The sequence below is a fragment of the Actinoplanes sp. NPDC051859 genome (assembly GCF_044452725.1).
Lineage (GTDB): Bacteria > Actinomycetota > Actinomycetes > Mycobacteriales > Micromonosporaceae > Actinoplanes.
Genome location: NZ_JBITBX010000003.1, coordinates 501834 through 559504 on the forward strand (window position 1 = coordinate 501834; position 57671 = coordinate 559504).

Genomic DNA, 57671 nt, shown 5'->3' on the forward strand with positions numbered 1-57671 from the left:
CGCGAGGGCGGTGCTCTTCGGGTTCTCGTCCTTGGAGCCGCCCTCGTCGATCCGCTTGTGATCAAGGACCTGCAGCGTGGCTGGTTAGTAGGCGACGGCCAGCATGACGTCCGCGATCAGGGGAACTGCGGCGGCGGCCAGGAGTAGCCAGGGCAGGACGCGGCGGTGGATGGACAGGAATGCGCCCACCGACAGGGCCACGCTGACCATGCCGAGGAAGGCCAGCACCCACGAGTACCAGCCGGGCACGCCGCCCCCGATCTGCGAGACCAGGCCGCGGATCCCGATGCCCACCCCGGTGAGTCCGAGCAGCGTCGCGTAGAGCGACATCCCCAGCAGTCGACGGTTGCCGGGCGCCGGATCGTCGGCGGCCGGGAAGCGGAAGACGGCCTCTTCGCCGTCGGCGGGCGGGATCGACGGGCGGACCGGTTCCCAGCCGAAAGGCACGACTTCCGGCGCCGCTACTTCGGGCAGTGTGGTGGTCTGGTCCACGTCAGTTGTCGTCACTTCTTGCCCTCCACAAATGCCCCGGATGTCCCCTCACGATGTGCAACGGATTGGACTCACGAGGCGTAACGCAGGCAAAGATGACCCAGCTCACGGCCGGTGTGACATATGTTGTCGATTTAGCGACAAATCGATCAGACGTTTACGTGACGCGCTGGTCCCGGCGTAGGCTGCGCAGCGTGATTGACTGGTCTGCAATCTTTGCCGGTGGCCGGTCGGCGGATTCGCGGACGACCGAGCGTGAACCAGAGGGACTTGCATGCGACTGACCGTTCTCGGCTGTGCCGGCAGTTTTCCCGGCCCCGAGTCGGCCTGTTCTGCCTACCTCGTGGAGGCCGACGGCTTTCGGCTGCTGATCGATTTCGGCTCGGGCTCATTGTCCGCGCTCCAGCGTTACGCGAGCATCGATGCGGTCGACGCCATCCTGCTGACGCACCTGCATTGCGACCACATGCTCGACGCCTGCACCTACGTGGTGGTCCGCCGCTACGCACCTGGTGGGCCGCTGCCGCCGCTGCCGGTCTACGCGCCGATGGGTGCCGCCGAGCGCATTTCCGCCGCGTACAGCTCGGAGAACGAGCCGGTGGACGACGTCTACACGTTCTATGCCCTCCAGCCCGGGACGTTCCCCATCGGTCCGTTCACCGTCACGGCCGACCGGGTCAACCACCCCATCGAAACCTATGGCGTACGCGTGGAGCACGGCGGCCGCGTTCTGGCCTATTCCTCGGACACCGCCCCGTGTGAGCCGCTGCTGCGCCTGGCTCAGGGCGCGGACCTGTTCCTGTGTGAGGCAAGTTACCTCGACGGGGTCGCCAACCCGCCCGACCTGCACCTCACCGGTCGGGAGGCGGGCGAGGCTGCCACCAAGGCCGACGTTGCCCGGCTGCTGCTGACTCATCTGGTTCCCGCTTGGGCCTCCGAAGCCTCTACTGTGGAGGCTGCTTGCGCGGCGTACGCGGGTCCGGTCGAGGTGGTTCGGCCTGGCGCCCGCTACGATCTGTAAAGCTGCCGAGGGGACGGCACGAGCGCACCATCGATTCGATCGTGACCTTGGAGTGCCCTGCATGACCGGTGGTACAGGCAGTCGTCGCGGGCTGCGCATTGTCCGGCTTGCGAATTTCGTCTCACCTCGTTCCGGTGGCTTGCGGACCGCTCTTCGGCACCTCGGCGAGGGATACCGGCAAGCCGGGCATGAGCCGATCCTGATCGTTCCCGGGCGCAGGTATTCCGACGAACTGACCGCCCAGGGTCGGGTCATCACGTTGCCAGGCCATCACCTGCCCAAGACCGGTGGCTACCGGGTGTTGACCAGTCGGCGCCGGCTCGACCGCCTGCTGGACGAGCTGGCCCCCGACCGTCTCGAAGTATCCGACCGCTCCACGCTGCGCTGGACCGGCCACTGGGCGCGCGAACGCGGCGTCGGCTCGATGATGGTCTCCCACGAGAGCCTGGCCGGCCTGCTGGGCGTGTGGGGCATGCCGTACCGCGACGCGCTCGCCGACCGGCTCAACCGGCGCACGGCGGAGTCCTTCGACCAGATCGTGTGCACCACCGCCTTCGCCGCCGCGGAGTTCCGCCGCCTCGGCGTGCCCAACCTGGTGGAGATTCCGCTCGGGGTCAACCTGCGCCAGTTCCACCCGAGCCGCCGCGATCCGGCGCTGCGCGACAAATACGCCCGGCCGGACGAGTTGCTGGTGGTCTACTGCAGCAGGCTGTCCGCGGACAAGCGGCCCGAGCTGGCGGTGGACACGCTCGCCGCACTGCGCGCCGCCAAAGCTCCCGCCGTGCTCGTGCTGGCCGGTGATGGTTCGCGCCGCACCGCTCTGGCCTACCGAGCGGCACGACTGCCCGTGCGATTCGCCGGCCACATCACTGAGCGTGATGACGTCGCGGCGCTGCTCGCCAGTGCAGACGTGGCCGTCGCGCCCGGGCCGGTCGAAACGTTCGGGCTGGCCGCACTCGAGGCTCTGGCCTGCGGTACGCCGGTGGTGGTCAACGACGCCAGTGCCCTGCCCGAGGTGGTGGGGGAGGCCGGGGTGGCCGTGCCCGGGACGCCGGAGGAGTTTGCTGCGGGCGTACGCAAACTGATGGAGCGTCCTGAGCACGAACGCCGCGCGGCCGCACGGGCCCGAGCCGAGCTGTTCGGGTGGCCGCAGGCGGTGGAGGGTTTCCTGCGGGCGCATGGCGCCCGACCGGCGTGGCAGCCCGCGATGGTCGCCCGGCAGAGCTCGCGGGCGGTGCTGCGGCCTGAGGTGCCGGTCTTCGAAGGCCGTTGATTCGCATGGCCGTAGTTATGCCATGAACGCGGCTCGTCGATGGGCGGTTATCCACAGGCATGGCCTTCGTCCACAGGCTCGGAACCCGGCGGCGGGGATCGGGTCCGCTCCGCCTAGGCTTCTTGACATGGCACGCCCCGACGGCCGAGCGCCGGACCAACTCCGACCCGTGACCCTCACCCGCCGGTGGAGCATCCACCCGGAGGGGTCGGTGCTCGTCGAATTCGGCGACACCCGAGTGCTCTGCACGGCGAGCGTGACCGAAGGAGTGCCGCGCTGGCGCAAAGGCTCCGGCCTCGGCTGGGTCACCGCCGAATACGCCATGCTGCCGCGCGCCACCAACACCCGCGGCGACCGCGAAAGCGTCAAGGGCAAAGTCGGCGGCCGCACGCAGGAGATCTCCCGGCTCATCGGGCGCAGCCTGCGGGCCTGCATCGACCTCAAGGCGCTCGGCGAGAACTCCATCGTTCTCGACTGCGACGTGCTGCAGGCAGACGGCGGCACCCGCACGGCTGCCATCACCGGCGCATACGTCGCCCTGCACGACGCTGTCACCTGGCTGGCCGACCGCAAGTCGCTCGCCGGCAAGCCAGCCGCGGTCGTGCACCGCTCGATCCAGGCGGTCAGCGTCGGCATCATCGCCGGCGAACCCCGCCTCGACCTGATGTATGCCGAAGATGTCGCCGCCGACGTCGACATGAATGTGGTCTGTACCGGCGACGGCGACTTCGTCGAGGTCCAGGGCACCGGCGAGGCCAACGTGTTCCGCCGTGACCAGCTCGACGCCCTCCTCGACCTCGGCGTGCTCGGCTGCACCGAGCTCGCCGCCGCCCAGCAGAAGGCTCTCGCCTCATGACCGCCCGACTCCTGCTAGCCACCGCCAACGCCAAGAAGCTCGTCGAGCTGCAGCGCATCCTCGACGTCGCCCTCGGCGCGGGCGGCATCGAGCTGGTCGGGCTCGGCGACTTCCCCGACTACCCGGATGTTCCGGAGACCGGCCTCACCTTCGGCGAAAACGCGCTGATCAAGGCCCGTGAAGGCGCCTCGCGCACCGGCCTCCCCACGGTCGCCGACGACTCCGGCCTCACCGTCGACGCCCTCAACGGCATGCCCGGTGTCTTCAGCGCCCGCTGGTCTGGCGGCCACGGCAACGACGGGGCCAACCTCGACCTCGTCCTGGCCCAGATCAGCGACGTCTCCGACGAACACCGCGGCGGAGCCTTCGTCTGCGCCGCAGCCCTGGTCCTGCCTGGCGGCCGCGAACACCTCGTCGAGGGCAAGCAGACCGGCCAGATCCTCCGCGCCCGCCGGGGCGCTGGCGGTTTCGGCTACGACCCCGTCTTCCTCGGCGACGGCCAAGACCGCACCAACGCGGAGCTGGCCCCCGCCGAGAAGGACGCCATCAGCCACCGCGGCAAAGCCTTCCGCGAACTAGCCAAGGTGATCGCCAAAGAACTGCCCCGCTAGCCCGCCAGGTTGTTGACGGCTTCATCGTGGCTGGCTTGTGGTCGTTTGTTGCTGGCTTCGCGCGGATTCCAGGGCGGTGAGGCTGCGCGATTTCAGGGCGGTGGAGCTGCGCGATTTCAGGGCGGTGAGGCTGCGCGATTTCAGGGCGGTGGAGCTGCGCATAGTTCGCGCGAGCCGGGTCTAGTGGCCGGTGTCGGGGAGAAGGCCAGCCTCGCGGGCGCGGAGCACGGTCGCTAGCCGATCTGTTGTGCCGAACTTGCGGTACAGACGGCCGAGGTGCTTGTGGACGGTGCCGGTGCTGAGGTCGAGTCGTCGGGCGATGGCTGCTGCGGTCAAGGATTCGGCGAGCAGGCGAAGCACGCTGAGTTCCCGCGGAGTGAGGCGCGGGACCGACTGTAGCGTGGACTCCACCCTGGTCACACTGACCGATTCGGCCAGGGCTCCGATGACGGCGCGGTCATCCGGCGAGGGCTCGGTCGCCAGGACTCCGTTCGGGACCGGCTGACCGCGGATCGCCCGCACTGACTCGGTTGCCGATGGCGGTTCGGCGGGCTGGCCCGGTGCCGGTGCCGGTGTTGGTTCGGAAGGTCGCAGGGGCAGGACCACCGTTTGCTGCGGAACTTGAGAAATGCGGCCGATCTGTTCGCCAGGCTCGAAGGCTGGGGCGAAGAGGGCGATGCCGGTCTCTTTCTCGAGCCACCGCGGAGTCGCACCACAGGCGGCGAAGCCCCGCTGGGCACCAGCGATGTGCCGTTCGCTGTCCCGGGTGGCGCCCAGGTCACGGAGGGCCGCTGCGGCGTACACGTGCGCCTGCGCGGCGCCGATCAGGTCGCCGGCCTGGTGGAAGGCGGCCGCGGCGTGGGTGGCATGGGCGCTGGCGGTGGTGGGGTCAGTGCGGCGGGTCGCGTGGACGTGTGCGAGCTGGATGAAAGCCACTCGGCGGGGCAGGTCGGGTGCTGCCGGCAGTTTGCTGGCCTCGGCGGCCCAGTGGGCAGCGCCGTGGACATCGCCGGTCGCGGCGGCTGCCGCGGCCAGCCATTGATAGCGGCGGGCCTGCCAGACCGGGCGGGACGTGCCGCCGTCGGACCTGGACTTGCGGTCCGGCACGGGGCTGCTGCGCTGAAGGAGTTCCAGGGCGGTCGCCGGGTCTCCGGCGGCGTACCGGGCGAAGCCGAGATAGCCCTCCAACGGCCCGGCCTGCCAGTCCGGGCGTTCGCCTCGCGCTGCCAATGTCGCCCCCTGCTCGCCGAAGACGATCGCCTCCGCCAGGTCGCCGCGCCAGACGCTGACCCAGCAGCGGTAGCCGAGCACCCTTGCCTGGGTCTGGATCGTGCCGGTGAGGACGGCTGCCTCCATGGCATCGTCCAGATACTCCACCGCTTCGGCCAGACGGCCAGTGGTGGTGGCGACGGCGCCGCGCAGCATCTGCAGGATGCCGATCAGGTGGCTTTGGCCGGTGGCGCGGGCGACCTGGACCGCTCGGCTCAGGTGCCGGCGGGCGTCGGTGAAACGCTCGCGGAACAGTTCTCCCCAGGCCAGGAACGGGATCAGGTCGAGGCGGCCGGCGAGTTCGGAGTCCGGCAGGGCGTCCACCAACCGTACGGCTTCATCGAGCCAGGCGGCAGTGTGCGGGTGGGTCGTGTCGAAGGCGTGGTTGGCGACGACGCCGACGCTGAGGGCGAAGGCGAGCAGGGGCCGGTCGCCCGTGCTGCGGGACAGGCGGATCGCCTCGCCTGCCTCGGCGGCGCCGGACGGGCCGTACATGACGTCGGTCAAGGTCTGCACGACCCGTAGTGCGCCTGCGGCGGGCCGGTCCCGAGGCAGGGCGGCCAATTCCTGGCCCAGCAGGGCGCGGGCTTCGGCGTGATTCCCGATCAAATTCTGGAGTACGGCCAGAAACCCGGCCGCGGAGAGGCGTTCGTCCGTGCCGGCGGGCAACCGGCGTACGATCTCGCCGAGAATGTCCCGACTCTCGCCCAGCCGGCCCGTCACGCCCAGCGCGCGTCCCCGCAGGTGAAGCAGTTCCAGGCGGACCGCGGCGACCGCTGGTTCCTCCGGCAGCAGCCGCAGCGCCGAGCCCAACCAATGCGCAGCGGCGGCCGGGGTGGCGGGCAATGCCTGCACCGCGGCGGCACGTAACAGGTCGACGGCGGCCAAGTCGCCGGTGGCCGCGGAAGCTTCGACGTGCGGTGCCCGTACGTCCAGGGGTGCCCGGCGGTCGCCCAGCGTCGCCGCCGCCCGGGCGTGCGCGCCGAACCGCCACCCCGACCCGGCGTCAGAGTAGGCAGCGCTGCGCAGGAGCGGATGGCGGAAGCGGAACCGGCCGGGCGCCTGCCCCGGCCGGACGATGTCCCGCTGGACCAGCTCTTCCAGCGCGACGAGCACCTCGGACTCGGGCAGGCCGGCTACCGCACCCAGCAGGCCCGGGTCGCACTCGTCCCCGGCGACCGCAGCAGCGTGCACCACGAGCAGATCCCGCGGATCGAGCGTGGCGAACTCCCCGGCCAACGCTTCGAGCATGCCGCCGCGGCTGGCCGTCTCGAGCAACTCGCTGGGAGCCGGCGGCTCGAGAAGCTCGCCGAGCGCGCGCGTCTCGAGCGTCGCTTTGCGAGCCAGCACGTCAAGGTAGAAAGGATTGCCGCCGGCTGCGCGCACCAGCTGCGCCTGCTGGGCCGGGCCCAGGTGGGCAGGCAGCAGGTCGCCGGCCTCGGCGGCGGTCAGCGGGCCCACCTCGATCGTTGTAGCCAATCCCCGCCCGGTCGCCTCGGCGAGCGCATTGAGCAGCCGAGCCGAAGCCTGCCGCGGCCGGTACGCGAGTGCCAGCACCACCGGGGCGCGCGGTGGATGCCGCAGGAGGTGGTCGAGCAGTTCCAACGAGCTGTCGTCGGCCCAGTGCAGGTCGTCGAGGGCGAGCACCAACCCGCCCGGTTCGGCGATGTGTTCCACGAGCGTCCGTATGGCCCGATGCAGTCGGTACCGCTCACCGGCCAGCAAACCCGGGTCTGCGGCGGCGCCGACGGCTGCGAGCGTACGGAATGCGCTGGGCAGCAGTTGCAGGTCAGTGGCCGCCAGGCTGTCCGGGCGGGACCCCAGCACGTGGTCCTCCATGGCGTTGCGGAGCACGCCGAACGGCACCGTACGCTCGAACTCTGCCGCCCGGCCGACCAGCACCAGTTGACCGCTGCGCCGGGCCTCGGTGAGCCACTCGGTCAGCAGCCGGGTCTTGCCGATGCCCGGATCGCCGGCGATCGCGACCACGGCCGGGCCGCCGCGTCGTCCGCGCAGAACGGTGCGCAGGGCCGCCAGCTCCCGGGCCCGTCCGACCAGCGGGCTCGAGCCCACACTGCCGCGCATCCCATCCACCGTCGTCACCGCCTCGCCCACACCTCGCGGCACCGACAAAGATCGATACCGTGCGCGATAGTAGCGACCCCGTGCCCGCCGGCGAGCTGGCTGTGCGGTTCAGAAGGCGGCGATCGTGGCGGGGGCCCGTTCGCGGCGGGCCAGGGCGCGGATCACCGGCAGGGACGGTGTCGGCAGGTAAGGCTGACGGACGAGAGCCCGGACGCGATGGTCCGGGCTCTCAGCAAAGGGTCTGGCGAGGGACGCTCAGCGCAGCGTGCCGATCGCGCCTTCGATTTCCGTACGCAGGGCGCGGTCCGCAACCACACCGCGGGCCTTCTCCATCACCGGGGCGAGGAACACGTCCGGTCCCGGCTCGCCCGCGAAGGCCGCCACGGCGGTGACCGCGGCACGACCGGCCGGTGAGGGCGTGAGCGGGGCGCGGAGCTGAATGCCGCGGACGCCGGAGATCAGTTCGACCGCGAGGACGCTGGTGAGGTTGTCGAGGACGGTGCGCAGCTTCTTGGTGGCGGCCCAGCCCATCGAGACGTGGTCTTCCTGCATGCCGCTGGTGGGCAGGGAGTCGACGGACGCGGGGGCGGCGAGCCGCCGGTTCTCGGCGACGATGCCGGCCGCCGTGTACTGGGCGATCATCAGGCCGGAGTTGACGCCGGCGTCGGGGGAGAGGAAGGGCGGCAGTTCGCGGGAGCGGGCGACGTCGAGGAGGCGGTCGACGCGGCGTTCCGCGATGGCGCCGACTTCGGCTGCTGCGATGGCGAGGTAGTCGGCGGCGAAGCCGAGCGGGGCGCCGTGGAAGTTACCGGTGGATTCGACGCGGCCGTCGGTGAGCACGACCGGGTTGTCGACGACTGAGCGCAGTTCCCGTTCGGCGGTTTGACGGACGAAGTCCAGCGTGTCCCGGGCGGCGCCGGCGACCTGCGGGGCGCAGCGCATCGAGTACGCGTCCTGCACGGCGTGGGCGAGGTCGTCGCGGTGCGAGTCCATGATGGCCGACTGCTGGAGCAGGGCGTGGATGTTCGCGGCGGAGGCGGCCTGGCCGGGGTGCGGGCGGATGGAGTGCAGTTCGGGCAGGAAGGGGCGCTCGGAGCCGAGCATCGCCTCGATGGCCAGCGCGGCCGTCACGTCGGCCATGGTGAACAGGTGCTCGGCGTCGTCGATCGCCAGCAGCAGCATGCCGAGCATGCCGTCGGTGCCGTTGATCAGCGCGAGGCCTTCCTTGGCGGCCAGGTCGAGCGGTTCCAGGTGGGCGGCGTGCAGGGCCTGCGCGGCGTCGACGCGGCCACCGTCCTTGCCGACGACCCAGCCTTCGCCGAGCAGGACGAGGGCGCAGTGGGCGAGCGGGGCCAGGTCGCCGGAGGCGCCGAGCGAGCCGTGTTCCGGCACCCACGGGGTGATGTCGTTGTTCAGCAGGTCGACGAGGCCTTGGGCCAGCTTCGGGCGGACGCCGGACAGTCCGAGGGCCAGCGAGCGGACCCGCAGCAGGATCATCGCGCGCACCACTTCGCGCGGCATCGGTGCGCCGACGCCGGCGGCGTGTGAGCGGATCAACGCGTGCTGCAGCTCGGCGCGGCGTTCCGGGGCGATGGACGTGTTGGCGAGGGCGCCGAAGCCGGTGCTGACGCCGTACACGGGGCGGCCGGAGGCTTCGATGCCGTCGACGATGGCGCGGCTGCGTTCCATGGCCTCGACCGCGGCCGGGGACAGCTCGACCTTCGCGTCGCGTCGGGCGACCGCGATGACGTCGGCGGGGGTGATGCCGGTGGGCTGGACGATGACACTCATAGGGGCACTCCGTCGTGCAGAACTCGGCTGATCAGTGGGACTCCGGGCCGGTAGGCCAGGTGCAGGTGGGTGGGTGCGTCGAGGACGACCGCGTCGGCGCGGGCCCCGGGGCGCAGGACCCCGATGTCGTCGCGCCGCAACGCGGCTGCGCCGCCCACGGTCGCGGCCTTGACGGCTTCCGCGGGCGTCATGCGCATTTCGCGCACGGCAAGGGCGATACAGAACGGCATGGACGATGTGTACGACGACCCGGGGTTGCAGTCCGTCGCCAGCGCCACCGTGGCACCGGCGTCGAGCAACGTCCGGGCGTCCGGGTACGGCGACCGCGTCGAGAACTCGGCCCCCGGCAGCAATGTCGCCACCGTCTCAGAACCCGCGAGCGCCGCCACGTCCGCAGCGCTGAGGTGCGTGCAGTGGTCGGCGCTGGCGGCACCGAGTTCCACCGCGAGCTGCACGCCGGGGCCTTCGGTGAGCTGGTTGGCGTGGACGCGCAGCTTCAGCCCGGCGTCCCGGCCGGCGAGCAGGATCGCCCGGGTGGCGTCGCCGTCGAAGGCGCCACGCTCGCAGAACACGTCGATCCAGCGGGCGTGCGGGGTCGCTTCGGCGAGCATCGCGCCGGTCACGAGGGCCACGTAGGCGCCGGGATCGTCGGCGTACTCGGTGGGCACGGTGTGGGCGCCGAGGAACGTCGTCTCGGCGGTGAACTCGGCGGCGATGCGCAGCGACCGGGCCTCGTCGGCGACGTTCAGGCCGTAGCCGCTCTTGATTTCGATGGTGGTGGTGCCCTGCCGCCGGGCCTCACCGACGAGCCGGGCCACGTTGGCGCGCAACGTGTCGTCGTCGGCCGCGCGGGTGGCGGCGACTGTGGTGCGGATGCCGCCGCCGGTGTAGGGCTCGCCGTTCATCCGGGCCGCGAACTCGGCCGCGCGGTCGCCTGCGAAGACCAGGTGCGCGTGGCTGTCGACGAAACCGGGCAGCACGGCCCGGTCTTCGACGTCGAGTCGCTCGTCGGCGGCCGGCGCCTGCCCGGCGGCACCGACCCAGGCGACTCGGCCGTCCGCCACGACGAAGGCGGCGTCGTGCAGGATGCCCAGCTCGTCGTCGCCGGTGAAAAGCTCGCCGATATTGGTGATCAGAAGACTCATGCGATCGCCTCCCGGATGGCGTTCCGCAGGGCGGCGGGAACGTCGAAGCCGGTGTGCCGGCCCCCGTCCACGATCATGCGCCCATCGGCGACGACATGGGTGACATCGGCGTTCGTGGCCGCGAAGACCACGCCGGCGGGGTCGACGCCTGCGGTGCGTACCGAATCGAGGGTGACCGCGACCAGGTCGGCGCGCTTGCCGACCGCGATCTGTCCGGCGTCGTCCCAGCCGAGCGACGTGTGTGCGGTCGCGGCCGCGACCAGCTCAGCCGCGGCGAAGTGCCCGCGCTTCTCGGTCGCGAGCCGTTCGTCCAGCTCCATCCCGCGTGCTTCCTCGAACACGTCGATGACCGCGTGGCTGTCGCTGCCCAGGCTCAGCGGCGAGCCTGCATCGGCCAACGCCCGCCCGGGGCCGATGCCGTCGGCCAGGTCCCGCTCGGTGGTCGGACATAGACACACCCCGGTGCCGCTCCCGCCGAGGAGCTTGATGTCACCGTCGGTCAGGTGCGTTGCGTGTACGGCCGTAGTCCCCGGACCGAGCACCCCGTGCCGGTGCAGCAGTTCCGTGGGACTGCACCCGTGCACTGCCCGACACTGCTCGTTCTCGGCGCGCTGCTCGGAGAGGTGGATGTGCAGCGGCGCGCGGCCGGCGAGGCCGTCGAGGTGGCGCACCGGCACCGCGCGTACGGAATGGAGAGCCGCACCGATCCGGACGCCTTCGCCATCGCGCAGCGTGCCGGTCCGGGCGAGCCAGCCGTCGAGATCGCCGTCGCCGAAGCGGCGCTGCACTCCTTCGAGCGCTTTGCCGTCCACACTGGACGTCAGGTAGAGCGTGTCGAGCAGCGTGATCCGGATGCCCGCGTCCCGCGCTGCCCGGACCACGGCGTCGCCCATCGCGTTCGGTTCCGCGTAGGGCCTCCCGTCCGGGGCGTGGTGCAGGTAGTGGAACTCGCCGACGCACGTGATGCCCGCCAGGGCCATCTCGCCGTAGACCGCCCGGGCCAGCGCGTAGTAGCTGTCCGGGTCCAGGCGCCCGGCCACCTCGTACATCTTTTCGCGCCAGGTCCAGAAACTGCCCCGGTCGCCATGGGTACGCCCGCGCAGCGCCCGATGGAACGCGTGCGAATGCGCATTGGCGAGCCCGGGCAGCACGAGACCCGGCAGGCGCGTGCCGACCGGCGTGGCACCCGGCGTGACGGCGGTGAACCGGCCGTCGGTCACTTCGACGGCGACGTCCCGCTCGACCTTCCCGCCGATCCAGGCAAGTTCGGCGAAGAACTTCATGAGAGCGCCTCCAGCACCGTGGACAGAGCCTCGATGCCCGCCGCGCAGTCCTCGTCCGAGGCGTGCTCGGCGGGGGAGTGTGAGACTCCGGTCGGGTTGCGGACGAACAGCATCGCGGTCGGCACGTGCGCGGAGAACACCCCCGCGTCGTGCCCGGCGCCGGTCGGCAGGATCGGTGCCCCGCCGAGCAGCTTGGCGATCCGCTCGGCCAGAGCCGTGTCGAAGGCGACGTTGGCGGTCACCGACTCGGCCGTGACGCCGACCTCGGTGCCGTCGCGCCCGGCCCGCTCGCGGGCGCGCTTGACGATCGCGTCGACCACACCGTCCAGCGTGGACTCCTCGGCGGCACGCGCGTCGAGCCAGCCACGGACCAACGCCGGGATGGCGTTGGTGGCGTTCGGCTCGACCAGGACCCGGGCCATCGTGGCGTGCGCGCCGGACAGCCGGGCCTCCTTGTTGGCGGCCAGCACCGTGTAGGCGAAGGTCAGCATCGGGTCCTGCCGGTCGCCCATCAGCGTGGTCCCGGCGTGGTCGGCGCGGCCGGTGAAGTCGAACCGCCACCGCCCGTGCGGCCAGATGGCACTCGCCACCCCGACCGGCACCGTCATCGCCCGGCCCTGCTCGATGTGCAGCTCCACCAGCGCCGACACCTTGCCGACCAGGTCGAGCCGGGCCCCGGCCGGGGTGGCACCCAGCGCCTCGCCGAAGCTGATCCCGTCCCGGTCGGTCAGCGCCGCCGCCTTGGCCGGGTCGACCGCGCCGGTGAGCAGCCGGGAGCCGAGGCAGGGCAGCCCGAACCGGCCGCCCTCCTCCTCCACGAACGCGGCGATACCCAGCGGCCGGCCCGGCGTGTAGCCCGCATCCCGCAACCGATCGACGGCCAGGAAACTGCTGACAATGCCGAGCGGCCCGTCGTACGCGCCGCCGTGCGGCACCGAGTCGAAGTGCGACCCGGTCAGCACCGTGCCCTCACCCCACGGCTCGCCCCACCAGGCGAACAGGTTGCCGTTGCCGTCCTCGGTGACGTCCAGGTCCCGGCTGGCGGCCTGAGCCCGGAACCAGTCCCGGAGGGCCAGTTCCGGTTCCGTCAGGGCGTACCGGAGATAGCCGCCGCTGTCGGCGCGGCCGACCGGCGCGATTTCCGCCCAGAGTTCCGGAAAGGTCGCGGTCATTCTGTCTTTCCGTCTCGGTTTTCCGCCGCGGAGAATTGCTGCATGGGAATGCGGACGCCCGCAGCGGCCTGCGACTCGTAGCCCGCGTCCACGTGCCGGATGACGCCCATGCCGGGGTCGTTGGTCAGCACCCGCGCGATCTTCTGCCCGGCCAGGTCGGTGCCGTCGGCGACGCAGACCTGCCCGGCGTGGATCGACCGGCCGATGCCGACGCCGCCACCGTGGTGAATGGACACCCAGCTCGCGCCGCTGGCCGTGTTGACCAGGGCGTTCAACAGCGGCCAGTCGGCGATCGCGTCCGAGCCGTCGCGCATGGCCTCGGTCTCCCGATAGGGCGAAGCCACCGAACCGGCGTCCAGGTGGTCCCGGCCGATCGCCAGCGGTGCGGAGATCTCGCCGCGCTTGACCATGTCGTTGAACTTGACGCCGGCCTTGTCCCGCTCGCCGTAGCCGAGCCAGCAGATCCGCGCGGGCAGCCCCTGGAACGCGACCCGCTCACCGGCCATCTTGATCCACCGGGCCAGCTGCTCGTTCTCCGGGAACAGGTCCAGCACGGCCTGGTCGGTGGCCGCGATGTCCTTGGGGTCGCCGGACAGCGCCGCCCACCGGAACGGTCCCTTACCCTCGGCGAACAGCGGCCGGATGTACGCGGGCACGAAGCCGGGGAACGCGAACGCCCGCTCGTAGCCGCCGAGCTGGGCCTCGCCGCGGATCGAGTTGCCGTAGTCGAACACCTCAGCGCCCGCGTCCTGGAACCCGACCATCGCCTCGACGTGCTTGGCCATGCTGACCCGCGCCCGGTCGGTGAATTCCTCCGGCTTGGTCCGCGCCAACTCGGCGGCGTCGGCCAGCTCGACCCCGATCGGGATGTAGCTCAGCGGGTCGTGCGCGCTGGTCTGGTCGGTGACGATGTCGATCGCCACGCCCCGGCGCAGCAGCTCCGGGAAGATCTCGGCCGCGTTGCCGACCACACCGATCGACACGGCCCGCCGCTCTGCCTTCGCGGCAAGAGCCTGCGTGACTGCGTCGTCCAGGTCGGTGGCGACCGTGTCCAGGTAGCGGTCCTTCACCCGGCGGCGCAGGCGAGTCTCGTCGATGTCCACGATCAGGCAGACACCGCCGTTCATGGTCACCGCGAGGGGCTGCGCGCCACCCATGCCGCCGCAGCCGCCGGTCAGGGTCAACGTGCCGGCCAGGTCGCCACCGAACTTCTTGGCGGCCACCGCGGCGAACGTCTCGTAGGTGCCCTGCAGAATGCCCTGCGTGCCGATGTAGATCCATGAGCCGGCGGTCATCTGGCCGTACATGGTGAGGCCGAGCTGCTCGAGGCGGCGGAACTCCGGCCAGGTGGCCCAGTCGCCGACCAGGTTCGAGTTGGCGATCAGCACGCGCGGCGCCCACTCGTGGGTCTGGAACACGCCGACCGGGCGGCCGGACTGCACCAGCAGCGTCTCGTCGTTCCCCAGCCGGTCCAGCTCACGGACCATCGCGTGGAACGACGGCCAGTCGCGCGCGGCCTTGCCGGTCCCGCCGTAGACGACCAGGTCCTCGGGGCGCTCGGCCACGTCGGGGTCGAGGTTGTTCATCAGCATCCGCTTGGCGGCCTCCTGGGGCCATCCTTGAGCGGTGTACGCCGTGCCACGCTGCGCGCGTACCTCTGGCATGCCGGGACTCCTATGCTTCGAAGATGTGGCGGCGGTGGGCCGTCGCCTCGAACTCCTCCAGGCGGCGCTGCGCTTCCTCCGGCGCGGCGTCGCACATGGCTTGCAGCAGCACCATGGTCAATGCCATGGGGCCGGTGTGCAGGTCGAACACCAGCTGGGTGCCGACCGGTGCGGGCAGCACCACGTCGGCGGCCTCAGCGGCCGGGCTGACCGCCGAGTCGGTGAGCGCGACCACGGCGAGGCCCAGCTCCTTAGCCTCCCCGATCGCGTCAAGCGTCTCCCGCGGGTAGCGCGGCAGGACGATGGCTAGCAGCGCTCCTGCCCCGGCGGTTCGCGCCTGATCGAGCCGGTCCAGCAGGATCGTGCCGCCGTTGTCCAGCACCCGGACGTCCGGATGCACCTTCGCCGCGAAATATCCGAAGTACCCCGCCAGCGGCGCCGCGGCCCGCAGCCCGAGCACCGGCAGCGGCCGGCTTTCCACCAGTATCCGCGCGGCAGCCTCGACCGCGGTGCGATCGGCGAGGTCGTCCGCCATTCGCTCGATCCGTCGAGCCTCGGCCCGCAGCGCGTCCTGGATCGGGTTCTCGCCGGCCTCAGGCGGGGCCGTCGGCACCTCGGCCAGCGCCCGCAACTCGCGCCGCAGAGCGGGATAGCCGGCGTAGCCCAGCGCCATCGCAAACCGGGTCACCGACGGCTGACTCACCCCGGCCAACTCGGCGACCTCGGCAGCGGACAGGTACGCCGCGGACGGCCCGTGCTGCACGAGACTGTGCGCGATTCGCCGCTGGGTGGGTGTGAGTCGGGCACCCTGAAAGAGATCGAGCACCCGCCCGCCCGTACCGACCAGCCCGTCATTCACACGTGCAGCGTATGCATAAAAACTTTCAGTGGCTAGCCCCGACGGCCCCGGCGACTGCGGTGCAGGTTAGATCTAATGGCTCGATTTCGACGCTAAATGTTCGACCTCACGGAGAGTGATCGAAGGCGGCTGGCATTGCGCCGAACGCTGCCCGGGCTGCGCGCCGGCAGTGCATTGCTGGATACGACACCGGCGTTCTTCTGCCCGGCATGACGTTCACACAGCACCGCCGTCAGGGGGCTTCAGGACCACGCGAATCCGGATCGGAGAGGCGGATCAGAGCGACGGGCGACCGCCGCCGCAGCTGTCGAATACACATTGCACTCGGAAGCGGTGAACGGGGTCATCTTGACGCGCGCTGAGTGCAGGCGGACCGCCGCGCTGCCGATCATCGACGGCTACGGGCCGGACCGCCTGCATCCACGTTCGTCCAGAATGAAAGCCGAGTATCCCGGAGACCCCTGCACCTATCGCCGCTCGGTGCTATGCCGGGCCTGATGCCGTTTGGCATGGTTACGGCGCCGGGACACAGTCGGCGGGCCATCGGTCACCTGGTCGGCGCCCGGGCTGGAGAACATCACCTGCGGCACGGCGCTCACCACCGCGGTCCGGGCTGACGGTGAGGGCAGAACCAGCTCAGCGCGCTGAACCGGGGCGTGATGACCGGCGGCCACCAGCAGGTCGTAGACCTGCTGGGCGGGGATCGCTAGATCGGTGATCAACGAGCCGGCGAGGACGGACTGCCCGCCGAGCGGGCCGTTCTCGAACGGCACCTCCCGGTCCATTAGCTCCGGGGCGACGCCCCGAATCGCCAGGATGCAGGCCGCCTCGGGGTTGATTCCGTAAGACCGCCACCGGCGGGCGGACCGGTCGGTGAAACCGGCCTGGGCCCAGCGCAGACCGATGTCGGCGTAGCGCTCCGCCTGGCTCCGGCTGATCCGGTCGCGGCTGGCGAGTTCGCTCGGCAGCATCGCCCGAGTCATGGATGCGAGCTGATCGACACGGACGGTTCCGCCCCTGGCGGCCTGGACCGCGATGGCTGGCAGTGGCCGGATCGGCGGCGGGCCGGGTCGAGCGGCCCGGGCGGCGGCCTGGGCCGACGCGCTCACCGGGCGGGCGGGCAGGGCGCGCAGCAACCTGCCTTGAGGTTTCGACGGCACGGGAATCTCGTTGCGGGGCGGCGACAGTGGCAGGTCGGCCGTCATCACCTGTGCGATCTTCTCCTCGAGCTCATCGCCCCAGATGCCGGCGAAGAGCCGCCGCAGGTGCGACTCGTTTAGCAGGCTGGTCGCGGGGTGCAACGGCAGCCCCACCGCCACCCCTAGAGCCACGATTTCCGAAACGGTGACCGTGGTGCCGTGCGCGATGCTGAGCCGTAGCGCCAGCTCGCGCACTCGGATCTTCTGCACTGAGTCCTCATCTCCTCATGAGAGTGCTCACGCGGCGCGCCCCCGCGACCGCGGATCTGCGGCACCTCCGGCCGCGAGGAGGGGGTTCGGCCGGCGGGTCCGCTACGTCGGGACCTCTCCGTAGAGGGAATCCACCTGATGATCAGTCGAGGGAGAAACTACATCGCCAAGAGGTTTCCGTAAAGGAAACTCCTCAGGTTCTCGGTTTCGTTAGGTCTACAGCGCGCGAAAATCGAAGGTCGCTCTAGCGGTAGCGGAGCGCCGGGCGGTGGGCCCTCGACGCGTGCTGCGGCACCACATCGAGGCGGAAAGCGCACGTCATTGCCAGATGTATCTAGGTCGTTTTCCCTGTCCATGCCCGCCATTGCGAGGTGAGAGAAACTCCATCGCGTCGATGGTTGCCATTATGGAAACCAGATGGCACAGTGAGGGCATGGTGGCGCAGGAAGTGGGCGTGCGGATCGCGGAGCTGCGGGCTGCGAAAGGGATGACCGGCTCGCAGCTGGGCGCTGCGCTCGGGTTGACGAAGTCGCAAATGTCCAAGATTGAGAACGGTAGTCGCAAGCTCGACATCGGTGAGCTGGCCGTGGTCGCCGACGTGCTCGAGGTGACGCTGGCGGAAGTGCTCGGCGTCAACCGGATGGGCCCGCTCGCGCTGGCGGCACGAGTTATGACCGCCCCGGCTACGGATGAGACGGCGCGCGCCCGGCGCAGGGTTCGGCAGGTCCTCGAAACCGAAGCCGCCCTGGCCGATGCGACGGGTTTGCGTCCGCTGGAGCCCTCCGCAGCAGGACTCCGGGTACTCGAGCGAGCCCATCAGGAGGGGCTGACTACCGGTTCGCCCGTGGAAGCAGGCATCCGGCTGGCGCAGATCGTCCGGGAGGAACTAGGACTCGGCGTCGCCCCGGTCGGTGACCTGCCCGCCCTGTGCGAGCGCCACTTCGGTTTGAACACCGTGACATGGCCGACAGGTAAGGACGTCAGCGGTTTGTGCGCGCACGGCGCCGACATCGCCGTCGTCTTGGTGAGCTCGTCGTTTCCCCGAGGGCACCAGCGATTCACCACAGCCCACGAACTCGACCACCACATCCTCAAAGATCCCCGCGAGGTAATCGTCGAAAGTGACGTGTTTGCGGTCAATTCTCCGTCCGAACGACGCGCCAACGCCTTCGCGGCGGCCCTGCTGATGCCTACCGAAGGGCTGCGCGCCGTCGTCGCCGACCGCAAGATCGACGAAAGTGTGCTGACCGAACTGATGCATGAGTTCGACGTCAGCTTCACCGCACTGCTCTACCAACTCGCCGATCGCAGTGTCCGCCTGCTCAGCGCCGGCGAACGCGATGTCTGGAAGGCCCGCACCGCGACCAGCGTCCTGAGGGCCGGCGGTGACCTGAACCCGCAGGAATGGACCGCCCCCTCCGAGGAACGCCGCATCCCGCCGCGGCTCTGGGCGGCCGCGCAGCAGGGCTACCGTAACGGCCGTGTCGGCCTCGGTGTACTTAGCTCTCTGCTCGACCAGGACGCGGACGAGCTGTACCTCGAACTAGTGGAAGCGGAGATCATGCCGCCGGCGGTACGAGACGACCTGGCTGATCTGTGACCCCCAGCCGTGACGCGCTGCTGTTCGACACCTGCGCGATCATCAACCTGTCGTACTGCTCTCCCGTCGCCACCCTCTTCCGCGACCGCTATAAAGGCCGTGGTGGCTGGGCCGAGGCCGTCCGGCTGGAACTGACCCGGCAGCGCACCCGCAAGCCCCCACACCCACAGGCCGGACGGGCGTGCAATTGGGCCAAAAGCTGGCTCGGAGAACCTTTTCGGGTGACCGACGCCGAGGGTCAGGCGGCCGTCGTGGAGATCCAGGAGTCGATTTCCCTGGGCAGCGACGATGACAGCCTCGATCATCTCGGTGAGGCGGTCAGCATCCACCTGCTCTCAGCCGCGGGCGGGGGCCGGCTCATCTCCGACGATCACGGTGCCCGCGATGCGGCCCGCAGCCGCAGGGTCAAAGCAGCTTCCACTGTCGGGGTACTCGCGGAACTCCTGAGTCGCGGCCTCGTCGCACCCGAGAGCGTGGACACCTACCTCACCGTGCTCCGCGCCCAAGAACGGATGCGGGTGCCGCTCACCGCGATCGACCTGCTCGGCGGCTCACTTGCGTCCTGGGCTTAGAGGCGGCGGCCATAACGTGCTTCTTGCACGTGCTGGAGCATCCTCGCGTCGCCGGTGGTGCCGCGGCCGGGCAAGCAGATCTGCGGGCAAAGGATCCTGGGCCGTCTGGTTGCCGCTGACCCAGGCCTTGCCCGCAATCGGCGTTCAGGATCGCCAACGGTGTTGCGTCACTGGGAACACCAAACACGGGTGTGGTCGCGCCTGTCGGTGACTGTCCTCGGTCTCGACATCAGCTCGAACGAGAACGCCGCCGGCTGGTTGGCCTTCCTGCCCTTTTACTGATCGCGGCCTAGTCCAGAGTCCGTCCAGTCGTCTCCGGAGCCCATTGCGGCCTCATCGGCTCGATCGGCGCCGCCCTGCCGGCTCGGCCGGCAGTGCTGCCACACCACTATTTGCATACCCTGCAAGACAAGGTCGCCAAAGTGCGCAGCCACGGGTGGTACCCCTGGTCCACACCATCGTCGAAAAGACCCAACGCGAAGCACGCCTGACCGGCATCGATATTGATCAACCTGGTGCCGAAAATCGTCGAGACGACCGCAACCGCCGCATAAGATCAACGCACACGGATTAGCGCTGGTCGCCTCCATGCCACGCCAGCGGACGTAAGCCGACACGCTCGTTGTGGGTACCGGGCCCGGCCCCGCGCAAGCGGTCAGCAAGATCATCGAGCAGTAATTCGAGAATCGAGCAACTAGAACTTTTGCTGCGCAACTGCCGCGCTGCAAGAGACAGATGCCCGGGCGAAGCCGTCGTGGACTGGCGTCTAGACTGCTCGCAGCGACCAACCCCGCGTGGGGCTGATCGGGCGGAAGTGGCGGAATTGGCAGACGCGCGGGCCTTAGGAGCCCGTATCCGTGAGGGTGTGCGGGTTCAAGTCCCGCCTTCCGCACCCATGAGCTTGTCGTTCGAGCTTGATCCGCCGCTGACTGCCGACCTGCGGGAAGCGATCGTCGGACTGTGGACCGATGTCACCAATGCGGGCGGTCCGATCGGCTTTGTGGCGCCGGTGAGTATGGCGGATGTGTGGCCGATGGCGCAGGAGACCTTCGCCGCGGTTGAGGCGGGTGTTGATCGGCTGCTGGTCGGGTGGGACGACGGCCGGTTGGTGGCGGTGCTGTTCCTCGTCGACAACCGGTTTGCGTTGAAGGCGCACTGGCGGGTGCTCAAGCGGGTGATGGTCCGTCCTGGCAGCCAGGGTCGCGGCTACGGGGCTGCGTTGATGACCGAGGCCGCTGCGGTCGCGCGGGCCATGCGGCTGGCCGGGCTGCAAGTCACCGTCCGGGATGGGCACGGACTGGAGGCGTTCTACGCCAAGCTCGGCTACACCGTGACCGGCCGGGTCCCGGGCGCCCTCCGCGTGGCGGCGGACGACGACCGGGACGAGATTCAGCTGTGGCTCGACCTCAACGCGGCTGATTGAACCGGACCATGTTGCCGGCCGGGTCGCGGAAGGCGCAGTCGCGGACGCCGTACGCCTGGTCGGTGGGTTCCTGGAGCATTTCGGCGCCGGACTTCTTGATGTGTTCGAAGGTGGCGTCCACATCGTCCGTGACGAAGACCAGCCCGCGGAGCAGGCCCTTGGCGAGCAGCTCGGACTGCTTCTGCTTGTCGTCGGCCGAGGAGCTCGGGTTGGAGTCCGGCGTTTCGATCGTGATCTCCAGATCGGGCTGGCTCGGCGGCGACACGGTGACCCACCGCATGCCCTCGAACTTGACGTCGCTGCGCACCTCGAGACCGAGTACGTCGCGGTAGAAGCCGAGCGCTTTATCGTGGTCGTCGACGGTGATGAAGCAGTGCGAAACCTTGATGTCCATGCAGCTCACGATACGTTCGGCGGGGCCGTGCGGGCTTCTCCGTTCCTGACCGGTCGGGTGAACATCTTGGCGTAGCAGGCTGGGATGGCGGCGCCCGTCTCGTGGGTCCGGGCCCGGTACGCGCTGGGCGTCTCGCCGACCAGTTCGGTGAACCGTGAGCTGAACGAGCCGAGCGAGGTACAGCCGACGGCGAAGCACACCTCGGTGACGGTGAGGTCGCCGCGCCGCAGTAGCGCCTTGGCTCGCTCGATCCGCCGCGTCATCAGGTGGCTGTACGGGGTTTCGCCGAACGCCGCCCGGAAGCTGCGGGAGAAGTGCCCCGGCGACATCAGGGCCTGCCGGGCGAGCGCGGGCACGTCCAGGGGCTCGGCGAAGTCGCGATCCATCAGGTCGCGGGCCTGGCGCAGGCGCACGAGGTCGTCCCGGTTCATGCCCACCAGGATCCCACGCGGGACAACCCCTAGCAGGAGGGCTTGGCGGCGGCCAGTGCCAGGTCAGCGTCGGGGGCGGGCAGCTCGGTGGTGGCGACCGGAGCCGCTTCGCCCGCCGGCGGGGTCGGCGGCGAGGTTGACGGCGAGGCGGTGGGTGTCGCGGTCGGCTTGGCCTTCTTGGGCGTCACGGGCTTGGCGGGGGCGAGAGCCGGGGCGGGGGCGGCGATCGAGCTTCCCGCGAAGCGTACGGAAGTCGCCTGCTTTTGCTCGGGGTCGAGTTTGACGTTCTTCGCCGTCACGCGGTTGCCGTAGAGGTCGGTCAGCTCGACCTGGAACGGGCCGTTGCCGGTCTGCCGGTCGATGAGCCAGAAGTTGTAGTCGGTGCGCTCGGCGGTCAGCCAGCCGGTGCCCGGCCCCTTCGCCCGCACCGACGAGATCGGGTTGGCGTGGTTGTCGATCAGCACCGCCCACCAGTATTGCGACGAGCCCTCCGCGAACGTGATGCTCAGCGGCCCCGGCGTCGACGCACCCGGCACCGCCCGGTAGGTGATCGGCACGATGCCCTGCGCCGGGTCGGCGATCTTCGCGAACGCGGTGCGGCTCAGGTCGAGCCAGCCGGGCGTGCACTCGGGGCAGGAGTCGAACACCTTGACCCGGACCTTGCCCCTGGGTCCGGTCACGTCGAGGTAGCTTCCGCAGGACAGGGCCGCGGAGTATTCGGTGCGGCCCAGTGCCACGTACAGATCATCGGCGGGGGGCTTGAAGTTGCAGTTGCCGACCGTGCCCGCGAGGTCGTAGAAGGTGGCCTTGCCCTTCTGCTTGGCGCTCGTGGGCGGCGCGGCGCACGCGCCGCCGCCGTTCTGCAGCAGGATCGCGACGCCGAGGATGCCGGCCAGGAGGACGGCGCCGGCGGTGGCGAGCCAGCGGGGACGCAGGAGGCGGTGAGCAGTCACGCTGAGGCATCCTTCGCGCCTGGCGCTGCCCGGGGCAACTCTCCTAAGACACGCTTAAGACAGCCTCCCCCGCTCGGATGACCCCGGTGTCACCTGGGCGGAGGTCCGGGATGAGGCTCACGGCGAAATGCAGTCCGCCGCCCCGCCGCCGGATGGCGCCGAGCGTGTGCAGCGGCTCCCGCCCGCGCGCGCCCGTTTCCTGATCGGTGGTGACGACGACGCAACGACTGCATGGCTCGGCCACCCGGAAGGTCAGGTCGCCGATTCGCAGCCGCCCGCCCACCCACTTGTCCTCGGCCCAGGCGTCGGCGTCGGCGAGCACCAGATTGGGCCGGAACCGGGTCATCGGCACAGGCTCGTCGAGGAAGCCGTTGAGGGCGTCGAGCGAAGCTTCGTTGGACAGTGACAGCGGGAAGCCGTCCGCCAGGTTGACCCGGTCGCCCGCTTCGGCGTTGCGCCGGATCGGCCGCCCGGTGGGGTCGGCGAGCCAGGCGAGCCGAGCCTCGCGGCCCAGCAGCTCGGAGAGAAGGTCCGTCGCGGGCGCAGCGAGCCGGGCCGCGACCGGATCCTGAGCGGAGAAAACCCGGACGTCCAGGGGCGGCCCGTCGACCGGTTCGGCGACGTCGAAGCCGTTCAGGACGAGTCCGCCGGGTCGCGGCACCGCGCGCACCCGGGCCAGGGCGGACACCTGCCGCTGGGTGATCCCCACGCCGCCCGCGTCGACCGCCATCCACCGCCGATCCCCGGCGAGACCCCAGGGTTCCACCAGCGCCACGTCGTGGTCCAGCCGGCGGCCACCCTTCAACGGGTACGTGTGCAGCGCCGCGATCCGCATCAGGTCAGCCTCGCACAGCCTGACCCGGCGGCGTGGGCTCTGGCGGACGGCCGACCTGGCACGGCGGCCGCCTCGCGGATCCAGGCCGCGTGACGGCCGCCGTGGGTCAAGGGTCCTGCGGCGGGGCGGAACACCGGTCCTATCGGCAGCGCGGCCGGCAATTCGCGAATTCGGTGCGCGCGCTCAGTCGAGGCCGAGGTCGCGCCGCAGCTTTGCTACGTGGCCGGTTGCCTTGACGTTGTAGAAGGCCCGCTCGATGGCGCCCTGCTCGTCGATCACGAAGGTGGAGCGGATGACGCCGGTCACCGTCTTGCCGTACAGCTGCTTCTCGCCGAACGCGCCGTACGCGGTCAGCACGCTCTTGTCCCGGTCGCTGACCAGGGGAAACGTGATCGCGTCCCGTTCTCGGAAGGTAGCCAGCTTGGCCGGGGTGTCGGGTGAGATGCCGACCACCTCGTAGCCCGCCGCCTGCAGCGAGGCCAGGTTGTCGCGGAAGTCGCAGGCCTGCTTGGTGCAGCCCGGGGTCATCGCCGCCGGGTACGCGTACAGCACGACCTTGCGGCCGCGGAGCTCCTTCAGTGTCAGCGTGCCGCCGTCGTCGGTGGGCAGCGAGAACTCGGGGGCCGGGTCTCCCGGCGCAAGGCGCTCAGTCATGCACCCGAAGATATCGGTGCGACGACGGGTGATCGCAGCCGCAGCAGGGCGGCGACCGCGGCGCCGGCGCCGGCACCGAGCGCGATCGACACGGCGACGCGGGGGAGCCAGCCCGGCCCGGGGAAGTCGACAACCGCCTGGGTGAGGACCCCGGCATCGCCCAGGCCGCCGAAGATCACCAGCGCGGTGCCGCCCAGGAACGCCAGGAACGGGGTACGCCCCCGCAGCGTCAGCACTCCCGCGGCCACCGCCAGCGCCGCGGCCCCGATGGCGGGGGCCTGGCCGGGGAGTCCGAGGACGGCGCGCGTGACGGCGTACCCGAAGGTGGTCGTGCCGGCGATCAGGGTGACGGCTCCCACCCAGCGGAAGCGGCGCAGGCCCAGGGCGACCACCGCCGCGCCGAGCCCGGCCGCACCCAGCCACCAGGCCCACGTCGTCGGCGGTGGCTCCCAGGTCAGCGTGCCGTGCACCTCGAACGGGACGACGTCCCGACGCAGCGGCACCACCCAGGCGCGAAGCTCGTGGGGACGAGACGGATCGGCCTGCGCCTGCGGCGGCAGGTCCGCGCTCAGCCACTGCGTGCGCTGGTCGTGCCAGCGCACGGTCCGGTCCCCGGAGACCCGCTCCCACTGCGGTGCCGCGGCCGCCGAGGCATGCGAGGGTACGGGCGAGTCACCGGCCAACGTCTCGTTCAGGTACGTGGCGGGCGAGTTGACGTTCTGGTACGTCCCGTCCGGCCGCACCTCCAGGTACGGCTCGCCGGAGTAGCCGAGCACCTCGACGGGCTCCGGAGTGTCGTTGGTGAGCTCGAGCCGCGCGCCCGCCTCCACCACCCGCACGGTCAGGCCGGGCTGCGGAGCGCTCAGCCCGGTCACCTCGATGCGGTAGGCGGTGGCGTCGGGAGCGTCGCCACCGTGCGCCGCGGCCGGGCCGGCTGGCAGGAGCACCAGACCGGCCAGGACCGTGAACAGCAGCGTGCCGCGTCTCACCCCTGCGCCGCCGTGACCGCAGCGGTCAGCGCTTGCGGGGTCGGGCTGTCGAGTTTCTTGCCCGCGACGAAGAACGTGGGCGTGCCGGTGACCCCGCGCGCCGACGCCGTGTCGGTGACCTTCGTCGCCCACGCCGTGTACGTCTTACCGGTCACCGCGTCCGCGAACGTCTGGTCCAGGCCCACCGACTTGCCGATCTCCACCAGCTTCGCGTCGTCCAACCCGGCGCTGTTCTCCGGCGGCTGCTGGGCGAACAACGCCTCGTGGAACTCGAAGAACTTGCCGCCCTGCGCGGCGGCCGCCGCCGCGCCTGCGGACCGCGTCGAATACTGGGTGCTGGAGTAGCGGTCCAGGATGGCGATCGGGTGGTAGCGCACCGTGATCTTCTGTGTGTCGACGAGCTGTTTGACCGTAGGCCCGGTCATCGTCTCCACCTCCTTGCAGATCGGGCACATGAAGTCCTCGTAGATGTCGACCACCACCGGCCCGCTGCCCCGCGCGAACGCCGTACCCTCGTCGACCGCCACCGGCGGGACGGTCAGCTTGCCCGCGTTGTCCTGCTCCTGACCGGCTGCCACACTCCAGCCGATCAACCCCGCCATGACCAGTACGAAAACCACCCCCACGCTGGTCCAGAGGGTCACCTTGCGGCGCTTCTCGCGGGCCAGCTGCTCCTGCACGATCCGCTTCGCCTGCGCCCGGTCCTTGCCCTTGCTCACTGCGCGTCCCCCATCAGGATGCCGTCGATCGAATAGCGGGTCCGCGGCCGCCACAGCAGAATCCCGGCGAGCAGCAGGAAACCGACGTCCCGGGCGATGTCCCAGCCGTACGCCGGGTCGATCCCCGCACCCAGCTCCCCGCCGGTGCTGAAGCAGCCACAGTCGATCTGCAAGCCGCGGGTCCACGCCGAGATGATTCCGGCGATGAAGACCACCAGCAGGGCGGCCGAGATACCGGCACTGAGGCGTACGGCCAGCCCGATCAGCAGGAGCAGCCCGAGGGCGAGCTCCAGGAACGGTTGGGCGGCGCCGATCACCTTCGCCACGTCGTACGAGAACAGCTGGTAGGCGTTGACTGCGCGCCCGGAGGCGGCCAGGTCGCCGACTTTCAGCCCGCCGGCGACCAGCCAGACCGCGGCAAGGCCGAGTCGGGCCGCCGTCGAGATCCACGGCCAGGCCGCCTGCATCCGCGTTTCCATGCTCACGCCCCCTTAGTCGACGCGGGGCGCCGCCAAGTTCCGTTTTACCGCCTGGGGGTTAGCTGTGTGCCGGGCCGTCAGCTGGCGCGGGCCTCGGCCACGGCGATCATCAGCTCGTCACGGGCCCGGGCGACGCGCGACCGGATCGTGCCGACTGGAACGCCCTCGACCTCGGCGGCCTCCGCATATGACAGGCCGAGCAGCTGGGTGAGGGTGAACGCCGTCCGGCGCTCCTCGCCCAGCCGGCGGAGCAGGTCGGCGCTGCCGAGCCGGTGCGCCGGATCCGGGGCCGCACGGTGATCGGCGCAGGCCTCAGCGGCCAGCCGGGCGTCGAGCTTGCGCCGCCGGATCACGCTGCGCAGGTGGTCGGCGCAGGTGCGGCGAGCGATGCCGAGCAGCCAGGTGCGCACGTGCGAGCGCCCCTCGAACGAGGGCAGCGCCTTGAACGCGCGCAGGAACGTCTCCTGGGTCAGATCGTCGGCTGCACCCGGGTCGACCAGCGCGGCGGTGAACCGCCACACCTCGGCCTGCGTCGCCCGCACGAGAGCGGACTGCGCGCCGGCATCGCCGGACCGCGCTTGAAGGGCGAGCGCGGTCAGAGAATCGCTCGCTGTCACAGCAGCACACTGTACGCGGTGAGAAATTGTCGTACTGTCCGGGAACTATCCGGGCGCGACGTCCGACACATGATCGAGCATCCGCGCGCGACCACATGGTCGGGCCCGTCGAGCTATCGGGGAGCATTGCAGGCATGACCGTTGATCGACGCCGGGCGCGGATCGCCCTGGCCGGCCTGCTGCTCGGACTCCTGGGCCTGTTCCTGGCCCCGGCCACCCCGGCCAGCGCCCATGCCGCGCTGGTCGCCAGCGATCCCGGCGCCAACACGATCGTCCCGGACGCGCCCAACCGGGTCACCCTCACCTTCAGCGAGTCGGTGCAGCTCATCTCCGGCAAGATCCAGGTGCTCGCCCCGGACGGCAGCCGCGCCGACCAGGGCGACCCGCAGGTCGCCGGCACCACCGTGACCATTCCGCTGCGCGCAGGCGGCGGCCGCGGCACCTACCTGGTGAGCTACCGCGTCGTGTCCGCCGACAGCCACCCGGTCGCCGGCACCCTGACCTATTCGGTCGGCGCCGAGTCCACCCCGCCGAGCGAAGGCGACGCGGCCCAGGCCGTCGACCCGGTCGTGCGCGCGCTCATCCCGGTCGGCAAATTCGCCGGGTACGCCGGACTGGTCCTGCTCGTCGGTCCGATCCTGGTGCTCGCGCTGCTGTGGCCGCACCGGCTCTCCCGGGTCGGCCCGGCCCGGCTGGTCTGGACCGGCATCGGCCTGGTGCTCGGCAGCACGGTGCTGGGCCTGTGGTTGCAAGCGCCGTACACCACCGGAAGTGGCCTTTTCGGCGTCTCCGGCAGCGACCTGCGCGATGTCCTGGGCAGCACATTCGGTGCGGTGATGCTGGTCCGCCTCGGCGTCATCGTGGCGGCCGCGGTCCTGCTGCGCCCCCTGCTGCGCGGCGACGGCGGCGAGTCCAAAGCCGACCTGGCCCTGCTCGGCGTCCTCGGCGTCGCGGCGCTGGCAACCTGGCCCCTGACCGGGCACCCGACTGCCTCCCCGGTCGCCGGCGTCTCCGTCGTGGTCGACGCGATCCACCTCGCCGCCATGTCAGTGTGGCTGGGCGGGCTGGTCATGCTGGTCGGCTTCCTGCTGCGGCACGCCAACGCGAGCGAGCTCGCCGCGATCCTGCCGATCTGGTCCCGCTGGGCGGCCACCGCGGTCGCCGCACTCATCACCGCCGGCGTCGTGCAGGCCCTCATCGAAGTCGCGTCGTTCAACGGTCTGATCGACACGACCTACGGACGACTGATCCTGGTCAAGGTCGCCCTGGCCGCCACGGTGATCGCGATGGCGGCGGTCTCCCGCAAACTGGTCCGCAACCGGAGCGCCGAAACCGGACCGAGCCGCCTGCGCCGCATCGTGTTCGCCGAACTCGCCGTCACCGTTGTCGTCCTCGGCGTCACCGCTGCCCTCGTCCAGATCCCGCCGCCGCGCACCGCGGAGGCGGCCGAGACCGGCGCCACGTCCACCACGATCACACAAACGGTGGCGGACGCCAGGATGTCGCTGCAGGTGGACATCTTCCCGGCCACGGTCGGCAACAACTCCATCCACCTGTACGCGTACACGCTGGACAACAAGCCCCTGCCGGTAGTGGAGTGGACGGCCACCGCGGCCCTGCCGGAGAAGGGCATCGAGCCGATCGAGGTGCCCCTGCTGCGGATCACCGACTTCCACGCCATCGGCGACATCGCGTTGCCCATAGCGGGGGAGTGGACGTTCAAGTTCACCGTACGCACGAGCGAGATTGACCAGTCCAACCTGACGGTCAAGGCAAAGGTCTCGTAGGCGTACCTCCAGCAAGGAGGGGCCGGCCCGTTATGGGCCGGCCCTTTTTGCTCGCTCCCCGCGTTCTTTCGACGCCCCCGATGATCCCGGTAGTGGCCTAAGTAACCGTTTATCCATTTTGGTGTTATTTCGGGCTGTATGGTCTGCCGCAGTATCACCGAGAAGGGGGAGACGAGATGCGGTTGCTCCGCACCATCCTCGGCATGCTGTTGCTGACCGTCGGCATACCGGCACTACTCGTAGGCGGCGCATTCTGGGCCGCCATGCAACACCGCGACGCCGGAGGGTCCTTCAGCGGCACCATGCAACGCGTCGCCACCTCCGGGTACGCCGTCGTGGTCGACGACGTCGACGCCCTGCTCCGCCAGGACGCCCCGTTTGCCCGCCTCGGCGACACCCGCCTGCGCATCACGGCGAACTCATCCGGCGCCCCGGCCTTCGTCGGCATCGCGCCGCGCGGGCGGGCCGACGCCTACCTCGCCGACATCCCCCGCATCTCGGTCTCCGAGATCGACCTCGGCACCGGCGCCCTCCCGCTGACCAGCAAACTGATCCCAGGCACGCGCGCCCCCGAAACACTGCCCGGCCGCGAACGCATCTGGATCGCCGCCGGCACCGGTTCCCTCGACTGGAACCCCACCGAGCTCCGCGACACCCAGTACAGCCTGGTCATCATGAACTCGGCCGCGCAGCCCGGCGTCCGCCTCGAATCCGTCGCCGGCATCCGCCCCGGCTGGCTCAACCAGGCCACCTGGTCCCTGCTCACCGCCGGCAGCATCCTCGTCATGATCGGCATGATCATCCTCGGCTGGCCGTCCCGCCGCCGCGAGGTCGTCTACGTCGTCGAACCCAGCCAGGTCCCCGACCTCATGCTCGCCATCGGCGCCCCCCTGCCGTTGAGCCGAGTCGGCGGCGGCCGCCACTCAGCCACCCACCGGCCGCGTACGCTCGCCGACTGCCAGCCCCGCAGCCGGCCACCATCCCTGACCTGGCCGCCGTCGTCCCGCAACAACCAGCCGTCCGGCCGCGGGTCCGCCATCCCGATGCCGTCGACGCCCGCCGCCACCCCGACCGCGGCGCCGGCTCCCGCCGCCGAAGAACCGGTGCCGGTGACCGTCGGGGCGGGCGCGGCATCCGTCACTGCGGCCCCGACTCCGGCCTCGGCTCCGGCCGCAGTCCCGGCTCCGGCCTCGGCTCCGGCCGCAGTCCCGGCTCCGGCCTCGGCTCCGGCCGCAGTCCCGGCTCCGGCCTCGGTGCCTGATTCCGCTCCGGCTCCGGCTTCGGGCGTTTCGGCTGCTGCTTCGAGTGCCAGCTCTGCTGCGCCGGCTACCGCGGTTGCTCCAGGGCAGCCCTTGAACCTCCTGTCGCCCCGAGTTGTGCCGGCCCCGTCGCCCGGCACCGGCCCATCGGCGCCCGGCACGCCAGAACCGCTACTCGGCCGCGGAACAGACCGTGCCGCCCGGCGCCGCAGCGCGCCCCAGCCCACCGACCTGCCGATCTTCGAAGCTTCGGCGGTCGGTGCATGGGTGGCCGAGACGGCCGCCGCACGGGCTCGCGAGACCGAGGCCCGGGCCGCCGCGGCGCTGAACGCTTCCCGCAAGGCCGCTGCCGCGGCAAAGGCGGCCGCCGCTTCGGCAGCTGCCGCGGCCAAGCAGCCGGCTGCTGCCCCGAAGGGCTACGACGTCGTCGTGGTCGGCCTCTCCGTTCCCGAGGACACCACGAAGCCCGCAGCTTCGCCTGCGCCGGCTCCCTCTGCGCCGGCTGCTTCGCCTGCGGCGGCTGCTTCGCCTGCGGCGGCTGCTTCGCCTGCGGCGGCTGTTCCGTCTGCGGCGGCTGCTTCGCCTGCGGCGGCCGTTCCGTCTGCGCCGGCCGCTTCGCCCGCGGCGGCTGCTTCCTCTGCGCCGGCCGCATCGCTCAAGCCGGTTGCCATGGCCGCACCAACCACTCGGCGTGCCGCAGTCGGTTCGGCGGTAGAGGCCACCGGGCCTGACGCCGCCGCGCCGGTAGCCAAGATTGACGCTGCTAAGCCCGCGACCGAGGTCGGGCGGCCTGGCGCGGCTGAGTCGGCAGCCAAGGCTGCCACCGCTAAGCCAATGATTGGGGTCGCTGGGTCTACCGCAGCTGGGCCGGTGGTGGGGACTTCTAAGCCAGTCGCCGCAGCTCAGGCTGACGTTGCTCGGCCGGTGCCGCAGGCCGATGCGGCCAAGTCGGCGGTCGAGAGTGCTGGGACTGACGTGGCGAAGTTGGCCTCGCCGACTAGTGTGCCGAAATCGTCTGCGCAGGGTGATGTCGCTGGGCGGGGTGCGCAGCCTGATGTCGCTAAGTCGGCCTCGCCGACTGGTGTGCCGAAGTCGCCTGCACAAGGTGACGTCGCTCGCCAGGGTGCACAGGCTGATGGCGCCAAGCCGGCGGCAGCGGCTGTCAAACCTGCGGCGCAGGCTGGCGTCGCAAAGCCGGCGGGCGCGGCGGGCGAGCGGGCCGTCACGGCTGACTCTGCCAGGCCGGCGGTCGCGCCGATGCAATCTGCTGTGCAGCAGGAAGCGGGCACGTCCGGGGCCGCTGCGTCGGAGCCGGTCGCCGGTAAGGGAGCGGCTGCGACGGTTGGCGCCGCACCGAAGCCGGCCCAGCCGGCCAAGACGGCGCCGCGGAACGCCCTCTTCGGAGGCCCGCCCGCTAACGCATGGGCGGCTACCGGGCTTACCCGCGCCGACTCGGGTCGGGTGGGCGCGGCCGCTCCGGCCGCTCCCGGCGACACCACGGCGCCGGCCCGAGGCCTTACCCCGTCGTCTCCGGCTGCTGCTTCAGCGGGAGGGAAGCCTGGTGCCGCTCCCGCCGTTACCAAGGTGGACACCGCTTCGCCTGTTGGTCGGGCGGACGCCGGGTCTTCGGCTGATCGGGAGCAAGCTTCTTCGCCCGGTGGTCGGGCGGGGGCTGTTTCGCCGGTTGGTCGGGTGGAGGCTCCATCGCAGGGTAGTGCCGCGTCTTCGGTTGGGCGGGCGGATACGGCGCCGTCGCCGGCTCGGCCGGTTTCTCCGGGGCCGGTTTCGCCGACGAAGCCAGCCGTTCCGGTGCCGACTAGTCCTGTGCCGTCGCCGGCTCGGCCAGCGGTTCCCGGACCGTCGCGGCCGGCTGAACCGGCTCGGGAGCCCGTTCCTTCGGGGAAGGCCGACTCGGCGGGTGCCGCGCCGGCCGCCACTTCGCGGCCGTCGACGTGGCCTGCGGCTGCTCCGGGCAAGTCGGACAGCTCGGGGTTGTCGCAGCCGGCCGGATCGGGTGGTGCGGCGGCTCTCGGGCGGACCCGCGCCGAGGAACGGCCTGCGGGCGGTGCGGTTTCGGCGGCGAAGACCGAGGCGCGAATCGCGGGGCAACGTACGGAGCAGGCACAGTCCGCGGCCGTGCAGCCTGAAGCGTCCGCCGTTACGGAGACCAAGGCGGGTCGGAGTTCGGCTTCGGCAGCGAAGCAGGACGCCCGGTCGGCGGCCGCGCCGGACGACGACGCGGTGGCGAGCAGCGCGGGGACCGCAAAGCGGGGTCTGCTGGGTGGTTACAAGGCCGAGGTTGCGGAGTTGCTGGGCGGAGCGAAGGCTCGGCGGCGGCGCAACGTGACGGCTTCCGGGCTGCCGGCACCCGATCCGGAGGAGCAGGAACCGCCGATCAAGCTGACCAGACCGCCGCGTCGCGGGCGCGGACAAAGCAAGGACTGATCGCGCAGCAGCAAGCCCCCGGGTGCATGCCCGGGGGCTTTTGCGTATACCGAAAGGGCCCTCCGCGCTGCCGACGCGGAGGGCCCTTTACCGGGGGAAACGGAGTAACCGAAGGGGGGCTTCGTCCGTTAAGCCCAGTTTAGACCTTGGTCGGCCTGCCTGGGTAGTCCTGGTGCTAAAACCGGCAATCTAGGGTGAATCCGTACTTCTCTGGGTGTCGGTTCCCGAACAGGTGGGCAGGTGCGACCGTCCCCGCACGTCACCGGTTCGTGCGCGTAGGCTGATCCCGTGGCGGATCTTCTGGTATGGATCGATTGTGAGATGACCGGCCTCGACCTGGGCAAGGACGCCCTGATCGAGGTGGCGGCGCTCGTCACCGATCCAAATCTCACCATTCTGGGCGAGGGCGTCGACCTCGTCATCCACGCCGATGACGCCGCGCTGGACGCGATGCCGGACGTCGTGCGCGACATGCACGCCAAGTCGGGCCTGACGGAAGAAGTGCGGCGTTCCACGGTCACGATGGCGGAGGCGGAAGAGGCCGTCCTGGCGTACGTGAAGCAGTTCGTGCCCAATCCGCGGACCGCGCCCCTGTGCGGGAACTCGATCGCGACGGACCGGGGTTTCCTTGCCCGCGACATGCCGGAGCTGGACAGCTTCCTGCACTACCGGATGATCGACGTCTCGTCGCTGAAGGAGCTCGCGCGCCGTTGGTATCCCCGGGTGTACTTCGGTCAGCCGCAGAAGGGGCTCGCGCACCGCGCTCTTGCCGACATTCGCGAGAGCATCCGTGAGTTGGAGTACTACCGGCGGTCGATGTTCGTGCCGCTTCCGGGCCCGGACGTCGAGCAGGCCCGGGCTATCGCCGCTGAGCTGTAGGTTCCCGGGTTCTTCCCGCCGCAGAAGCCCGCGGCGCGCCGGGGCGGTAACCCGGTGGACGCGGGCGTGGGGTGTCCGGCTATGCTTGTCCGGCGCCCGCCGAGGAGGTCACCTTCTTCGGCGCGGAAGGCATGGTGGTCGTAGCTCAGCTGGTAGAGCACCGGGTTGTGGTCCCGGGGGCCGCGGGTTCAAGTCCCGTCGATCACCCCATAGGAAGTCCAAGTCAGAAGGCCTGATCGCGGAAGCGGTCAGGCCTTCTGACTTGGGATTCTGAGTTCGGGCGAAGCCACCGAGCGGGGCGTGGCCCAGGCTTTCGGCGCGTATGTGCGACCGACTCGGTGCGGCATCGAGTGCCGGGACGGGTGAGGCCCGCGTCAGCTGCTGTTACGCCGACTCCCTCTCAGGCGGATCCGTCGAGGTTGGCGACCGTCCCGGCGAGGGAGTTGGGGCTGGTGTGTGTCACACCCCAGATGACGGCCGAGCTTCCCGCCTCGGACACGATGAAGTTCGTCAGCGAGGGTGCGCTCACGTTCTTGGGGTCGGACTGGACGGCACCGCCGACCGTCTGGTTGAGGGTGGACGCGCTGATGCGGATGCCGGTTCTGGCTCCTCTGAAGGTGTACGCCCCCATGAGGCTGCAGCTCTTGGAGTTTGTCACCGCGAAGCCCTCCTCGGTGAACTCCTCGGCACCGCAGCTGGTCAGCGTCACGGATGCGCAGCCATGCAGGAGGTAGCCCCGCTTGCCGCCTTTCGCGTCGCTCGCACACGCGTTCAGGGTCGAGTAGCTCACGTAGTCGAGCTCGTAGCCGTTCTTCTTGTTGCCGAGCGCGTAGCAAGCTTCGAAGGCGAGGGAGGTGGCGCCCGCCGCCGTGGTCTTCGTGACGTAGAAGCCGTTGCCGCCGTTCTTCATGGACTGGACCCGGGTGATCCGTGAGGCGATCACGGCGATGAGGTAGACGCCGCAGTCGCCCCAGTTCTTGACGACGCAGTCCTCGATGGTGATGTTGGAAGGACCTTCGGCCGGCCCGGGGGCGAGGTAGATGCCGGAGGCCCCGTTTGTCGGCGGCGGAGTGTCGGGGTCGTACTGCCCGATGATGCTGAGACCCGCGATGGTCACGTAGTTGACCGGAAAGCCGCTCAGCGAGGCTATGCCATGGCCGGCACCCACCTGGGTGATCTTCGTGGCCTGCGCACCGGCACCGATCAGCCGCTGGTTGGATCGCATGACGATGGGCTGCTTGATGTAGAACTCGCCTGCGCTCATCAGCACTTGGCGGTTCACGTCGGAGAGGCCTTTCTGAATCGCGGCATGGTCGGCCGCGCCGGTGACGTCACCGCTGGGCGTGATGACGACGAGACCCTCCGTCGCGGCCACCGCGGCGGTAGGCTGACCGAAAATCATCCCTCCGGCGGTCAAGCCGGCTCCCGCCAACGATCCCGTGATCATTTCTCGGCGGCTCTGCTGCGTCATTCCCCGACTCCCCGTTGATTGTTCAGTGCCTTCATCGCCGGGCCTGAGCACGGCGAGGTACCCCGTCGCCGTCCCGGCGTCGGCGGCTGTCCCGGAACTACAAGATCAACGCGGCTGTCCCGGAACTACAAGATCAAAGCAGAGAGATCAATCGGCTCGTCACCGGCCCGAAGGCGTCAGTGGCAACGGGAGCCTTGCCCGACCCTTGTGCCGGATCAAGGAGATTTCGCCGGCTGAAATGGCCGAAACCGACCGGTCGCTGGTAGGGCCGGCTGTTCCCGGGTGCCTGGCTTGGCTGCGCCCCTCCTCGGCGTGGGGGCGAAGCGGGCCGTGCAGGCCGCTGCGGGACGAAGAACGCCGTTGCGAATTCCACGGGGGAAGAACTCGCAACGGCGTGAGACCTACCTTAATCGATGATCTGTCAATCGTCCATATCGCCGGTCAGCTTTGCCTCATCAGGCAGCCGGATCCGGCGCGCGTAGGTCGATCGGGCCAGGGGCACTCCGCTGTTCCGTCGGCCGGGTGATGACGGTGAGCAATCGGGGCGCAAGTCGGTCGGCGCCGGCTGATCTGCCTACGGTGGTGACATGACCAGCATTGAATTCCCGTGGGAGCCGCCGATCGCCGGGACGGAGGCCGAGCACCTGGCCGGCGCGTTGGAGCGGCTGCGGGCTACGTTTCGGTGGAAGGCTGACGGACTCGATGCGGACGGGCTGCGTACGCGGGTGGGTGCGTCCACGCTGACGCTCGGTGGGCTGCTGAAGCACCTGGCTTTCGTGGAGGACTACACCTTCACCACCAAGCTGCACGGCGAGGCACCCGGTGCGCCGTGGCGGCGGGAGGACTGGGCGGACGACGAAGACTGGGAGTTCACGTCGGCGGCTGCGGACACCCCTGAGCACCTGTACGGGCTGTGGGACAGCGCAGTGGTGCGCTCCCGCGAGCGGCTGGCGGCGGCGTTCGTCGAGGGCGGGCTGGATCAGCTTGTGCACATCGCCGGACCCGATGACCGGCGGGCCAACCTGCGCCGGCTGATCTGTGACCTGATCGAGGAGTACGGCCGCCACGCCGGCCACGCCGACCTGCTGCGCGAAGCGGTGGACGGGCTGGTCGGGGAGGACCCGCCGGCCGGCTGGCGGGCCCGCTCGGGCCACGCACCCGTGGGCTGCTGACGAAGGGGCTGCCGCCAGGCCGACGCGCCGAGGGCCGAGGCGCCGAGGGCCGAGGGTCGAGGGCCGAGGGTCGAGGGCGGATGGGGCAGGTCGCGGAGTGTGCCGAACGGGGGAAGACCCTTGCTGTCATTGACCGAAATGTATCTATAGTGAGTGGGGTTGGCCGGCTGAGGAAGGCTCATGGGTCGTGTTCTGCACATAGCCGATCGAAGCGGGGGCGTAACGGAGCTCCCGTCATGAGCCGCAATGACGGCGGCAATGTGGCCGTGCTGCCGGAGATCGCCGACGTCATGCGCGCCGCCGACCTGGGCCTCTACCTGCCGCCGTCGATCGCCCGTGGATACCCGCCCCCGGCCGAGTGAGCGGGCCGCGGCTAGGACACAAGGGCACGTGTCGAGGTGCGAGCGTCCCTTCCCGCAGCTCCGACCTTGAAGCTGTACGGTGAGCGGCGGTTCACTGGCGGGATCCCTGCCAGGAGGTGAGTCCATTGTCCGAGTACGCCGACCGGCAGCTCGAACAGATGCTGGACGACTACCAGCAGCGCCGGAACACGCTTGCCGACCTGCATCAGCGGCTGCGGTCCCTGACAGCGACGGCAACCTCGCCGCGGCGGGAAGTGACGGTGACCGTGACGCACACCGGCGCCATCGTGGACGTGTCGTTCGACGGACCCGGGTATCGCCGGCTGCCACCGAAGGAACTTTCCGAACTGGTCATGCGGACGATCAGCGCGGCCCGGGACCGGGCCGTCGCGGCAGCCGCGGAACTGATGTCGCCGGTGCTGCCCGAGGGTGTCGACGCGCGGCGGCTGCTGGCCGGCCAGGTGGACTTCGAGACACTCGCACCCTCCGCCGGTCCGCGCATGGCCGGAGTCATCCGCGACCAGCTCGACCGGTAAGGGGCACTCATGTCCGCGCATTTCTATGTCGACCCGGAAGACCTTCGGGGACAGGCCAAGCCCTACCACCATGCGGCAAAGACCTTCGCGCGGCTGCGGCAGCGCATCGTCGACATGGAGACCACGTACGGCGGCGCTTACGGCAGCGACGACCTGGGCGAGAAATTCACCCCGCAGTTCCGGTACGTCATGGGATACCTGAGTGACGGCGTCGACGGCATGGAAGAGGCGCTCACCTACAACGCGGAAGGGCTGCTCGACGTCGGCGAGACGTTCGCGGTCGCTGAGGACGAGGGCGTGCAGCTCGGCTACCGGCTGGGGGAGGAGATCCCGCAGGTGGGGCCCGGTGGCAACGGGGACGGACCGCGAGAATACCGCCGAGCGTACGCGGTCGAGGGGCGGAAGTTGCTGCCCGGGGAACAGGCTCCCGTCCTCCACAGCAAGGTGGTGCGCGCCAGGATCGCCGAGGAGGGCGAGGTGCTGGAGCCCCGGGTCTGGCGAGCTGTCGCCCCCATGGACGAGACGGACGGCGAACGCCCCACCTTCTTCCGGTCAGCGAAGCTTGGCGTGGAGCCCGGGACGCTGCCGCAGGGGGAACGGATCGAAGGACAGCAGCCGCTGGCCTTCGCCCGTGCCGAGCGGCTGCTGGTCGGGGAACCGGTGATCGCGCGGTCCGAGCAGGACGCGCAGCCGGGCCAGCCGTACTTCGTCGACGTGGACAACCCGATCTTCGTCCCCCAGCCGGGTGCCGTCGTCGACCCGTCGATCCCGGAAGACGACTTCGGCCCCTGGTACGTCAACCCGGACGGCACTGTCACGCCCCATCCGATGATCGCCGTCAAGCCGGTCGTCGACGCACCCCCGCGTGGGTAGTTCCCGCGCGGCCCGCGCTGGCCGGCCGACCGTGAAACGAGTGGCGCATGCCTAGCATGGTCATCCCGGACGACCCCGAATGGGCCTGGGCCTATCAGGCGATCCTCTACAGCTCCGGCGAGGAATGGCCGGCCGCCAACGAGCCCGAGCTGCGCGCCTTCAGCGACGAGCTGGACCTGTTCGCCCGCGACCTCATGAACGCCGCCTACGGCGTCGACGGGCTCGCGGGCAACGTGTACGAGGCGGTCGGCGGGCAGACCGCCGACGCGTTCTACGCGGCCAACAAGAACCTGATGGACGGCATCCCCCAGCAGGCGTTCCTGGCCAACGACCTGGCTTCACGTACGCGGGACTTCGCGCTGGACACCGAGCACACCAAGTACACGGTGACCATCGCCATGTTCACCACCGTGCTGGACATCTTCATGGCGTTGGCCTCGGGCTTCCCGGCCCTGGTGCCGTTGCACATCGCCTCTGGCGGGGCCATCGTGCGTGGCCTGATCCGCGGGCTCAAGTTCCGGCAGGCGGTGTCGGCGGCCCAGAAGATCGAGCTGCCGCCCGTACCCAAAATGATCAAGGGGAATGGTGGGCCGCCGCCGCCGATCAAGAAGACCGACCCCCCGCCGCCGAAAGGCAAAGGCGACACCCCGCCCCCACACGTCGAAGGACCGCCGAAGCCGCTCCCGAAGACCGGCGACGGCCTGCCCAAGGGTGGTCCGAAGCCAACCGACGGTCCCCCCACTGCAGGACCGAAGGACGGTCCGCCCGCGCCGGGTCCGAAATCGACTGACGGCCCGCCCGCGCCCGGCCCGAAGTCGACCGATGGCCCGCCTGCGCCCGGCCCGAAGGCGAAGGACGGGCCGCCCGCGCCGGGCCCGAAGTCCGTCGACGAACCGCCGGGCGGGTGGAAGCCGTCGCCAACCACGCGGTGGGCCGGCGAGATCGTTCAAGAAGCGGCCGAGGAGGCGCTCGACGAGACACTGGAGAGCCTCGCGGCATATGCCATCCAGGCCGCCGAGGGCAACAACCACAAAATTGACGTCAAGGACCTCGCCATCGGCGCGGGCTTCGGCGCGCTGGGCGGTGCCAACGCGGCACTGCTCAAAGGCATCGCGGACCGCATCAACCCCAAATTCGGCAAGTCGGCCACCGGCCAGGGTGCCATCGAAGCCGCCGCCGAGCTCCCCGTCGAAGCACTCGCCATGGCCCTCTTCGGCGGCAACTTCGGCAACCTCGGCGCAACCGCCGTCTCCGCCTTCGCCTCCGGCGCCGCCACCCAGCTCGCCGCCGACGCCGGCCAGCACCTCGGCGGCGGCCTCCAGAACCACCCGTCGAACGGCGGCGGCCCAGGCAGCACGGGAGGCGGCCCAGGCAGCACGGGCGGAACCTCAGGCGGTGACTCCAGCAGCACGACCGGCGGCGGCTCGGGCACGTTCACCGGCGGCGGTTCGAGCGAGACCGCGGGCGGCGATCCTGGTGGGAACGCGGGCGATAATCCTGGCGGGAGCACCGGGGGCAACATTGGCGGGAACGCGGGGGGCAACCCCGGCGGGAACACGGGCGGAAACTCCGGCGGGAATACGGGAGGCAACCCCGGTGGGAACGCGGGCGGTAATCCTGGCGGAAACTCCGGTGGGAACGCCGGGGGCAACGTTGGCGGGAACACGGGCGGAAACTCCGGTGGGAACGCCGGGGGCAACGTTGGCGGGAACGCGAGCGGGAACTCTGGCGGTAATCCCGGCGGGAACACGGGTGGCAATTCTGGCGGCCACAACGTCGGTGGTTCGGGTGAGAATGCGGGCGGCTCGGATCGGGGCGGAGGCACAGGAACGCAGAGTGGACCGGCGCCGGTGGCGCAGCCGGGCGGGTTGCCTGGGTTTGACTCTGGGGGATCCAGCAGCTCGAGTGTGACTACGAGCGGGCCGTCCGTTCTGGATGGGACGGCAGGAAACGATTCGACGGGCATGGGGAACCCGTCCACGACGGGGCTACCCGGGGATTCGAGTGCGCAAGCGGCTCCGCCGGCGGCCGGCCAGTCTGGAAGTCAGTCGGGCACACAGCAGTCCGGCTCAGGCACACCATCAGGAAGTCAGCAAAACTCTGCGCAGAGCGGCCAACAGGGCAACTCGGGCAACCAGGGCGGCCAGCAGAACAACTCCGGTAATCAGGGCGGCCAGCAAGGCAATCAAGGCAACCAGCAAGGCAACCAGGGCGGACAGGGCAGCCAGGAATCCGGGCAGCAGTCGGCCGGGGACACGAATGTGGCCGAGAACGGTCAGCAGGCTCCACCCGCCGAGCCGCCGACGATGCCGACCTCTGTGGAGAGCCCTTCGGACCTTGAGGGAGTGGCTGGGCCGGAGACCGCTGGGAATGAGCCCAGCGCGGCCAATGCTGGCCCCACCGACTCAGACCCCACCGATTCCGCACCGAGCGATTCGACATCGACTCCGACCGACACGACGAGCAGCGACACGACGAGCAGCGACACGACCAGCGCTGACACGACCAGCGCTGACACGACCGGCACTGACTCGGACGAGGCGATCGGGACGGGGCCGGCTGAGAAAGGCGTAACGGCTCAGGAAGCCGAGACGACCGAGACGACCGATCGGGCTGAGAGTGGACACACAGGTGAGATGAGCGGCGAGCGGAGGGAGGGACCTCCGCCGCCGGTGCAGACGGTGCGGGCGACCACTTACGACGCCGTCGAGCTGCCGGGGAGTGATCGGGGCGTGCCGTCGATGGTGGCGGAGTCGTACCGGGCTGCTGGGCTGGAGGTGCCGACCGAGGCGCGGCCGCAGGTGGGGCGGATCGATGGGCTGATTGCGTACGACCATCAGGTGCGGGCGGACGGGAAGCCTGCTTTCACCGTACGTGTGCATCTTGCGCCGGAGGACGACGCGGCGCGGGCCGGGCGACCGGCGGTGGAGCAGCGGGTGCGGGCGGCCGTTGATCGTGCTTTCCACGATGGCGGTCGGGTGGCCGTCACGGTGGAGTTCGTGGACGATCCGACTGCGGCGCACACGACGATCTCGTTGTCGAGCGGACCGGTGGACATCACCCAGACGCAGTGGTCGACGGAGGCCACGGGTCTGGAGCTGGCGCACGAGATCGGGCACTATCTCGGGCTGCCGGACGAGTCGCGGGACACCGGGGAGACGCCGCGGGTGCTGCACGGGTCCGGCGAGGTGGACACGCTGATGGGGACGACGGATCCGGCGCGGGATCCGGGGATCTCGGATCGGCAGTTCGACCGCATCATCGCGACCGTCGAGACCGCTTCGGTGTCCACTGAGGAAGATCACGATGGCGCGCTCGGGGTGCGGCCGGCGCCCAAGTCGCGGGTCCAGCTCAGCGACGGCTCGGAGCGGGAGGTGGTGAAGGAGTATCCGGGCGGGTACCAGGTGGTGCAGATTTTCACCTCCGGGTCGACTCATCCGGAGCGGGTCGTCATGCCGGACGGCTCGGACAAGGTGGTCAAGTTCGGCCGTAACCCGCTGCAGGTGCGCACCGAGGTGCTGACCCAGAAGCTGTACGCCGCGATGGGTGTCCCGACGTTGGACGCCCAGCTGGTGACCATCGACAACAAGCCCGCCCATGTCACCGACTTCACCCCGCACGGCACGATCGACCGGGACGGCATTGCTGGGCTGCGGCTGCACCCGGACTTCCACCGGTATGTGGCGGCCGACATGGTGTTCGCCAACTGGGACATGTTCAAGGCCGACAACTGGATGAAGGTCGGCGGCCGGATGGTCCGCGCGGACCTGGGTGGGGCGCTGCATGTTCGTGCTCAGGGCGGCACTCGGGAGCAGTTCTTCCAGCCCAGCACCGATGGCCTGGCCGAGTTCCGGGACATGGTGAAGCTGCACGATTCGGCCCTGAACCCGTACCACGGGCTGCAGGAGAAGGTGATTGCCGACTCGATCCGGACGGTGGCCTTCAACCTCACGCCGGCGAAGATCGAGCAGGCGTTCGAGGACGCGGGCTATCCGCAGGACGAGCGGGCGAAGGTACGGGACGCGCTGATCCGCCGAATCGATGAGGCGCAGCAGTGGGCGGACAGCAAGTATCCGATCACTGTCGTGCCGAACCAGTTCACGCCGCCGACGCCCACCGTCGACCGGGATGTGGAGCTCGGCCCGGACGGCGAGGTGAAGTCGGCGACGGATCAGTTGATGGATCTGGGCTACCGGCCGAAGCCGGATCGGCTGGCGGGACCGCCGTACACGTCGCCTGCGTCGGAGGGTCTGACCCTGGAGGAGTGGGGTCGGCGGTACGACCGCGGACCGAACCTGACCCCACCACCGCCGGACGGCACGAACCGGAACCCTCGGCATCTGCCGCCGATGGTCGGCCTGGAGGAGTTGCGTGACGCTGACCAGTACACCCGGGAGTCCGCCAAGCAGCTGCACCGCAACATCGGGCGGCTCAAGTCCGGGGTGCTGATCCGCCGGATGCAGCAGCGGGAGCTCGACGCGTTCCTGCAGGCCTCGAACACCGGTGACATCGACGTGGTGAACCAGGTGTTGTTCCGCAACAGCGACGGCACGTCCAGCAAGGGCACCCGCGGCGAGATGGTGTTTTCGGTCAACGACCCGTACGTGTTCGAGCGGGAGCACCGCAACGGCGGCAAGATCGACCAGGGCGACGGGTACGAGTGGATCCTGGAGATTCCGGTCTCCGACGAGATGCACCGGTACATGCACGACCACGCGTACGTGTCGAATCCGGTGACGTCGAAGCCGTCGGCCTTCATGGGCAACCCGAACCTGAAGAGCGAGGGCAACGCGGGCGGCGCCAAGGACAGCACCGGCATCCCGAACGTGGTCATCAAGCAGGAGGGCCTGCAGAAGTTCTGGTCCACGGTCCGGGAGATCCGTTACGTCGCCGCCCAGGATCACGCGTACAACCAGCGGACCGCGCCGCCGACGCGTGCGGAGGTCATCGAGGCCGCCCGCAAGAAGGGGCAGGCGGAGAAGGCCCAACAGCAGCAGGCGGCGCAGGAGAGCGGCGAGCAGCCCGTCGATGCCTACGATCTGGGCGGCGACCTGTTCGGAGCCGAGTCGGAGATCGAGCCGGAAGTCGAGTCCGAGTCGGACACGGAGTCGGTTCCGGCGGAAGACTACTTCGACTATGAGGACGCCGAGCAGCCGCGGAGCGTCACGAACCTGGCGGGCTTCGAAGGGTTCGTCTTCTTCACGAGCCGGTCAGCCCGGCCCGCCCCTTCTGCCGATAGTCAAGTCGCTGACATGGAGCGGGATCCTCAGCCGCCACCGGAGCGTGTGCCGAATCCGGTGCCGCGGGAGCGGATCGACGAATCACGGGACGCCGTGGTGCCGCGCCGGGTGGGTACGTCGTCGTTCGATGTGCAGCCGGACCAGATGCCGACCGCGATCCCGGAACACGTGCGAGCTTCGTACGAAAAGATGGGCCTGCCCGTGCCGACCACCCCGCGCCCGGCGGTCAAACCGGTCGAGGGTCCGATCGCCTACGACTACCGCACGTTGCCCGGCGGGGTGCACGACTTCACCGTGCAGGTGTTCCTCGATCCGGGCAAGGATGCGTCGCCGGAGCAGAAGGCCGACGTGGAGCGGCGGGCCCGCGCCGCCGTCGACGACGTCTTCAATCAGGGCCTGCGCTACGGCGACGGCCAGCTGCACGTCAATCTGGAGTTCACGACCGACCCGGCGGACGCGCACGCGGTCATCGAGTTGAGCACCGACGGCCCGACCACACAGATGCGGTGGTCGACCGAGGCGGGCGACCTGGACTTCGCGCACGAGATCGGCCACTTCCTGGGCCTGACCGACGAGTACGCCGACGGGAAGCGGATCTTCCACGAGAAGCCGTCGTCGAGCCGGGTGCACACCGCGAAGTCCTTGATGGCTTCGACGGATCCGAAGTCCACACCCGGTATCGAGCGCCGGCACCTGGCCGATATCGAACGGATCGCAGGGGCGTCGCTGTCGCCGGATCGTGGTGCGTTGCCGCCGCCGGAGATTCGGCGGATCGAGCAGGACGTCGAGGGGCGTCCCGCGCCCCCGCGCGACGACAACTTCGCCGACCCGCCGGCATCGACGACAGCCGGCGAAGGTAAAGCATGGACCGTTTTCGGGCTCGACGGCGTCAACGACCCACGTGCGGTGGCGTCGGCGATCGACGCCGGATATCGCCGCTTCGACACGGCCGAAAGCTACGGCGGCTCGACGGATCTGCTCGCGAACGGTCTACGGCAGGGGCCCGGTGTCGCTCGCGGCGACTACGAAGTCGTCTACAAGTTCGACATCACGCCGGGCGAGAGTGCCGATTCGCTGGATGCCCGCCTGCGGGACGTGGCCGGCAAGTTCGACGGGAAGCTCGACGATCTGCTGATTCACAACGTGGACGGGGTGTCCCGCGACGACCTGCACCGCACCTGGCGGGTCCTGCGCGGGCTGCGGGCTGAGGGCGTCGTGGACCGCATCGGCGTCGGCAACGTCACCGACGCCGCCGTGCCCGCGGTCCGCGAACTCGCGCAGCGCGGCCGCATCGACACGCTGGAGAATTCCGCCGAGAGTCTGCTGCGCAGTCCGGAGTTGAAGGAATTCCTCACGGAGTCGTACGGGGCGGGCACGCCGTTGGCGGTCTACTACTACGGTGCCCGAGGTCTGTTGCAGAGCATCGCCGCGGACTCCGGCCTGCAGACCGATTCGCCTCAGGTGCGGGAGCAGTTCACCACGCTGATGGGCCGCGAGGTGCCCGGCGAGACCCATCAGATCTCGTCGAGCCGGGACGCTGATCGACAGCGCGCGAATCTGCAGGCCGAGGAGCCTGATCCCTGGGCGGACCTGGACGGCACGCCCTTGCAACAGGCGTTCGAGTCGTGGCGGGAGAGCTCCACCCACGTCCAGCAGAACGGTCCCGAGGTGGTCCTCGACGACCAGGTCCGCGACGGCATCCAGCAGCTGATGGAGGTGCCGAACCAGCAGCAATGGCGGCAGGAGATCAGCCAAGCCGCGGAGGCGGCGGGTCGCAAGGTCGACCGGGGGTTCGTCACCGACTGGCTGGTGGACAACGGGATCTTCACCGCCGACCAGTTGCGGGACACCCGGGTGCCGGAACGGATCGGACTGCACCGGCAGTACGTGGACCGGGACCTGGGCGAGATCTCCACGGCTCTGCTGGGCGAGGCCAACTGCAACTGGAAGTGGTCCGCCGAGCTGGCCCAGGTCCTGACGACGTCGGTGCCGGACTGGATGACCTTCGCCGGCGAGCAGATGATCAACACCGCCGATCCGGACCGGGTCGCCGCGGCCCGGGAAGCGGCCACCCCGCCACCTCCGCCACCGCCACCGGTCCGAACGATCCGAGCGACCACCTACGACGCGGTGGAGCTGCCCGCGCCGGACAAGGTTTCGCCGATCGTCACCCAGTCCTACCGGGACGCCGGGCGCGAGGACGTGCCCACCGCGCCGCGCCCGCAGGTGGGTCGGATCGACGGGCTCATCGCCTACGACCATCACGTGCGCCCGGACGGCCGGCACGATTTCACCGTACGGGTGCATCTGAATGCCGACGACGGCGCGCGCGGGCAGCAGGCGGCCGTGGAGCAGCGGGTTCGCGCTGCCGTTGACCAGATCTTCAACTCGGGCGACCGGATCCATGTCACGGTCGAGTTCACCGCCGATCCCGACGCGGCGCACGCGACGATCGACCTGTCGAGCGGGCCGGAAGAGATCACCCAGACGCAGTGGACGACCGGCGCCACCGGCCTGGACCTGGCCCACGAGATCGGGCACTTCCTGGGGCTGCCGGACGCCTACCGGGACACCGGCGAGCAGGCCCGCGTCCTGTATCAGCACGGCGAGACCGGAACGCTGATGAACACGACGGACCCGGCGCACCATCCGGGGCTGTCCGAGCGGCAGATCGCGCGCATCATCGCGACGGTCGAGCCGGCCTCGGCCTCCACCGAAGAGGACCACGACGACGCGCTCGGCATCCGTCCCGCGCCGCCGCGGCCGGGCGCCACCTACGAGAACGCCGAGTTCACGCGGTTCACCGCCCGGCAGAGCCCGGCCATCGACGCCGACAACTACCCCGCAATCCGAGACCAGCTGATCGAGTACGGCCGGGCGAAGGACGCCCCGGTCGGTTTCGTGGTGAACCTGATCCTGTCGGCCGGCGAGGTCGGCAACGTCAGCGCGGTCATCGACGCGATCACGGCCGACCTGGGACCCCGCAGCCGGGTGGCGTTCGTCATCGGCGTGAACACCCGCACCCGCAACGCCGGGACCGAGCTGAACAACGCTGTCCAGCAAGCCGCCCAGCTCGTCCAGAACTCGCCGTACCCGGTGGCGATCGTCGGTCATGCGGTCGGCACCGCCGCGAAGTTCCCGTTCGGTCCGGCCCGCAACGCGGTCCTCACCAGCAGCTCGACGACGAAAGCGATCCAGGCGCTCGCCGTCCGCGGCCGCTACCCGTACGTGTCCATCCAGGACTCCGATCCGGCACCCCGGACGCTCGCCGACGGTCGGCACGTTTTCGACGCGGTGCAGGACGCGGTGAACGACGACCTCGACAGCGGGTCGGACGATGCGATGAGCGAAGGGTCCGGCGGCGGATCGGCTCGCCGGCTGGTGAAACGCCCGCTGATGATGACCGGCGGATACCGGCCCGGCGCCCGGAACACGCTCGTCGCTGACACCGTGCAGCGGCTGCACAACCAGCGTCCCGGCGCCGAGCAGGAGATCACCGAGCGTCGCACCAGCCTCGCGCAGATCAGTGCGCAGCACCCACCAGGCAGCAAAGCCGTCAAGGACGCCCGCCGGGACCTGACCGCAGCGGTGAACGAGCTGGCGCGCATCAACCGCGGGATCGAGACCCTCGGCACGAGCCAGGGTCGCCGCGATTTCTACACCTCGTTCGAGCGGGCGATCCGCGACGACATGGCTACCCGGACCCGGGACGACATGCTGCATCCGCTGCTGCCGTACGCGCCGGAGCCGAACCTGTTCGTCGACGGCGTCCTCGTGCTCGGCGACGCCGGCGTCCGGTTCGGTGAGGGCGGTGCCGAGTACGGCAAGCTCGGCGAGGGCGTGAGCCGCGCCTACACGGCCGAGCTGACCGCGGAATACGGTCCCCAGTCCGCGACGGTCGGCATCATGGCCCAGAACAACCGGCACCCCGACCGGGAGGAAGCCTTCCTCGCCGAGTACGAGGACTGGGCCGTACCCACCGACCTGTCCCGGCTGGCCGCCGAGTTCGTCAAGAGCGACGGCCGGACCCTGCCCCAGTCGCACACCACCATGCAGAACGTGGCCGACCGGTACTTCGGCCACGACCCGGCCAACCCGACGCCGGGCGGCCCGACCGGCGCCAAGCAGGCCAAGTCCGGCGCGCACCTGGCGCCGTTCGGGCGCGCGCACTCCTCGACGGCGAACCCGCTGGCCACGCCGTTCGTACACGACGAGGAGACCGCTTATGTCTCCGGTGGCCGGGCCCGGACGGTGGCCGCGCCGCCGGAGTTCGGCTCCCACTTCACCGCGGACGATCGCCGCAACCTCGGCGACCATCCGCTCAACACGCTGGCGCCCACCCTGACGCCGGGCATCACCCCGGCGCAGAAGCTCTACACCGCCCGGCAGGTGGCCCTGTCGAACACCGCCAACACCATCCGCCAGGACTTCGCCAACGCCAACGAAACACTGCGCTGGGCCCGGGAAGACGGACTGCGGCGCGGCGTGTGGCCGACCCGATCGGCGGATTCGGTACGGCCGGAGTCCGTGTACGCCGCGCTCGGAGCCGCCCAGAGCCGGTACACCGCCGACGAGATCCGTACCCGGGTCCTCCAGCGGCCGCCGTCCGATACGACGCTGGCCCGGCTGGAGCGGATGCGGCTGGATGACAACTACCAGCCCGGCCACTTCGTCGACGCCGCCATCTCGGCTCCCCGGGTGCCGTTCACCGGCACCGACCCGGGCACCATGCGGCCCGAGGACCGGCGCCGGGAGCTGACCCAGCGGCTGGCCGCCAACGACGTCCTCACCGAGGCCATCGCCCACGACCTCGGCATCTCCATCGTGGTGACCGACCCGGACGGGACGATCTCGCACACCGTGCCGAACGCCCGGCGCACGGTCTACCTGGACCGGACGATCGACGCCTTCAACCGGGTCAGTTACACCCCGTCGCCGGTCTCGCCGATGCGCATGGCCCCGGACGGCGCCCCGGCGGGCCCTGATCGCGACGCCCGAGGGCCGCACCGGGTGGAGTCGCCGGTGCCGCGCGACCGCATCGACGCCCTGCGGGACTCAGTGACGCCACGCCGCGCCGACGCCTCCGCGTTCGACGTCGTCGCGGGCCGGGCCACCACTGTGGTGCCCGACCCCGTCCGTGAGTCGTACGAGGCGGCGGGTCTGACACCGCCGGAGGTGCCGCGTCCCCAGGTCCGCGGGGTGGAGGGGCGGATCGCCTACGACTACCGGGAACTGCCCGGCGGGATCCACGACTTCACCATCCGGGTGCACCTGCGCGCCGAGGACGACCTCGTGCAGGGGCGACGCGCTGACGTGGCTCGCCGGGCCCGGGCCGCGGTGGACCAGGTGTTCAACCAGGGCTACCGGATCGGTGGCGGCCAACTGCACGTCAATGTGGAATTCGTCGACGACCCCGCCCAGGCGCACGCGGTCATCGCGCTGCACGACCAGGTCCGGATGACCCAGACGACCTGGTCCGCGTCCGGCTCGGATCTCGACTTCGCCCACGAGATCGGGCACTTCCTCGGGCTGCACGACGAATACGTCGACGGGCGGCGGATCTTCCAACAGACCCCGTCGTCCGCGCGCGTCCACGGGCCGTCGTCGGTGATGGCGTCCACGGACCAGGCGTCGGCTCCGGGGGCGTTGCAGCGGCACATCGAGCTGATCGAGCGTACGGCGAAGGACACGCTCTCCGCGGACCGTGGCGACCTGGCCCCTCCTGCCCGGCCTCCGGTGCTGCCGGGCGACGGCGAGATGCCCGCCCGACCGGCGCCGTCGAACGGATCGGTCGACGCAGGTGGAGACCTGGCCGCGACCCTGGACGACTGGGGGTTCGGTCCGGTCGACCCGGCGCGGACCGCCGCCGGTCAGCCGGCCGGCAGCACGTTCAGCGATCACTCCGCCGAGGTGCTGTCGTCGCCGGTCCTGCGCGACGCCCTCGCCCGCGTCGACCAGGCGTTGCCCCGACTGCCCCGCCCCGCCGCCGAGCGGGTCCGGGCCTTCGTCCGCGACGGCGTGCTGTCCACCGCGGTGGCACCGGTACGGGCACACCAGCCCATCACCCCCTTCACGCCGCAGCAGCTCGACGCGGTGATGCTCGCGGTAGCGGACGAAGTGGAGCGTGGCGCCGATCCGCTCACCGATCCGGCGTCGCCCTTACGGGACACCGGGTACGACCCGGCCGAGTCCGTACCGCAGCGGACGGCCCGGCTCTGGACGCTGAACCTGACCCTCGAGGGCCGACAGACCCTGCTCGCCGACGGGTTGTTCACCCACATGCTGGGGTCGCCCGCCCTCGGCCCGGCGCTCGCCGGCGGGATCGGCAACGACGTGCAGCAGTTCCTCAACACCTGCGACCCGTCGGTGACCAACACGCTGGTGCGGTCCGCGGTGCCGACCCTCGCCGGGCAGCTCATGGTGGGCCGCGATCTGGCACAACAGATCGAGGACGCTGCCAGGATCCTGCGCACGGACGATCCGGCGCTGATGGCGCAGCTTGACCGCCGGTTCCCCAAGCGCACCCTGGACCAGCTCGTGACCGACCGGCTGACCGACGTCCGCGCCACCTTCGGCACCCTGGACCGGCAGGCCCGCGCACTGCTCACCGCGGGTGAACGGCGGGCCGAGCCGTGGGCGAAGCTCAGCGCAGACTGGGGCCGGGCGATGCAGAAGCTCGGCGGTGTCGTGGACCTCATCCCGCTCGCCACCCGGCCGGGCGGCGCCGAGCCCGGCAAGAAATTGCCGGTTCCGGTGCTCAGCAAGAAGGTGTTCGACCATTGGGAGACCAGCGCCGCCGTTTCCCTGCCGCTCGGCCTCGACCGGGGTGGCCGGCGGATGCAGGGTGTGGACGGCGACGCGTACCAGCAGGCCGCGAACCGACTCGTGGACCCGGACGCCAGCCCGGCGGGCCTGCACGCGGACCGGCTCACCGCGCCGCTGGGCGGCGACTTCTGGGGTCGACTGCACCGCACCGGCCCGCGTCCGGTGGACATCATCGGCTCGGTCATCTCGCACAAGGTGGCCCTCGGCGCGGTACGGATCGGTGGCGAGCCGACCTTCGTCCTCAGCGACCCCAAGCGGTCTGCGCCCACACCGCTCACGGCCGCCGAGCTCGACGACTGGGTCAAGGGCAAGCACACCGAGATGCCGCTGCCGGACGCCGAGCCTCTGTCGACGCCGTCGGCACCCGGCGCGCCGTCGCAGATCCCGCAGCACACCCCACCCGGCGACGTCGTCACGGAATACCGACTGACCAGCGGGGACGCCCCGCCGTTCTCGCGCCGCCTGATGGATCCTGTGGTGCACGACAACGGCGAGGACGCGCCCTTCCCCCGGTTCGTGGTGAAGCGGCCGCTGGTGCACGACAAACGCCCGCCGCTGCACGTCTCCGCCGACCGGACGGTGGCGATGAACGCCACCGAGAACGGTCAGCGCAACGAGTTCTACACCACGCCGGAGCAGGTGGCGCGGCTCAACGAGATCCTGCGCGAGACGCAGAGCAAGGTCACGCTGGTCACCGTCGACGACAACACCGTACGGATCGGCGACGGTCCCGAACTGGTGATGGTCCAGCCGCACTTCCGGGCCACCCCGCCCGCCGTCTGCCGCGACTTCGCCGAGGCTGTGCTGGGCGGCGAGCCGTCGCACATCGTCCTGCGCCCGGGCGGGCCGGACGAGCCGGGTCCCACGGAGGTGCAGCCGATCGACTCTCGCGACGGTATGGAGGTGACCGGCACGCACCACCTCGCCGAACACCTAGCCACCGCCGCCCGCGAGGGCCACCCGGGCGACGTCGACACCGCATCGGCGCAGGACGCCATGACCCAGGACACCCGGCCGCAGGGCCGGCAGGCCGGAGCACCGCGCGCAGGTCGCGAGTACGGCCTCAGCGTGCACAGCAACCCGGCCCTGAACGAAGCCGCACAGAACCTCGGCGTCAACCAGTACGCCTGGGCACACGTCGGCGAGGGCTACCTCACCCAGTCCATCGGCGACCACGGTGTCGGCCGGAACGCCCGGTTCAAGGTGGACTACTCCACGAGCGGCAAGCCGGTCCCGCACCCCGGCGCGTACGGCTACCACTTCGCCAGCGTGGTCGCGGAAAGTGCGGACGGCACAGTCCAGGTGACCCTGGAGAACGAGCGGCGCGACTCGGCCGACTCGGCTGCGGATGAGGCGCTGAAACTCAACCTGGCGCACCACTTCACGGACGGCGAGATCGACGATCCGCCGGCGCCGAGATCGTTCGCCGATGACCTCGCCAAAGCTTTGGCGCCGTTGGAGTCCGACCTGGACGACGACGACACGTTCCACGAGAACGCCGCCGCGGCTCGCAAGGCGCTGCTCATGGTCTCCCCGGAGTACGGCCAGGAGACCGACATGTGGCAGTTCCGGTTGTGGGGGCCGGAGCCCGAGAACTCCCACTTCGCGCTCAGCCACCACTCGCCGTACTTCGTCAACGCCCTCACCACGGTGGTGGTCGGCGGGCACGGTGGTGGTCGGACGCCCAGCACCGTCACCTTCGCCCCCGGCGCCAGTGCGGTGCCGCCGGGCACCGTCGGACCGTTCGCCGCCAAGGTCGCCAAGGTTGCCAAGTGGCGTCGCCGGCAGGGTCTGCCGGCGCCGGTGGTCGAGATTTCCGCGTACGGTGACTCGTCCGGAGCTGCCGGCCGGGACCTCGGGCGTACCCGGGCGGCGCAGGTGGCGCAGGCCGTGCGGGATCGGCTCGGCGCGGACGTCGACGTCACCATCCGGACGCGCGCGGACAGCGATCACCGTGGTCAGGCGGAGCTGCGGCTGATCCTGCCCGACGCCGATGCGGATTCCTCGGCGGAGGGGGTGGACCGGGTAGTGCTGCACAGCCGGGGTGGCGGCATGATCGGTGCGGCGTACCCGGACGATGGCGGGGTGGGTTCGTCGTCCGCTGCGGGGGGTTCGCGGACGTTGAACGACCGATCGGGCCGGGTCATCGGTGCCGGCTATACGTCGTCGTGAACGTGAGGAAAGGACCGGGCATGCGACTCGACGAGCGGAGCTTCCTGCTGACCGACCCGGATTGGCAGCCCCTCACCGAGGGCGAGTTGCCGCCGGCCGGTGCGGTGTTGGGCGCCTGGACGATCGGCGGTGACGGTGCTGTCGCGCCGTTTCGCAGCAACCCGGACTACCGGCCCCGGGACGCGCGCTCCGCGGCCGACCCGCTGGACGCGGCATTACGCCTGCTGTCGAAAGACCGGGCGGAGCCGGAGCAGGTGCAGACGCTGCTGCACGAGGCTTCGTTCGAGGTGGCGGTCGACGAGCACGGCCAGCCGCTCGTCGTGGCCGCGCCCGACGGCGTGCGGTGCGTCGTCGTTGCCACGGGCGTGGCACAACGGGCGGCCGCCGGACCGGACCGGTGGCGCGAAGACGACTTGATGGGCCTGGTCACGGCGTTGCCAGACGCGATCGACGTGCTGTTCAACCCGGGCGGGCCGGTGCCGGTCCGACTGACCGGGGACTTCCTGCGCGAGACTCTGCTGTGGAGCGACGACGACATCGCCGCAGCGTACGGGCGTTTCCATCCCGCCACGCCAGGTCCCGTTGCGGTGCTGCCGTGGGTGGTGAGTGCCGCGTCACAGTGAGCCTGGACGGCGCAGGGGCGAACGGGCATTCCTCTGGTGTTGTTGGTGCATCACCCTCCGCCTAAGGTTCATCGCGATCGAATTCTCCCGGAGTATCGAGGCTGAGGCATACGACCCCGTCGTTGCCTCGCCATCGTCCCGGAAGGAGCAACACCATGGGTCAACCGACAATCCAGACCACCGACGAGGGCATGCAGGCCGCCATCGAGCTGTTCGGTGGCAAGTACGGTGAGTTCACCGCGTACGGCCGCAACATCGATGACGAGGTCGCCGCTCTGCTGGTGGTGTTCCGCGGGCGCCAGGCCGACACGTTCCGCAACGCGATGACCGCGTGGGAGCAGAGCTTCAACAAGATCACGAGCCAGCTGAACGGCCTGATCGACTCGATGGGCGGCAACGCCAACGACTACATCCAGATCGAGGACAGCGGTGTGCAGGCGGGCACGAACTTCCTCCAGTCGCTGCCCGGCTTCGACTGATCCGCTGGCACCGCTCATCCCGGCCGTACCTCCTCGCGCGGTAAGAGAAAGGCAGCACATTGTCGTATCAGACGGACCTCCAGGCGGCGAGCCGCACCAGTGAGTCGATCCAGGCGATCTCCACCAAGGTCGACAACGGCGTCGACGAGCTGATGCAGTACGCCAACCAGCACCTCAAGGAGTGGACGGGTGACGCCCGCGACTCCTACTACGTCGTGGAAGCGCAGTGGCGCGCCGCCCAGGGCGAGATGGCTGCGGCCCTCGTGAAGGCCCGGGCCGCGCTGGACGAGATGCACGCCCTCATCCAGCACGGTGAGCTCAAGGGCAGCGGCACCTGGCAGGCCACCAAGGTCGGTTTCTGACCGCCGGCGATGTCCGACGCCCGCGGGCCGGTCGGACACCGACCGGCCCGCGTCGACGCACAGTCAGGAGTGACCGTTGAGCAACCAGACCTTCAACGCCCAGGCGGACGAGTCGTTCAAGACGACGATCAAGGACCCGTCCCAGATCACGCCGGAGATGGCGCTGCGGCTGGGCGGCATCACCCAGACCGAGTACGACGCCTACAAGCGCGGCCTGGCCGGGGCGGAGCACTACAACAACACGCACCTGAACCCGCGCAACTCCGGCTACACCTGGCCTGACGACGCCAAAGCGGCTCGCGACAAGTACATGTCGTGGAAGGACGAGTACGCCAAGAAGGAGCAGGAGGTCGGCTCGGCCCTCGGCGACAACAGCGGCTACCAGTCCTACGACCCGGAGAAGGACTACAGCAACGGCAAGGTCGACCCCAAGGCCGGTAACAAGCCGGAAGGCCTGCCGGACGTTCCGCCCAAGGAAGAGGTCGAGCGGCGAGCGATCAGCGCCGACCAGCACGCGCTGCTGGGTTTCAAGGAGCGGATCACGACCCTCCAAGACCTGTTGAAGCCCATCCGTACGGAGATCAACACCCTGCTGGTGACGCCCGGCAGTTTCGGCGCGGGCTGGAACCTCAGCTCGGCCGTGAACGGCGACGGGACGGTCGCCACGGCCGACGGTGTGATGGACGCGGACGGCGGCTTGCGGGCCAAGCTCTACGGCGCGCTCAAGCGCATCGACAACGTCTTCACCGACATCAAGGACGACGTCGACACCGTGATCAAGCAGTACGACACGGTCGAGGAACTGAACGACCTCACGTCCGACCAGCTCAACCGGCTGTTCCGGGAGAGCTTCGGCGAGGTGGACCCGCCGGCCGCGAAGTAGTTCCCCGTACCCATGTTCGCTGCTGAGGAAGGTGTGCCCTAGATGCCGGACAGAACCAACTCCCAGGGCACCTTCTCCGACAAGAAGGCGCCGGACAAGGTCGACATCAACGACTACGTCGACAAGGACTGGCGCTGGCTGAAGGCCGCGGTCACCGGGTCGGCGGCGGTGGAAGCGAGCAACTCGACGCTCGTCGACTCGGAGCGCAGCACGTACGTCAACCCGGACACCCTCTGGACGGCGGGCAACACGCTGCGCAAGCTGCAGGCGCACCTCGCCGCCATCGCGAACAACTTCCGCGACCAGGCCGCCGCCATCGCGGGCGAGGGCCGGGTGTGGCAGGGACCTGCCGCCGAGATGTTCCTGGCCAAGATGACCCAGTTCGGCGACGGCCTCGAAGCCACGGCCGAGAACCTGGCCGGGGGCGACTCGGCCGGGGTTTCGCTGGGTGATCGGCTCATCCAGAGCGGCAACATGCTGCAGTGGGCGCAGAACCAGATCAACTTCATCGACGGCTACTACGCCAACTGGGCGCTGGCGCTGGGCGCCAAGAAGTATCCGGACGGCCTAGTGCACATCAGCGAGGCCAAGGGCGCCGACCAGCTCAAGAAGCAGATGGCCGACGACATGCGGGAGGTGGTCAAGTTGCTCGTCAACGACTACGTCCCGAGTGCCAAGGCCGCCGAAGACTTCGAGGTGGGTTCCGCGCCGCCGGTGACGCCCGGTGGCGGCGACAAGCCGCCACCCGTGAAGCCTGAGGGCCCGGGTGGCGGTCCCGGCGGTGGCCCGGGTGGCGGACCCGGCGGGAACGGGAACAACAACAACTGGAATCGGCCGAACGGTCCTGGCGACGGCAACACCGGCGGCGATGGTAATCGCGGTCCCGGCCTGCCGCCGCCGGTCACCCCGGCGCCCCCGCCGAAGGCGCCGACCGGCGGTCCCGACGGCCCCGGCGCCCGCGGCCCGAACAGCACGGAAGGACCGGCGAATCTGCCGCCTCCGGTCAAGCTCGCGGCAACACCCACCGGCGGCCCCGGAGGCGGTGGGCCGGACGGTCGTACCAACGTCCCTCCGGTCGGTCCTGGTGGGACCAACCTGGGTCCCAACGGCAACAACGGCCCAAATCTGCCGCCCCCGGTCAGCATCGCGCCGCCGCCCACCGCCCGGCCGTCCGGCCCGGGCGCCAACAACGGCATCCGCCCGCCCGCTACCGGGCCGGGCGGGCTGCCGCCGACCGGCAGCACCCGTCCGCCGGGCAGCACGGGCCCGATCAATGTCCCGAACGCGCCCGGGACCAGGCCCCCGGGTAGCCTGCCGAACCTTCCTGGGAGCTCGCCCTCGGTGAACGTGCCGAACGCTCCGATCGGAGCCGGCCCCGGCGGTGGTCTCGGTGGCGGGCTGGGCGGTGGACTCGGTGGCGGCATCGGCGGCCCGGGTGGCCTCGACGGTTCGCTGCCGGATGCGCCGCAGACCGGCGACAACCGGCCTAAGCCGCTGCTGCCGGGCGGCGTGGACCTCGGCGAACGTCCGACCGGCGGTGGCACCGGACAGAACGGCGCCGGCCCGATGATGCCGCCGCCCATGTCGCCGCCCACCGGCGGTAGTGGCAACTCCGCACCGGACCGGTCGGACTCTTCGGCGCTGCTCGACGGCGGCTCCGAATTGTGGACGCCGAAGCCGGTCGGTTCCGGAGTTCCGGAGGCGCCCGTGGGCGCGCCGCCGGGTCTGGGCGGCGCTGGTACGGAGCTGGACACCCCCGAGTCGCCGCTGCTCCCGCACCGACCGAGCCTGGTTTCCGGACTGCCGGACGGGCAGACATCGAACGGGCCGGGTGGGATGCCGATGATGCCGCCGCCGATGGCACCGCCCGGTGCGGGCGGCAACAACTCGGCGCCAGACCGGTCGGACTCCTCGGCTTTGCTGGACGCCGGCGCCGAGCCGTGGCAGGCCGGCCCGCCGGTGGCCGGCTCTCCGGACGCTCCGGTAGGCATGCCACCAGGCCGGACGGACGACGCGGGCATCCCCCAGGTGGCCTCGCCAGAACAGCCGGCCGCGCTCGGCACCGGCACGCAGGCGCACGGGGGCGGGATGCCGATGATGCCGCCGCCGATGGCACCGCCGGGCGCGGGCGGGAACACCTCCGCACCGGACCGGTCGGACGCGTCGAGTCTGCTGGAGACCGGCACCGGCCCGTGGCAGCCGGCAACCAGTGAGTCCGTCGGCCCGGAGGCGCCGGCCGGCACCCCGGCCGCAGAATCGCCGCCGATGCCGCCGATGCTCCCGCCACTGGCGATGCCGCCTGCTGCCGGTCCCTCATCCTCTCGGCCGGTCATCCGGGAAGAGGACACAGTGGACGAGGAGGCGCTGCCCGCGCCGGCGCAGGCGGGGGAGCCGCAGGACGACGACGATGATGACGCGGTCATCGTGCTGCCGCCGCTGTTGGTGCCGCCCCTGCGGACGGCCAAGCGGGGCGACCGTGAGCGGATGCCGTCCGGCGTGGGCGCGCCGCTCGAAGCAGAGGACGAGGTGTGGACGCCCGTAGATGCCGGGACCCCAGCCGTCCTCGGCGACGCTCCCGAAAGCTCGGGGGAGGAGCAAGACCAGGACGTCCTGATGCCGCCGGACGACTGCGTGGCGGTCGTCCAGCCCTCGGACGCCGACGAAGACCTCGCGGCCTGGGACGAGGGCTCGCTGCCCTGGAGTACGGCGGGAGAACGGTGACGCAAGCGGTGGACGGCAACGGACGAGAGGTGGTGGCATGAGCGGCGAACAGCACGGCGAGAACGGGCTCGGCGACCCGCCTGCCATGCGCCGTTGGCGTCCCCGCCGCCCGGACACTCCGGCCGTCGGCGCCTTCGGGCCCGGCGGTCCGCCCGGCTTCGACGGCGCGCCGCTCAGCTGCGGTGGTCCCGACCTCTCCGAGGCGGAAGTGCAGAAACGTCGCGACTCCGAACGCGAACGTGCCGACCGCGAACGGGCGGAGAAGGACGCCGAGCCGGACGAGCGCCGGGCCGCTGACCTGCTGCACGGCTCGAGCAATTCCTGGGTGGTCAACACGTCCACGACCGGGGTGATCGAGTGATCGCCGGCCGGCGTACGGCGCACCGGGGGGCCCGCGCATGAGCACGGTCACCGTCAAGCGCCCGCCCCGGGCCGAAGGTCCGACGATGCCCGAGGGCCAGGTCGACATGCAGGAACCGCCGGTGATGGCGGAGCCCGCACCGCTGGACTTCCGGTCGTTCCTCATGATCCTGCCGATGAGCCTCGGCATGGGCGGCATGATGATGATGTTCGGCATGTTCAACCGCTCGCCGGCCATGTACGTCATGGGCGGCGTCATGGCGGGCGGCATGCTGGCGATGGGACTCGTCCAGGTCGGTCGGACCGCCGCCGAGCGCAAGCTCAAAATGCGCTCGGAGCGCCGCGACTTCCTGCGCTACATCACCCAGCTGCGGGAGAAGGCCCGAGCGGCGGCGGACCAACAGCGGGCGGCGGTCACCTGGAACAACCCCGACCCCGGCCGGTTGTGGTCGCTGGCGATGGGCGACCGGGTGTGGGAGCGCCGGTCAGCGCACGACGACTTCGGGCGGATCCGCATCGGTGTGGGCCGGCAGAAAGCGGCGGTCGCGTACATGCCGCCGCACACCAAGCCGATCGAGGACCTGGAACCGCTCGCCTCGATCTCGCTGCGCCGGTTCACCGAGGCG

General features: G+C 70.3%; 41 protein-coding genes and 2 tRNA genes (1 of these 43 only partly in view). 24 read left to right on the plus strand and 19 right to left on the minus strand.

Features of this window, described 5'->3' with window-relative positions; all coding sequences use genetic code 11:
* Positions 1-84: 84 nt before the first annotated feature.
* Positions 85-507: a hypothetical protein gene (locus ACIA1L_RS10270; RefSeq protein WP_396072308.1), complete on the minus strand. Its 423-nt coding sequence runs from the start codon at positions 505-507 to the stop codon at positions 85-87.
* Between the two features lie 259 nt (positions 508-766).
* Between ACIA1L_RS10270 and ACIA1L_RS10275 the strand changes: the two genes are divergently transcribed.
* The 4 genes from ACIA1L_RS10275 to rdgB all read left to right on the plus strand — a co-directional run bounded on the left by ACIA1L_RS10275 (position 767) and on the right by rdgB (position 4253).
* On the plus strand, positions 767-1513 hold the full coding sequence (locus ACIA1L_RS10275) for an MBL fold metallo-hydrolase (RefSeq protein WP_396072309.1): 747 nt from the start codon (positions 767-769) through the stop codon (positions 1511-1513).
* A 91-nt stretch (positions 1514-1604) separates the two neighbouring features.
* The gene (locus ACIA1L_RS10280) at positions 1605-2786 is read left to right on the plus strand and encodes a glycosyltransferase (protein WP_396072468.1); all 1182 of its coding nucleotides are present in this window, start codon (positions 1605-1607) and stop codon (positions 2784-2786) included.
* 127 nt (positions 2787-2913) lie between these two features.
* Positions 2914-3642 carry a ribonuclease PH gene (gene rph / locus ACIA1L_RS10285; protein WP_396072310.1) on the plus strand — a complete coding sequence of 243 codons (729 nt, stop codon included), beginning with the start codon at positions 2914-2916 and terminating at the stop codon, positions 3640-3642.
* Positions 3639-4253, plus strand: a complete 615-nt coding sequence (rdgB, locus tag ACIA1L_RS10290; protein WP_396072312.1) for an RdgB/HAM1 family non-canonical purine NTP pyrophosphatase — start codon at positions 3639-3641, stop codon at positions 4251-4253. Before rph ends, rdgB begins: the two co-directional genes overlap by 4 nt.
* A 180-nt stretch (positions 4254-4433) precedes the next feature.
* On the opposite strand, the gene ACIA1L_RS10295 is transcribed toward rdgB, so the two are convergent.
* The 8 genes from ACIA1L_RS10295 to ACIA1L_RS10330 form a co-directional block, all read right to left on the minus strand.
* Positions 4434-7625 (minus strand): helix-turn-helix transcriptional regulator, encoded by a 3192-nt coding sequence (locus ACIA1L_RS10295; RefSeq protein WP_396072313.1) that lies wholly within the window; start codon positions 7623-7625, stop codon positions 4434-4436.
* Positions 7626-7862: 237 nt separating this feature from the next.
* Positions 7863-9398 carry a histidine ammonia-lyase gene (gene hutH / locus ACIA1L_RS10300; protein ID WP_396072315.1) on the minus strand — a complete coding sequence of 512 codons (1536 nt, stop codon included), beginning with the start codon at positions 9396-9398 and terminating at the stop codon, positions 7863-7865.
* Positions 9395-10543: an imidazolonepropionase gene (gene hutI / locus ACIA1L_RS10305; protein ID WP_396072317.1), complete on the minus strand. Its 1149-nt coding sequence runs from the start codon at positions 10541-10543 to the stop codon at positions 9395-9397. The genes hutH and hutI overlap by 4 nt, the downstream gene beginning before the upstream one ends.
* Positions 10540-11826, minus strand: a complete 1287-nt coding sequence (locus ACIA1L_RS10310) for a formimidoylglutamate deiminase (RefSeq protein ID WP_396072319.1) — start codon at positions 11824-11826, stop codon at positions 10540-10542. Before ACIA1L_RS10310 ends, hutI begins: the two co-directional genes overlap by 4 nt.
* The gene (locus ACIA1L_RS10315; protein ID WP_396072320.1) at positions 11823-12998 is read right to left on the minus strand and encodes an allantoate amidohydrolase; all 1176 of its coding nucleotides are present in this window, start codon (positions 12996-12998) and stop codon (positions 11823-11825) included. Before ACIA1L_RS10315 ends, ACIA1L_RS10310 begins: the two co-directional genes overlap by 4 nt.
* Positions 12995-14662 carry a urocanate hydratase gene (gene hutU, locus ACIA1L_RS10320; protein ID WP_396072322.1) on the minus strand — a complete coding sequence of 556 codons (1668 nt, stop codon included), beginning with the start codon at positions 14660-14662 and terminating at the stop codon, positions 12995-12997. The genes ACIA1L_RS10315 and hutU overlap by 4 nt, the downstream gene beginning before the upstream one ends.
* A gap of 10 nt (positions 14663-14672) precedes the next feature.
* The gene (locus ACIA1L_RS10325) at positions 14673-15521 is read right to left on the minus strand and encodes a MurR/RpiR family transcriptional regulator (RefSeq protein ID WP_396072324.1); all 849 of its coding nucleotides are present in this window, start codon (positions 15519-15521) and stop codon (positions 14673-14675) included.
* 467 nt (positions 15522-15988) lie between these two features.
* On the minus strand, positions 15989-16930 hold the full coding sequence (locus tag ACIA1L_RS10330; protein WP_396072325.1) for a hypothetical protein: 942 nt from the start codon (positions 16928-16930) through the stop codon (positions 15989-15991).
* A 283-nt stretch (positions 16931-17213) separates the two neighbouring features.
* On the opposite strand from ACIA1L_RS10330, the gene ACIA1L_RS10335 reads away from it, so the two are divergent.
* From ACIA1L_RS10335 to ACIA1L_RS10350, 4 genes are all read left to right on the plus strand, one after another.
* Positions 17214-18530, plus strand: coding sequence for a helix-turn-helix domain-containing protein (locus tag ACIA1L_RS10335; protein WP_396072326.1), 1317 nt, complete (start codon positions 17214-17216; stop codon positions 18528-18530).
* Positions 18527-19102, plus strand: a complete 576-nt coding sequence (locus ACIA1L_RS10340) for a hypothetical protein (RefSeq protein ID WP_396072327.1) — start codon at positions 18527-18529, stop codon at positions 19100-19102. The genes ACIA1L_RS10335 and ACIA1L_RS10340 overlap by 4 nt, the downstream gene beginning before the upstream one ends.
* Before the next feature lie 808 nt (positions 19103-19910).
* Positions 19911-19994 (plus strand) — tRNA-Leu (locus tag ACIA1L_RS10345).
* A 3-nt stretch (positions 19995-19997) separates the two neighbouring features.
* Positions 19998-20525, plus strand: coding sequence for a GNAT family N-acetyltransferase (locus ACIA1L_RS10350; RefSeq protein ID WP_396072328.1), 528 nt, complete (start codon positions 19998-20000; stop codon positions 20523-20525).
* Here the strand turns inward: ACIA1L_RS10350 and ACIA1L_RS10355 are convergent.
* The 9 genes from ACIA1L_RS10355 to ACIA1L_RS10395 all read right to left on the minus strand — a co-directional run bounded on the left by ACIA1L_RS10355 (position 20509) and on the right by ACIA1L_RS10395 (position 26596).
* A complete protein-coding gene (locus ACIA1L_RS10355) occupies positions 20509-20919 on the minus strand; it encodes a VOC family protein (RefSeq protein ID WP_396072330.1) in 411 nt (136 codons plus the stop codon). The genes ACIA1L_RS10350 and ACIA1L_RS10355 overlap by 17 nt on opposite strands.
* 5 nt (positions 20920-20924) lie before the next feature.
* The gene (locus ACIA1L_RS10360) at positions 20925-21350 is read right to left on the minus strand and encodes a helix-turn-helix domain-containing protein (protein WP_396072332.1); all 426 of its coding nucleotides are present in this window, start codon (positions 21348-21350) and stop codon (positions 20925-20927) included.
* 29 nt (positions 21351-21379) lie between these two features.
* Positions 21380-22303 (minus strand): expansin EXLX1 family cellulose-binding protein, encoded by a 924-nt coding sequence (locus tag ACIA1L_RS10365; RefSeq protein ID WP_396072334.1) that lies wholly within the window; start codon positions 22301-22303, stop codon positions 21380-21382.
* A 43-nt stretch (positions 22304-22346) separates the two neighbouring features.
* On the minus strand, positions 22347-23138 hold the full coding sequence (locus tag ACIA1L_RS10370) for an MOSC domain-containing protein (RefSeq protein WP_396072336.1): 792 nt from the start codon (positions 23136-23138) through the stop codon (positions 22347-22349).
* A gap of 183 nt (positions 23139-23321) precedes the next feature.
* The gene (gene bcp, locus ACIA1L_RS10375; RefSeq protein ID WP_396072338.1) at positions 23322-23792 is read right to left on the minus strand and encodes a thioredoxin-dependent thiol peroxidase; all 471 of its coding nucleotides are present in this window, start codon (positions 23790-23792) and stop codon (positions 23322-23324) included.
* A complete protein-coding gene (locus tag ACIA1L_RS10380) occupies positions 23789-24781 on the minus strand; it encodes a hypothetical protein (protein WP_396072339.1) in 993 nt (330 codons plus the stop codon). The genes bcp and ACIA1L_RS10380 overlap by 4 nt, the downstream gene beginning before the upstream one ends.
* Positions 24778-25500 carry a DsbA family protein gene (locus ACIA1L_RS10385; RefSeq protein WP_396072340.1) on the minus strand — a complete coding sequence of 241 codons (723 nt, stop codon included), beginning with the start codon at positions 25498-25500 and terminating at the stop codon, positions 24778-24780. The genes ACIA1L_RS10380 and ACIA1L_RS10385 overlap by 4 nt, the downstream gene beginning before the upstream one ends.
* A complete protein-coding gene (locus ACIA1L_RS10390) occupies positions 25497-25979 on the minus strand; it encodes a MauE/DoxX family redox-associated membrane protein (RefSeq protein WP_396072341.1) in 483 nt (160 codons plus the stop codon). Before ACIA1L_RS10390 ends, ACIA1L_RS10385 begins: the two co-directional genes overlap by 4 nt.
* 77 nt (positions 25980-26056) lie before the next feature.
* On the minus strand, positions 26057-26596 hold the full coding sequence (locus ACIA1L_RS10395; protein ID WP_396072342.1) for a sigma-70 family RNA polymerase sigma factor: 540 nt from the start codon (positions 26594-26596) through the stop codon (positions 26057-26059).
* 125 nt (positions 26597-26721) lie between these two features.
* Between ACIA1L_RS10395 and ACIA1L_RS10400 the strand changes: the two genes are divergently transcribed.
* From ACIA1L_RS10400 to ACIA1L_RS10415, 4 genes are all read left to right on the plus strand, one after another.
* On the plus strand, positions 26722-28383 hold the full coding sequence (locus ACIA1L_RS10400) for a copper resistance CopC/CopD family protein (protein ID WP_396072469.1): 1662 nt from the start codon (positions 26722-26724) through the stop codon (positions 28381-28383).
* Positions 28384-28559: 176 nt separating this feature from the next.
* The gene (locus ACIA1L_RS10405) at positions 28560-32087 is read left to right on the plus strand and encodes a hypothetical protein (protein ID WP_396072344.1); all 3528 of its coding nucleotides are present in this window, start codon (positions 28560-28562) and stop codon (positions 32085-32087) included.
* A 288-nt stretch (positions 32088-32375) separates the two neighbouring features.
* Complete coding sequence (gene orn / locus ACIA1L_RS10410) at positions 32376-32966, plus strand: oligoribonuclease (protein ID WP_396072345.1); 591 nt, start codon at positions 32376-32378, stop codon at positions 32964-32966.
* Between the two features lie 134 nt (positions 32967-33100).
* A tRNA-His gene (locus ACIA1L_RS10415) sits at positions 33101-33176 on the plus strand.
* A 190-nt stretch (positions 33177-33366) separates the two neighbouring features.
* Here ACIA1L_RS10415 and ACIA1L_RS10420 read toward each other — a convergent pair.
* Entirely contained in the window at positions 33367-34437 is a 1071-nt protein-coding gene (locus ACIA1L_RS10420; protein WP_396072347.1) for a right-handed parallel beta-helix repeat-containing protein, read from the minus strand.
* 587 nt (positions 34438-35024) lie between these two features.
* On the opposite strand from ACIA1L_RS10420, the gene ACIA1L_RS10425 reads away from it, so the two are divergent.
* From ACIA1L_RS10425 to eccCa, 12 genes are all read left to right on the plus strand, one after another.
* Positions 35025-35609, plus strand: coding sequence for a DUF664 domain-containing protein (locus ACIA1L_RS10425; protein WP_396072349.1), 585 nt, complete (start codon positions 35025-35027; stop codon positions 35607-35609).
* A gap of 236 nt (positions 35610-35845) precedes the next feature.
* Positions 35846-35971 (plus strand): hypothetical protein, encoded by a 126-nt coding sequence (locus ACIA1L_RS10430; protein ID WP_396072350.1) that lies wholly within the window; start codon positions 35846-35848, stop codon positions 35969-35971.
* A 116-nt stretch (positions 35972-36087) separates the two neighbouring features.
* Positions 36088-36507: a YbaB/EbfC family nucleoid-associated protein gene (locus ACIA1L_RS10435; protein WP_396072351.1), complete on the plus strand. Its 420-nt coding sequence runs from the start codon at positions 36088-36090 to the stop codon at positions 36505-36507.
* A 9-nt stretch (positions 36508-36516) separates the two neighbouring features.
* Positions 36517-37380, plus strand: coding sequence for a hypothetical protein (locus ACIA1L_RS10440; protein ID WP_396072353.1), 864 nt, complete (start codon positions 36517-36519; stop codon positions 37378-37380).
* A gap of 47 nt (positions 37381-37427) precedes the next feature.
* Positions 37428-51617, plus strand: coding sequence for an aldo/keto reductase (locus tag ACIA1L_RS10445; RefSeq protein ID WP_396072354.1), 14190 nt, complete (start codon positions 37428-37430; stop codon positions 51615-51617).
* Between the two features lie 20 nt (positions 51618-51637).
* Positions 51638-52240 (plus strand): type VII secretion system-associated protein, encoded by a 603-nt coding sequence (locus tag ACIA1L_RS10450; protein ID WP_396072355.1) that lies wholly within the window; start codon positions 51638-51640, stop codon positions 52238-52240.
* A 155-nt stretch (positions 52241-52395) separates the two neighbouring features.
* On the plus strand, positions 52396-52719 hold the full coding sequence (locus ACIA1L_RS10455; protein WP_396072357.1) for a WXG100 family type VII secretion target: 324 nt from the start codon (positions 52396-52398) through the stop codon (positions 52717-52719).
* Between the two features lie 59 nt (positions 52720-52778).
* Positions 52779-53081, plus strand: a complete 303-nt coding sequence (locus ACIA1L_RS10460) for a WXG100 family type VII secretion target (RefSeq protein ID WP_396072359.1) — start codon at positions 52779-52781, stop codon at positions 53079-53081.
* A 76-nt stretch (positions 53082-53157) separates the two neighbouring features.
* Complete coding sequence (locus ACIA1L_RS10465; protein WP_396072360.1) at positions 53158-53964, plus strand: hypothetical protein; 807 nt, start codon at positions 53158-53160, stop codon at positions 53962-53964.
* 42 nt (positions 53965-54006) lie between these two features.
* Positions 54007-56685, plus strand: coding sequence for a WXG100 family type VII secretion target (locus tag ACIA1L_RS10470; RefSeq protein ID WP_396072361.1), 2679 nt, complete (start codon positions 54007-54009; stop codon positions 56683-56685).
* Between the two features lie 37 nt (positions 56686-56722).
* The gene (locus tag ACIA1L_RS10475) at positions 56723-57046 is read left to right on the plus strand and encodes a hypothetical protein (RefSeq protein ID WP_396072362.1); all 324 of its coding nucleotides are present in this window, start codon (positions 56723-56725) and stop codon (positions 57044-57046) included.
* A 37-nt stretch (positions 57047-57083) separates the two neighbouring features.
* Positions 57084-57671, plus strand: the 5' portion of a protein-coding gene (gene eccCa / locus ACIA1L_RS10480; RefSeq protein WP_396072363.1) for a type VII secretion protein EccCa. The gene runs 3396 nt beyond the window's last position; only the first 588 of its 3984 coding nucleotides appear in the window; its start codon is at positions 57084-57086; the stop codon falls past the right edge of the window.

What these genes read in the sequence shown, in the direction of transcription:
- ACIA1L_RS10275 (WP_396072309.1), top strand. Translation starts at nt 767, where the DNA reads ATGCGACTGACCGTTCTCGGCTGTGCCGGCAGTTTTCCCGGCCCCGAG.
- rph (WP_396072310.1), top strand. Translation starts at nt 2,914, where the DNA reads ATGGCACGCCCCGACGGCCGAGCGCCGGACCAACTCCGACCCGTGACC.
- rdgB (WP_396072312.1), top strand. Translation starts at nt 3,639, where the DNA reads ATGACCGCCCGACTCCTGCTAGCCACCGCCAACGCCAAGAAGCTCGTC.
- hutH (WP_396072315.1), bottom strand. Translation starts at nt 9,398, where the DNA reads ATGAGTGTCATCGTCCAGCCCACCGGCATCACCCCCGCCGACGTCATC.
- hutI (WP_396072317.1), bottom strand. Translation starts at nt 10,543, where the DNA reads ATGAGTCTTCTGATCACCAATATCGGCGAGCTTTTCACCGGCGACGAC.
- ACIA1L_RS10310 (WP_396072319.1), bottom strand. Translation starts at nt 11,826, where the DNA reads ATGAAGTTCTTCGCCGAACTTGCCTGGATCGGCGGGAAGGTCGAGCGG.
- ACIA1L_RS10315 (WP_396072320.1), bottom strand. Translation starts at nt 12,998, where the DNA reads ATGACCGCGACCTTTCCGGAACTCTGGGCGGAAATCGCGCCGGTCGGC.
- hutU (WP_396072322.1), bottom strand. Translation starts at nt 14,662, where the DNA reads ATGCCAGAGGTACGCGCGCAGCGTGGCACGGCGTACACCGCTCAAGGA.
- ACIA1L_RS10350 (WP_396072328.1), top strand. Translation starts at nt 19,998, where the DNA reads ATGAGCTTGTCGTTCGAGCTTGATCCGCCGCTGACTGCCGACCTGCGG.
- ACIA1L_RS10355 (WP_396072330.1), bottom strand. Translation starts at nt 20,919, where the DNA reads ATGGACATCAAGGTTTCGCACTGCTTCATCACCGTCGACGACCACGAT.
- ACIA1L_RS10360 (WP_396072332.1), bottom strand. Translation starts at nt 21,350, where the DNA reads ATGAACCGGGACGACCTCGTGCGCCTGCGCCAGGCCCGCGACCTGATG.
- ACIA1L_RS10370 (WP_396072336.1), bottom strand. Translation starts at nt 23,138, where the DNA reads ATGCGGATCGCGGCGCTGCACACGTACCCGTTGAAGGGTGGCCGCCGG.
- bcp (WP_396072338.1), bottom strand. Translation starts at nt 23,792, where the DNA reads ATGACTGAGCGCCTTGCGCCGGGAGACCCGGCCCCCGAGTTCTCGCTG.
- ACIA1L_RS10390 (WP_396072341.1), bottom strand. Translation starts at nt 25,979, where the DNA reads ATGGAAACGCGGATGCAGGCGGCCTGGCCGTGGATCTCGACGGCGGCC.
- ACIA1L_RS10405 (WP_396072344.1), top strand. Translation starts at nt 28,560, where the DNA reads ATGCGGTTGCTCCGCACCATCCTCGGCATGCTGTTGCTGACCGTCGGC.
- ACIA1L_RS10420 (WP_396072347.1), bottom strand. Translation starts at nt 34,437, where the DNA reads ATGACGCAGCAGAGCCGCCGAGAAATGATCACGGGATCGTTGGCGGGA.
- ACIA1L_RS10425 (WP_396072349.1), top strand. Translation starts at nt 35,025, where the DNA reads ATGACCAGCATTGAATTCCCGTGGGAGCCGCCGATCGCCGGGACGGAG.
- ACIA1L_RS10430 (WP_396072350.1), top strand. Translation starts at nt 35,846, where the DNA reads ATGAGCCGCAATGACGGCGGCAATGTGGCCGTGCTGCCGGAGATCGCC.
- ACIA1L_RS10440 (WP_396072353.1), top strand. Translation starts at nt 36,517, where the DNA reads ATGTCCGCGCATTTCTATGTCGACCCGGAAGACCTTCGGGGACAGGCC.
- ACIA1L_RS10445 (WP_396072354.1), top strand. Translation starts at nt 37,428, where the DNA reads ATGCCTAGCATGGTCATCCCGGACGACCCCGAATGGGCCTGGGCCTAT.
- ACIA1L_RS10450 (WP_396072355.1), top strand. Translation starts at nt 51,638, where the DNA reads ATGCGACTCGACGAGCGGAGCTTCCTGCTGACCGACCCGGATTGGCAG.
- ACIA1L_RS10455 (WP_396072357.1), top strand. Translation starts at nt 52,396, where the DNA reads ATGGGTCAACCGACAATCCAGACCACCGACGAGGGCATGCAGGCCGCC.
- ACIA1L_RS10470 (WP_396072361.1), top strand. Translation starts at nt 54,007, where the DNA reads ATGCCGGACAGAACCAACTCCCAGGGCACCTTCTCCGACAAGAAGGCG.
- ACIA1L_RS10475 (WP_396072362.1), top strand. Translation starts at nt 56,723, where the DNA reads ATGAGCGGCGAACAGCACGGCGAGAACGGGCTCGGCGACCCGCCTGCC.